This is a genomic window from Bacteroidia bacterium (assembly GCA_033391075.1).
GTDB lineage: Bacteria > Bacteroidota > Bacteroidia > J057 > J057 > JAWPMV01.
Window position 1 is genome coordinate 5,188,676 of record JAWPMV010000001.1, and the last position, 57,671, is coordinate 5,246,346.

The 57,671-nt window shown below is 42.5% G+C and carries 55 protein-coding genes (2 of these 55 running past the window's edge); 28 read left to right on the top strand and 27 right to left on the bottom strand.

Annotated elements, in window-relative coordinates:
• The 9 genes from R8P61_20675 to R8P61_20715 all read left to right on the top strand — a co-directional run.
• Nucleotides 1–338, top strand: the end of a protein-coding gene (locus R8P61_20675) for a M1 family metallopeptidase (GenBank protein ID MDW3649497.1). The gene continues 1,009 nt to the left of window position 1, outside the view; the window shows 338 of its 1,347 coding nt (coding positions 1,010–1,347); its start codon lies beyond the left edge, outside the window; the stop codon is at nt 336–338.
• 173 nt (nt 339–511) lie between these two features.
• Nucleotides 512–1,288 (top strand): hypothetical protein, encoded by a 777-nt coding sequence (locus tag R8P61_20680; protein ID MDW3649498.1) that lies wholly within the window; start codon nt 512–514, stop codon nt 1,286–1,288.
• Between the two features lie 70 nt (nt 1,289–1,358).
• Nucleotides 1,359–3,572, top strand: coding sequence for a DUF5916 domain-containing protein (locus tag R8P61_20685; GenBank protein ID MDW3649499.1), 2,214 nt, complete (start codon nt 1,359–1,361; stop codon nt 3,570–3,572).
• An 11-nt stretch (nt 3,573–3,583) separates the two neighbouring features.
• Entirely contained in the window at nt 3,584–4,084 is a 501-nt protein-coding gene (locus tag R8P61_20690; protein MDW3649500.1) for a GNAT family N-acetyltransferase, read from the top strand.
• Between the two features lie 7 nt (nt 4,085–4,091).
• Nucleotides 4,092–4,994, top strand: a complete 903-nt coding sequence (locus R8P61_20695; GenBank protein MDW3649501.1) for a tetratricopeptide repeat protein — start codon at nt 4,092–4,094, stop codon at nt 4,992–4,994.
• A 36-nt stretch (nt 4,995–5,030) separates the two neighbouring features.
• Nucleotides 5,031–5,732, top strand: a complete 702-nt coding sequence (locus R8P61_20700) for a YafY family protein (GenBank protein MDW3649502.1) — start codon at nt 5,031–5,033, stop codon at nt 5,730–5,732.
• A 69-nt stretch (nt 5,733–5,801) separates the two neighbouring features.
• On the top strand, nt 5,802–6,188 hold the full coding sequence (locus R8P61_20705) for a DUF4345 domain-containing protein (protein ID MDW3649503.1): 387 nt from the start codon (nt 5,802–5,804) through the stop codon (nt 6,186–6,188).
• Between the two features lie 82 nt (nt 6,189–6,270).
• Nucleotides 6,271–7,116 (top strand): endonuclease/exonuclease/phosphatase family protein, encoded by an 846-nt coding sequence (locus R8P61_20710; GenBank protein ID MDW3649504.1) that lies wholly within the window; start codon nt 6,271–6,273, stop codon nt 7,114–7,116.
• A 3-nt stretch (nt 7,117–7,119) separates the two neighbouring features.
• The gene (locus tag R8P61_20715; GenBank protein ID MDW3649505.1) at nt 7,120–7,803 is read left to right on the top strand and encodes an acyloxyacyl hydrolase; all 684 of its coding nucleotides are present in this window, start codon (nt 7,120–7,122) and stop codon (nt 7,801–7,803) included.
• Here R8P61_20715 and R8P61_20720 read toward each other — a convergent pair.
• Entirely contained in the window at nt 7,795–8,553 is a 759-nt protein-coding gene (locus R8P61_20720; protein MDW3649506.1) for a CPBP family glutamic-type intramembrane protease, read from the bottom strand. The two genes, R8P61_20715 and R8P61_20720, sit on opposite strands and share 9 nt — an antisense overlap.
• Nucleotides 8,554–8,706: 153 nt before the next feature.
• Here R8P61_20720 and R8P61_20725 point away from each other — a divergent pair, with 153 nt between their 5' ends.
• From R8P61_20725 to R8P61_20740, 4 genes are all read left to right on the top strand, one after another.
• Complete coding sequence (locus R8P61_20725) at nt 8,707–9,117, top strand: nuclear transport factor 2 family protein (protein MDW3649507.1); 411 nt, start codon at nt 8,707–8,709, stop codon at nt 9,115–9,117.
• A gap of 74 nt (nt 9,118–9,191) precedes the next feature.
• Nucleotides 9,192–9,638, top strand: a complete 447-nt coding sequence (locus tag R8P61_20730) for a hypothetical protein (protein MDW3649508.1) — start codon at nt 9,192–9,194, stop codon at nt 9,636–9,638.
• 147 nt (nt 9,639–9,785) lie between these two features.
• Complete coding sequence (locus R8P61_20735) at nt 9,786–10,361, top strand: Crp/Fnr family transcriptional regulator (protein MDW3649509.1); 576 nt, start codon at nt 9,786–9,788, stop codon at nt 10,359–10,361.
• A 65-nt stretch (nt 10,362–10,426) separates the two neighbouring features.
• Complete coding sequence (locus R8P61_20740) at nt 10,427–11,005, top strand: NAD(P)H-dependent oxidoreductase (protein MDW3649510.1); 579 nt, start codon at nt 10,427–10,429, stop codon at nt 11,003–11,005.
• Between the two features lie 169 nt (nt 11,006–11,174).
• On the opposite strand, the gene R8P61_20745 is transcribed toward R8P61_20740, so the two are convergent.
• Both R8P61_20745 and R8P61_20750 read right to left on the bottom strand, forming a co-directional pair.
• Nucleotides 11,175–13,055: a PQQ-binding-like beta-propeller repeat protein gene (locus tag R8P61_20745; GenBank protein ID MDW3649511.1), complete on the bottom strand. Its 1,881-nt coding sequence runs from the start codon at nt 13,053–13,055 to the stop codon at nt 11,175–11,177.
• A 4-nt stretch (nt 13,056–13,059) separates the two neighbouring features.
• Nucleotides 13,060–14,136, bottom strand: a complete 1,077-nt coding sequence (locus R8P61_20750) for a VOC family protein (GenBank protein MDW3649512.1) — start codon at nt 14,134–14,136, stop codon at nt 13,060–13,062.
• Nucleotides 14,137–14,319: 183 nt separating this feature from the next.
• Between R8P61_20750 and R8P61_20755 the strand changes: the two genes are divergently transcribed.
• The 4 genes from R8P61_20755 (at nt 14,320) to R8P61_20770 (ending at nt 17,376) form a co-directional block, all read left to right on the top strand.
• Nucleotides 14,320–15,189, top strand: a complete 870-nt coding sequence (locus R8P61_20755) for an AraC family transcriptional regulator (protein MDW3649513.1) — start codon at nt 14,320–14,322, stop codon at nt 15,187–15,189.
• A gap of 101 nt (nt 15,190–15,290) precedes the next feature.
• On the top strand, nt 15,291–16,142 hold the full coding sequence (locus R8P61_20760) for a sterol desaturase family protein (GenBank protein MDW3649514.1): 852 nt from the start codon (nt 15,291–15,293) through the stop codon (nt 16,140–16,142).
• A 6-nt stretch (nt 16,143–16,148) separates the two neighbouring features.
• Nucleotides 16,149–16,985, top strand: coding sequence for an ABC transporter six-transmembrane domain-containing protein (locus R8P61_20765; protein ID MDW3649515.1), 837 nt, complete (start codon nt 16,149–16,151; stop codon nt 16,983–16,985).
• 28 nt (nt 16,986–17,013) lie between these two features.
• Nucleotides 17,014–17,376: a hypothetical protein gene (locus R8P61_20770; GenBank protein MDW3649516.1), complete on the top strand. Its 363-nt coding sequence runs from the start codon at nt 17,014–17,016 to the stop codon at nt 17,374–17,376.
• A gap of 93 nt (nt 17,377–17,469) precedes the next feature.
• Here the strand turns inward: R8P61_20770 and R8P61_20775 are convergent, their stop codons facing one another.
• The 3 genes from R8P61_20775 to R8P61_20785 form a co-directional block, all read right to left on the bottom strand.
• Nucleotides 17,470–18,330 (bottom strand): pirin family protein, encoded by an 861-nt coding sequence (locus tag R8P61_20775; GenBank protein ID MDW3649517.1) that lies wholly within the window; start codon nt 18,328–18,330, stop codon nt 17,470–17,472.
• A 446-nt stretch (nt 18,331–18,776) separates the two neighbouring features.
• The gene (locus R8P61_20780) at nt 18,777–20,513 is read right to left on the bottom strand and encodes an SLC13 family permease (protein ID MDW3649518.1); all 1,737 of its coding nucleotides are present in this window, start codon (nt 20,511–20,513) and stop codon (nt 18,777–18,779) included.
• 89 nt (nt 20,514–20,602) lie between these two features.
• Nucleotides 20,603–21,694 (bottom strand): aromatic ring-hydroxylating dioxygenase subunit alpha, encoded by a 1,092-nt coding sequence (locus R8P61_20785; protein ID MDW3649519.1) that lies wholly within the window; start codon nt 21,692–21,694, stop codon nt 20,603–20,605.
• Between the two features lie 446 nt (nt 21,695–22,140).
• On the opposite strand from R8P61_20785, the gene R8P61_20790 reads away from it, so the two are divergent.
• Nucleotides 22,141–26,718, top strand: a complete 4,578-nt coding sequence (locus R8P61_20790; protein ID MDW3649520.1) for an AAA domain-containing protein — start codon at nt 22,141–22,143, stop codon at nt 26,716–26,718.
• A gap of 123 nt (nt 26,719–26,841) precedes the next feature.
• Entirely contained in the window at nt 26,842–28,911 is a 2,070-nt protein-coding gene (locus R8P61_20795; GenBank protein MDW3649521.1) for an ATP-binding protein, read from the top strand.
• 17 nt (nt 28,912–28,928) lie between these two features.
• Here the strand turns inward: R8P61_20795 and R8P61_20800 are convergent, their stop codons facing one another.
• From R8P61_20800 to R8P61_20810, 3 genes are all read right to left on the bottom strand, one after another.
• Nucleotides 28,929–29,660 (bottom strand): pentapeptide repeat-containing protein, encoded by a 732-nt coding sequence (locus tag R8P61_20800; GenBank protein ID MDW3649522.1) that lies wholly within the window; start codon nt 29,658–29,660, stop codon nt 28,929–28,931.
• 218 nt (nt 29,661–29,878) lie between these two features.
• On the bottom strand, nt 29,879–30,058 hold the full coding sequence (locus R8P61_20805; protein MDW3649523.1) for a hypothetical protein: 180 nt from the start codon (nt 30,056–30,058) through the stop codon (nt 29,879–29,881).
• A gap of 480 nt (nt 30,059–30,538) precedes the next feature.
• Nucleotides 30,539–32,887 (bottom strand): acyl-CoA dehydrogenase, encoded by a 2,349-nt coding sequence (locus R8P61_20810; protein MDW3649524.1) that lies wholly within the window; start codon nt 32,885–32,887, stop codon nt 30,539–30,541.
• Between the two features lie 191 nt (nt 32,888–33,078).
• On the opposite strand from R8P61_20810, the gene R8P61_20815 reads away from it, so the two are divergent.
• The 5 genes from R8P61_20815 (at nt 33,079) to R8P61_20835 (ending at nt 36,902) form a co-directional block, all read left to right on the top strand.
• Complete coding sequence (locus R8P61_20815; protein ID MDW3649525.1) at nt 33,079–34,068, top strand: patatin-like phospholipase family protein; 990 nt, start codon at nt 33,079–33,081, stop codon at nt 34,066–34,068.
• 53 nt (nt 34,069–34,121) lie between these two features.
• Nucleotides 34,122–35,105 (top strand): pyruvate dehydrogenase complex E1 component subunit beta, encoded by a 984-nt coding sequence (locus tag R8P61_20820; GenBank protein MDW3649526.1) that lies wholly within the window; start codon nt 34,122–34,124, stop codon nt 35,103–35,105.
• Nucleotides 35,106–35,255: 150 nt separating this feature from the next.
• Entirely contained in the window at nt 35,256–35,882 is a 627-nt protein-coding gene (locus R8P61_20825) for an RNA polymerase sigma factor (protein MDW3649527.1), read from the top strand.
• Complete coding sequence (locus tag R8P61_20830; protein MDW3649528.1) at nt 35,882–36,070, top strand: hypothetical protein; 189 nt, start codon at nt 35,882–35,884, stop codon at nt 36,068–36,070. The genes R8P61_20825 and R8P61_20830 overlap by 1 nt, the downstream gene beginning before the upstream one ends.
• A gap of 13 nt (nt 36,071–36,083) precedes the next feature.
• A complete protein-coding gene (locus R8P61_20835; GenBank protein ID MDW3649529.1) occupies nt 36,084–36,902 on the top strand; it encodes a mechanosensitive ion channel in 819 nt (272 codons plus the stop codon).
• Between the two features lie 129 nt (nt 36,903–37,031).
• Here R8P61_20835 and R8P61_20840 read toward each other — a convergent pair whose 3' ends face one another.
• From R8P61_20840 to R8P61_20900, 13 genes are all read right to left on the bottom strand, one after another.
• Nucleotides 37,032–37,688, bottom strand: coding sequence for an ABC transporter ATP-binding protein (locus R8P61_20840; GenBank protein MDW3649530.1), 657 nt, complete (start codon nt 37,686–37,688; stop codon nt 37,032–37,034).
• 33 nt (nt 37,689–37,721) lie between these two features.
• Nucleotides 37,722–38,213: a PaaI family thioesterase gene (locus R8P61_20845; GenBank protein MDW3649531.1), complete on the bottom strand. Its 492-nt coding sequence runs from the start codon at nt 38,211–38,213 to the stop codon at nt 37,722–37,724.
• Nucleotides 38,214–38,303: 90 nt separating this feature from the next.
• On the bottom strand, nt 38,304–38,849 hold the full coding sequence (locus tag R8P61_20850) for a hypothetical protein (protein MDW3649532.1): 546 nt from the start codon (nt 38,847–38,849) through the stop codon (nt 38,304–38,306).
• A gap of 248 nt (nt 38,850–39,097) precedes the next feature.
• The gene (locus R8P61_20855; GenBank protein MDW3649533.1) at nt 39,098–39,478 is read right to left on the bottom strand and encodes a RidA family protein; all 381 of its coding nucleotides are present in this window, start codon (nt 39,476–39,478) and stop codon (nt 39,098–39,100) included.
• Nucleotides 39,479–39,505: 27 nt separating this feature from the next.
• On the bottom strand, nt 39,506–39,829 hold the full coding sequence (locus R8P61_20860; protein MDW3649534.1) for a DUF6787 family protein: 324 nt from the start codon (nt 39,827–39,829) through the stop codon (nt 39,506–39,508).
• Nucleotides 39,830–39,992: 163 nt separating this feature from the next.
• The gene (locus R8P61_20865) at nt 39,993–40,802 is read right to left on the bottom strand and encodes a hypothetical protein (protein ID MDW3649535.1); all 810 of its coding nucleotides are present in this window, start codon (nt 40,800–40,802) and stop codon (nt 39,993–39,995) included.
• A gap of 359 nt (nt 40,803–41,161) precedes the next feature.
• A complete protein-coding gene (locus R8P61_20870) occupies nt 41,162–42,280 on the bottom strand; it encodes an ABC transporter permease (GenBank protein MDW3649536.1) in 1,119 nt (372 codons plus the stop codon).
• 7 nt (nt 42,281–42,287) lie between these two features.
• Nucleotides 42,288–43,397: an ABC transporter permease gene (locus tag R8P61_20875; GenBank protein MDW3649537.1), complete on the bottom strand. Its 1,110-nt coding sequence runs from the start codon at nt 43,395–43,397 to the stop codon at nt 42,288–42,290.
• A gap of 4 nt (nt 43,398–43,401) precedes the next feature.
• Nucleotides 43,402–44,136 (bottom strand): ABC transporter ATP-binding protein, encoded by a 735-nt coding sequence (locus R8P61_20880; GenBank protein ID MDW3649538.1) that lies wholly within the window; start codon nt 44,134–44,136, stop codon nt 43,402–43,404.
• A 4-nt stretch (nt 44,137–44,140) separates the two neighbouring features.
• Nucleotides 44,141–45,040, bottom strand: a complete 900-nt coding sequence (locus R8P61_20885; protein ID MDW3649539.1) for an ABC transporter ATP-binding protein — start codon at nt 45,038–45,040, stop codon at nt 44,141–44,143.
• A 2-nt stretch (nt 45,041–45,042) separates the two neighbouring features.
• Entirely contained in the window at nt 45,043–45,966 is a 924-nt protein-coding gene (locus R8P61_20890; protein MDW3649540.1) for an HlyD family efflux transporter periplasmic adaptor subunit, read from the bottom strand.
• A gap of 31 nt (nt 45,967–45,997) precedes the next feature.
• Nucleotides 45,998–47,317 (bottom strand): TolC family protein, encoded by a 1,320-nt coding sequence (locus tag R8P61_20895; GenBank protein MDW3649541.1) that lies wholly within the window; start codon nt 47,315–47,317, stop codon nt 45,998–46,000.
• A gap of 36 nt (nt 47,318–47,353) precedes the next feature.
• Nucleotides 47,354–47,956 carry a helix-turn-helix domain-containing protein gene (locus R8P61_20900; GenBank protein MDW3649542.1) on the bottom strand — a complete coding sequence of 201 codons (603 nt, stop codon included), beginning with the start codon at nt 47,954–47,956 and terminating at the stop codon, nt 47,354–47,356.
• A gap of 193 nt (nt 47,957–48,149) precedes the next feature.
• Between R8P61_20900 and fmt the strand changes: the two genes are divergently transcribed.
• The 3 genes from fmt (at nt 48,150) to R8P61_20915 (ending at nt 50,188) form a co-directional block, all read left to right on the top strand.
• Nucleotides 48,150–49,073: a methionyl-tRNA formyltransferase gene (fmt, locus tag R8P61_20905; protein MDW3649543.1), complete on the top strand. Its 924-nt coding sequence runs from the start codon at nt 48,150–48,152 to the stop codon at nt 49,071–49,073.
• Nucleotides 49,070–49,531 carry a hypothetical protein gene (locus R8P61_20910; GenBank protein MDW3649544.1) on the top strand — a complete coding sequence of 154 codons (462 nt, stop codon included), beginning with the start codon at nt 49,070–49,072 and terminating at the stop codon, nt 49,529–49,531. The genes fmt and R8P61_20910 overlap by 4 nt, the downstream gene beginning before the upstream one ends.
• Before the next feature lie 96 nt (nt 49,532–49,627).
• Nucleotides 49,628–50,188 carry a DNA-3-methyladenine glycosylase I gene (locus tag R8P61_20915; GenBank protein MDW3649545.1) on the top strand — a complete coding sequence of 187 codons (561 nt, stop codon included), beginning with the start codon at nt 49,628–49,630 and terminating at the stop codon, nt 50,186–50,188.
• On the opposite strand, the gene ggt is transcribed toward R8P61_20915, so the two are convergent.
• Nucleotides 50,185–51,774, bottom strand: a complete 1,590-nt coding sequence (gene ggt / locus R8P61_20920; protein ID MDW3649546.1) for a gamma-glutamyltransferase — start codon at nt 51,772–51,774, stop codon at nt 50,185–50,187. The genes R8P61_20915 and ggt overlap by 4 nt on opposite strands.
• Before the next feature lie 582 nt (nt 51,775–52,356).
• Between ggt and R8P61_20925 the strand changes: the two genes are divergently transcribed.
• A complete protein-coding gene (locus R8P61_20925) occupies nt 52,357–53,847 on the top strand; it encodes a hypothetical protein (protein MDW3649547.1) in 1,491 nt (496 codons plus the stop codon).
• Here the strand turns inward: R8P61_20925 and R8P61_20930 are convergent.
• The 4 genes from R8P61_20930 to R8P61_20945 all read right to left on the bottom strand — a co-directional run.
• Nucleotides 53,836–54,261 carry a T9SS type A sorting domain-containing protein gene (locus R8P61_20930; GenBank protein ID MDW3649548.1) on the bottom strand — a complete coding sequence of 142 codons (426 nt, stop codon included), beginning with the start codon at nt 54,259–54,261 and terminating at the stop codon, nt 53,836–53,838. The genes R8P61_20925 and R8P61_20930 overlap by 12 nt on opposite strands.
• Nucleotides 54,262–54,484: 223 nt before the next feature.
• Nucleotides 54,485–55,810, bottom strand: a complete 1,326-nt coding sequence (locus R8P61_20935) for a DUF5723 family protein (GenBank protein ID MDW3649549.1) — start codon at nt 55,808–55,810, stop codon at nt 54,485–54,487.
• 42 nt (nt 55,811–55,852) lie between these two features.
• Nucleotides 55,853–57,355, bottom strand: coding sequence for a hypothetical protein (locus tag R8P61_20940; GenBank protein MDW3649550.1), 1,503 nt, complete (start codon nt 57,353–57,355; stop codon nt 55,853–55,855).
• Nucleotides 57,356–57,434: 79 nt separating this feature from the next.
• Nucleotides 57,435–57,671, bottom strand: partial view of a DUF4249 family protein gene (locus tag R8P61_20945; protein MDW3649551.1) — the final stretch only. 684 nt of this gene lie beyond the right edge of the window; only the last 237 of its 921 coding nucleotides appear in the window; its start codon lies off the right edge, out of view — the gene reads right to left on this strand; the stop codon is at nt 57,435–57,437.

The following is a 57,671-nucleotide window of genomic DNA, read 5'->3' on the forward strand; positions in this document are numbered from 1 at the left end:
ATGAACATCGATTTGGAAAAGGAAAATACGAGGCAGATATAGCACTTTATAAAAGCATTTATGAAAATCTATTGAAAAGAAGGAAAGACAAAGCCCTGGTTTTTAAGAAATGGGAGTCTTCCCGAGATAATCGAAATGTTATTTACTATAAAGGAGCCTATGTATTGCACATGCTCCGGGAAGAAATGGGAGATGAAGCCTTTTGGAAGGGCATCAAATCATATAGCAAAAGTTATTGGGGAAAGTCTGTAAAAACAGAGGATTTCAAAAAGCTTATGGAGACTGCAGCTGGTGCTGATTTGGATGTTTTTTTTGAGGAATGGGTCTACGAGAAATAATGGATATACTTAGCTTAAGCATGTATTACACCTATTAAAACCCAGCAGACTCGATCCTAGAGAAATCAAATCCTTTCCTAAGTTTATAATGGGGGCTAACTAGCTCTCGATAAATTATATAATACCTGCAAAGGCTAATCCTTCGCTGGTATTTATTTTTTATTTATGGCACCATGAAACACATCCTTTTATTCCTGATCATAGTCTCACCCATTCAACTTAACGCCCAAATTGCAGGCACTTATGTTCTAATTGTAGATGAAAGAGCTTTTAGCATACGCTTTGAAGAAAATCAAAGCTTCCGTTATGTACCATTTAGTAAATCAGACTTCATAGGCACGGGCACATTCAAGCAGAATGCCGACACCCTAACCTTAATCTTTGGTGCTTATGCAGATCCGGAAATCGAGGACTGTCGCGGATATGAAGTGAGCCACGAGAGTACCTATACACATCCCGATTCCATCAACTTTCAACTTCAGGTATTTGACTGCAAAACAAAAGAACTGATTCCTTTTTGCAGCATTTTTATCCAGCCTGATGAGGTCTATGATTCTATTTCCTATAACAGTTTCAATGGCTTCACATATGATAGGAATATTAGTACCGGACCTGATGGCAAGGCAAACTTCCGATTATCTACTAAGATGATCGGCAAATCGATAAGAATTTCCAGCCCGGAATACAATGAAGTAGATGTTAAAATTCCAGCAAATGCTCGTAGTATGAGCTTAGACATAGACCTGCTAGAAGATTACGATCGAACGATTGTTACTGCAGGTACACAGCAATATCTCATCAAAAAAGAGAAGAGGCGATACCTCCGGACTCGGCGTCTTTCAAACAATTTCCATGGACGGAAAGATGTATTTTTTCTGCCTAGAGGAAAAAACCAGGATAAAATCAGATTCCCAAGGGTCATTAAAAAGTACTACAACATAAGCCCGTGAAATGAAAGATGCTCTCAATTATTCCTTACCTTAGGTATAAATTAACATACTACTACAGCACGCTTTTGCAATGAAGATTTACTCCCTCCTCCTTCTACTATCTCTTTGGAGCTTACATAGCTTTGCTCAAGAAGTAAATATGATCCAGCCGGATTCCATCAAAAAGGAATTGGAAGCCCTGGAGGTTGAGGAAACAATCAAGGTGGATGGAAAATTGAGCGAAGCTGCCTGGCAAAAGGTCAAGGCTTCTCCTCGCTTTACGCAGGTCGATCCTTATCAGGGGGCAGCTCCCAATTTCGAAACCAAAATCAAAGTCCTATATAATCAAAAATACCTTTACCTCGGTGTCATTTGTTTGGACAGTTTGGGGAAAGACGCCCTTCGAGCGACAGACTTCAAGCGGGATTTCAACTTTCGAACCCATGACCTCATTACGCTATGTTTTGACGGCTTTAATGACGAAAGAAATGCCATGTCTATAGCCGTCAATCCCTACGGAGTACAGCGGGATTATCTTTCCTTTGATGCCCTCTACTTTGACATCGAATGGGACGGACTTTGGCGAACTCGTACCACGCGTACAGATTCGGGCTGGGTGGCAGAGATAGCCATTCCCTGGAAAACCCTGCGCTATCCTAAAACGGATGCAAAGACCCAGGATTGGGGCTTTCAACTCTACAGAAACCGAAGACTGACAAATGAAATTACGGCCTTCTCCGAATTTCCCCGTGCATTTGGCGCAGCTCGCATGGACTACGCCGGTAAAATCACCCAATTGCAGCCTCCGCCTCCCAGCCCCAATATTCAAGTCAAGCCCTATATGCTCACAGCCTTCAACCAATACAAGGGTCCCGATCCCGACAGAGCTGCAGAGAATACCGATTTCAAAGTTGGGGGTGAACTAAAATGGGCCATTACTCCTAAAGATGTACTGGACCTGACCGTCAATACAGATTTTGCCCAGGCCGATGTAGATCGACAAGTCAACAATACTTCTCGCTTTTCCGTCTTTTTTCCGGAAAGGCGTCAATTCTTTTTGGAGAATGCCTCCCTCTTTGGGATCAATGTAGGTCCCAGTACAGGAGGTTCCGGGGAAGCACTCCGTATTCAACCCTTCTTCAGTAGGCGAATTGGCCTGAACGATGATGGAAGTCCGATTCCCATTGACTTTGGCGGACGCTTTGTCCATCGCTCCTCCAGCCAGAACTATGGCGGCATGATGATCAGACAGCGAGCAAGTGGCAATAGTCCCATGACAGATTTTCTGATCGGCCGTTTCTCGCAAAACCTCGGCAAGCAAAGCCGCATCGGAGGCTTAGGAACCGTTAAGCACAATGCGAATAATACCAATGTCTCTGGCACCCTCGACGCCTTCATTCGCCTGGATAAATCCCATTCCATCAATACCCTGCTCAGTTATGCAGGAACCAACAATGGAGGCAGACAAGGCTTTGCCGGAATTGCCCAATACCTCTACTCCACCAACAAATGGCAAGGCTGGTTGACACAATCGGTAATCAGCCAGAACTATAATCCAGAACTGGGCTTCATTTCACGTAGCAATGTCATCAGCACTACGCCGGGCATCGTTCGTTTTTTTCGAGGCGAAAAACTTCCCTTTAAAAAATGGCTACGAGCCTATGAACCCAGTGTAAACGCCCAGTTTTATCATGAAGCTTCTACAGGTTTGTTGGTAGAAAGGCAATTTCGCTTTTGGCCCCTTTACCTCAACTTTCAAGGAGGAGGTTACCTGGGGTATGGCCTCATAGCTCAATATCAGCGATTGACCAATTCATTCAATCCCCTCGGAATAAATATCAGTGAAGGGGAATACGATTTCCTGAATCAGAGTCTTTTTTTCGGCTCGGATGGATCAAAAAAATTGAGCGTAAACGGTGGCCTGAACTGGGGAGAATACTTTGACGGGAAACTTCAAACCCTCAATCTCAACCTCCGCTTTGCCCCCATTCCTCATATCAGCCTGGGAACTCGATTCAATAGAAACCGCTTCCAAAATGTAGGGCAGGCACAAATTACGCGAACCATTGATCTATATGGGCTGGAAGGTCGCTTTGCAATAAATCCGCGTTTACAACTCTCGGCCTTCTTCCAGCACAATTCCAGCAATGACCTATACAATGTCAACATCCGATTCTCCTGGGAATACCAACCTTTGTCCTTTATCTACATTGTCTATAATCGACAGGACTTTCAGCTAGACGTGATTGACAGGCAATTGGAGAATCAGGTCATTGGCAAAATCAGTTTATTGCGCCAATTTTAATAGAAAAAGCTATGGCATTCCATTTTCGACAAGCCGGTAGTTCTGATAGTGAGGCTTTGCGGAAACTTGCGATAAGTTCCTATGGACAATTTAAAGAAGTCCTGTCCGAAAAAAACTGGACCATCTTGAATAAGAATTTGAAGGAAGAGGATTCTTATTTACACATGCTAAAGATCGCAAGCTGTTTTGTATGTGAGTATGAAGACAAAATCATCGGTGTAGCTTATCTGGTGCCAAGTGGAAATCCTACCGAAATATTCGATTCCCGTTGGTGCTACATCCGGATGGTAGGGGTAGATCCGAGTTTTAGAGGAAATGGCATCGCCCGTAAACTCACGGAAATGTGCATAGCCTATGCAAAGCAGTCAAAAGAAAAAATCATTGCCCTGCACACCTCCGAATTCATGGATGCAGCCCGACACCTCTACGAAAGCCTGGGCTTTGAGAGAATTAAGGAACTCGATCCTATTTTCGGCAAAAGGTACTGGCTTTATCAGTTGAAATTAGCTTGATTGAAAAATGAAAAAAATACTCATACTTATCCTTTCATTGATAAGCTATTTTAATACTTTCGCACAAGAAGGGAATACCTTTTTCACCTGGAAACAATATTCAGAAAAATGGGAAGAAGAACTGCTTGAAGCATATGATTTCTATAAAAAAATCGAAGCAAATGAATTTCCAGAATATGCGCTTGGGCACATAATTTTCATTTTCAATAGTGATACAAAAGAGAAGCTAGAGAAACTCTCCACGAGATTATCGGAATTCAATTGTTCATCTTTGGAGATTTCGGAAGGTTATACTTCTGGCTTTAAATTAAGTGGGCAGACCGAAAGATTCCCGATAACCAAAGACAATGTCATATTTTGGCATCTAGCATTTTATAAAGAAGGCTATGCATTTGATTCAGAGCTTGCGCATTATGGAATATCTACCAAAAAAGAAAAGCTTGAATTTCTGAACTACTCCGCAGATAAAGAAAAAGCCTATTACCAGAAAGCCGTTGAAGCATATAAAGAAGGGAACTTATTTGGGGCCATTGTAAATTGGAATAATAGCCTGAAAGTAAACCAGAAAGATTACTTTTCTTATTACGATCTCGGATATGCAAAAAATGAATTGGGTATGTTCAAAGATGCTATGAAGGACTTTGATAAATCCATTGAAATAAATCCAAAATACTACAGTGCAATTGTTGCAAGAGGGACATTAAGTGATGAGAACAAAGAATATGATATAGCTATCACCTATTATAACAGAGCAGTAGCATTAGAACCGACGAACCCTCAGGCATATTTTAATAAAGGGAATACGTATTTTAATAAAAATGATCGAAAAGAAGCTTGCTTGCTTTGGAACAAGGCAAAAGAGTTAGGTGCGAAATATGCAGCAGAAAGAATAAAGGAAGTGTGCAATTAGAGATAAACCTATCCGAATCCAAGTCCCAGTAGAATTATGGGAGAAAAAGAAAAGTCAAGACTTTCGAGATTGACAGCCATTCTCACCCAGCTGCAATCCAAAAGAATTGTGACGGCCAAATACCTGGCTGACAAACACGATGTGAGTATAAGAACCATTTACCGCGACATAAGAACCCTGGAATTATCCGGCATCCCCATCGTAACAGAAGAAGGGAAAGGCTATTCTATCATGGAGGGCTACCACCTTCCTCCTGTGGTATTTAGCGAAGATGAAGCCAATGCCCTGATTACCGTTGAACAGCTGCTTTTAAAAAACAAAGATCAATCCCTGACCGAAAACGTAAGCAGCGCCATTGAAAAGATAAAGGCCATTCTCCGCTACTCGCAAAAAGGAAATGCAGATTTGCTGGCCGAACGGATTTACTTTGGGGGAAATAATAAAGAAGAAAAGTCCAGCAACAACCTCATGCAGATTCAGTCTGCCATCATTCACTTTCAGCTCCTAAAGATTGACTACCTTTCTTCAGACCAAAAACGGAGCAGTCGCCTCATCGAACCCTTTGCCGTCTACAGCATCCATGGGAATTTTCTCCTGATCGCTTTTTGTCGCCTGAGGAATGACTTCAGAGCTTTCCGTATCGATTTTATCGAAAAACTCATTCCCCAGAATGAGCATTTCGAGCCCCATAATATGACGATACGGGAGTATTTTGAAAAATATGTAAAAGACAATTAGCACCCCTGACATACCTCTGACACAAGTCCCATTTACCTTTGTTTCATCATCATTTAACAACAAAGAAAAATGGAAATTTTCAGCATCATTATTCTCGCATTATCCGGTCTCCTACTCGTTTTCGTCGGAGCTATGAGATTGAGCAATCCGATTCAAACCTACGCCAAAAATTCCGGTATAAAACTGGATCAAGACGTGGACTTACTAAACGAAATAAGAGGTGTGAGTGCTCTTCAGTTATGTGCAGGCCTCATCGCATGGACGGGGATTTTCTTCCCACCATTCAGAACTACCTCCTTTGCAGTGGCCGCGCTGGTTTTTGTCGGTTTTCTCATGGGAAGATTGATAAGCATAAGCGCTGATGGCAAGCCTAATAAACAAATCATGCAAGGCATCATCTTCGAATTGGTGCTGGGTGCGGCAAATATTTTTGGGTTGATTAGTTCCCTTTCTTAGGAAGGGGATTAATCAGCTACCAGCTCAGGCGCTTTGTGAATTTTGGAGAAAAGGATAATTTCGTCAACAAATTCACTAGCCTATGAGATTCATTTTCGGCTTTTTATTCCTGACATTTCTCCTGAGTTGTGAGCAAATCGAAGTAGACGATTTAGGGGGAAATTTTGACCTCAGTCTGATGTCTTTCAACCTCCGCTACGATGAACCCGCAGATGGAGAAAATCAGTGGAGCAATCGAAAAGAAGCCTGTCTGGATATGCTAAATGAAATTCGACCCCATGTATTTGGGGTCCAGGAAGCACTCCAGAATCAAGTTGATTTCCTACATGACAATTTGCCTGCTTACGACTTTGTTGGCGTGGGAAGAGACGATGGAGAAAGTTCGGGCGAATACAGTGCGATTTTCTACTCCCGGGATCACTTTGAATTGGCAGAGAATGGCAATTTCTGGCTGAGCGAAAGTCCGGAATCTCCTTCTTTGGGCTGGGATGCAAATAATATCAGAATTGTCAGCTGGGCAAAGCTGAACGATCTTCAAAAGAATCGGGCTATTTATGTATTCAATACTCATTTCGACCATAAAGGAAAAATCGCACAGGAAAAATCCAGCGAACTCCTCATTCAGAAAATACAAGAGATTGCTGAAGCCGATGCATCCATCTTCATCACCGGAGACTTTAATATGCTCATCGGCAACGAACGCTTAGCTGCCATTACAGAGGCATACTTCAGTGCCCAACGTTTTGCAGAAAGCAGCGACAATCACGATTCATTTAACGCATTCGGAAGGTGGTATTTGAATCGAAACATTGATTTCATCTTTTTCCAGCATGCAGAAGCCATTTCCTACCACACAATTGTGAAAGATTATGGCGTCCCCTTCATTTCCGATCACTACCCCATCTTTTCCCGCTTCAATTACCGATAAGTTATGAAACGCTTCACCTTTATATGCTTGTTGGTAATCCAGCTTTGTGATCTTTCCGCTCAGAGCAAAAAATCCTGGCCTCATATCCCGGGTTTTGATCCAGCACTACCCACCACCCTAAATAGCAAAGAAAGCTTCATAGGTGTATCAGCCCTCGCAATCATTTCATTTGCTTTGGAGGAATTTGTCTTTCAAAAACATGAGACCGTCAGTTATTATTCGGCTCGGCTAGCTATGAATAATGAATATGCCTTTGGGCTGAAAAATGTCTGGCAGCAGAATTTGGGGGTTGAGTACCGACTGGCTAGCTGGTTTTCTGTTTCTGCAGACTTCAATTTGCAAGAATGGTCAGATCAAACACCGCTCATAGAGAATCGAGAAAAGTTTGGAATCGGAATGGGGCTCATGACTTATTATCGTTGGTACCTATTGGGCAAAAAACGCATCAGCCCATTTATAGAATACGGGAGCGGCCTCTTTTGGGGCTTCAAAGAATTCCCCTACAACGGTACAAAATTCAGTATCAATCATTCCACCCAGCTCGGCCTTGAATACAGCCTGCAAAACGAAAACAAACTCCGGCTCAGCTATGGCCATTTCCACCAATCCAATTACAATTGGTTGGCTTCTAATCCCGCTTATGATGCCTACGGATTCAGCATCGCTTATGCCTGGAAGTTAAAATAAGACATCCGTAGCAGGGAGAAAGGAAATTGAAACTGCGATCAGATTGGTGGCCATATGAAAGAGCAGCGGATACTGAAAGCCAAAGGAAACCCGTGTGTAACCCGAAATAATCCCACTCATCAATTGAGGCAAAGTTATTAGCGGGAGAAAGAGGAGATTCATGGTATTCAATTCATAGCTAAAAATGTGAATCCAGGCGAAGGAAAGACAGGAGATATAATAAATCCAGGCAAAATTTTTCTCCCAAAAACGACTCAGAAATTCTTTGATCTGAGCAAACTGCAAAATCGCATAAAGCAGAACAACTAGCCCCAAAGCAACAGAAATCCGAATAATAAAACTCTCGTCCACCGCACTGATTTTTGTCTGATAAACCGCCTTTGTCAAGAGGTAATAGCAGAATACTCCCGAAGAAAGGGCAAAGTATATGGGTTTAAATTTCAGAGAAAGTCGAAAGGCAATTTCTTCAACGGTCGGCAGAATGATAACGGCTACCAGAATGAGGATCATAGGAGTAAATCTCTCCGCCATACTGGCCTTAGTCAGGTTCTCAGGATCATGAATCAATCCGATCAAGACTGAAACAGGGATCAGAAATGCCAATTTCAGGATGAATAAACCTATCGTATCATAAACTTTCTGGCGGGTAGATTTCTCGACATGTTCAAGATCCTGGGGCTTTCTAATAAAGTCGACAATGTCCTTAAATAGGGACCTATAGTAGCGCGGTTTTATCAGTGGGTAATCCATATCCTTTTCTGGGCTTATTATAGAAGAGAGGGAAATGGATGAAAAAGACGGAAAGCTTTCCTAAATATTTTTAAGAAAAAGAGAACACAACTGAACCTAAGCATAAATTCTTCGTTCTGTTAATTACCGAACGATCGGTATAAAATGATTATTATGGAAAAGAAACATCCCTTACCCCCTTTCACCGAAAAAACAGCTAGACAAAAAGTGCAAATGGCCGAAGATGCCTGGAACAGCAAAGATCCTGTGAAAGTTTCCCTCGCCTATTCTCCCGACACTGAATGGCGCAATAGGAATCAGTTTATAAATGGAAGAAAAGAAGTTCAGGACTTCCTGCAGGACAAATGGAAGACAGAACTGGATTATAAGCTGAAAAAAGAATTGTGGCTGTATGGCGGAAACCGAATTGCTGTCCGTTTTGAATACGAATACCGCAATGAGGCCGGGCAATGGTTCCGAGCCTATGGAAATGAGAACTGGGAATTTGACGAAAATGGCTTGATGCAAAAACGCTACGCCAGCATCAATGACCTCGCTATTGAAGAATCGGAAAGAAAGTTATAAGCTCAGATGAAGGACGAGTCAAAGCAGGTTTGCAGCACATAGTACCTGCTTTTCGTTTACTGAGAAAAATCAATATGAAAACACTGACTCCCTTATTCGGCCTACTTTTGACTTTTCTTTTCTTTTTATTCAGCTGCGAAACAGAAGAACCGTCCGCATTAATTCCTGATTTAAGTGATTGCCACGCTAAGAAAAATTGGAAGTCAGATGAGATTGAAGACGCACTTATTGGCGAATGGAATTGGGAGGATAGTTACTGTTATTCCAATCCGGAAGGTGAGGACGATGCAGGCCTAAGGATTAGATTCAATTCCGACAATTCGCTTGATCTGTTTGAAAATGGACAGTTAACTCAATCACTTAGTTGGCAAGTGCTAGATGAGGGAAATGAGACATTCAGATTAAATGTTAGTCCCAGCATTTTTCAGCTCGAAGGATATATTTTTCTTTGTGATGATCAAGTCAGCTTTAATAGCAGTTTTATTGATCTATGTGATACCTATTATAGGAGGAATAATTAAAAACCAGACCTTATCACCTTCCCAGCTATAAGAACTGTCATCACGGCCTCAACTCAAGAGCCGGGATCTCTCGCAGCTTCCGTTACAAATCGATAGAAAATGCCAGAATTCTCCCTAGCTTTATGGCGAAAGAATCCTGTATAAGGCATGACAATAGAAGATATATTAGAAAGTATTAAGGAAAACTATTCTCCTCTGAGTCCTGCATGCTTCAAAGAACTCATAGAAAACATTGAGATTAAGCAGCTCGAAAAGGGAACTACCCTTGTTAAAGAAGGTCAATACGCGGATAAGTCCTACTTCATCGTCCAGGGTTGTGCAAGGGCCTATTATTTACATGAAGGGAGAGATATATCTGATTGGTTTGCCTTTGAAGATGAATTCATCAGCGCCATTATCAGCTTTTTTACCGATCAACCCAGTCCGCATTACATTGAAGTCCTTCAGGACTCCATACTGATTGAAATATCAAGAGAGACGACTGATTATCTTTCTGACAAATACCACGATTTTGAGCGACTGATTAAAGTTGTTGTAACCAAAACCATGCTAAGTCAAAGAGAAAGAATCTCCTCTATCCTTTTCCATACAGCCGAAGAGAAATACGAGCAAATGCTGGCTATTCGTCCCGATATTGTCCAGCGAGTTCCCCTTATGCATATAGCTTCTTATCTGGGAATGACCCTGGAAACTTTGAGCAGAATCAGAAAACTAAAAAACTGAATTTGACCTGGATCAAATGAGAGTTCGCCTATTCTCCTGACCTTTGAAAAAAGAAGTAGAACAGGATGAAAAAAATACTGATCATCATCGGACATCCCGATAAGGAAAGTTACAACTTTGCACTTTCTCAGGCTTACCAAAAAGGAGTAGAAAGATCCGGGGCAGACCATAAAACCATCAACATCGGCGAGCTGAATTTCAATCCCAATCTCCAATTCGGATATCGGAAGCGAACAGAGCTTGAACCTGATTTATTGAAGGCACAGGAAGATCTGAAATGGGCCGATCACATCGTCTGGATTTATCCGGTTTGGTGGGGTTCGGTGCCAGCCATTATGAAAGGTTTTCTGGACAGGGTATTATTGCCAGGTTTTGCCTTTAAAAAAAGGGAAGGTTCCGTCTGGTGGGACAAATATTTCACGGGTAAAAGCTCACGCATCATTTGTACCCTGGATCAACCCACTTGGTTTTACAGCCTTATCAATCGGGCACCTAGCCATAGTGCGATGAAAAGATTGACCATGAATTTTATCGGGGTGAAATCGGTAAAGATTACTTCTATCGGTCCATTGCGCTTGTCAAAAGATAGCTTCCGCACAAAATGGCTGAAAAAAGTAGAGAAACTGGGGGAAAGGAATAAATAAAATCGGCTTTACAGAATATTGGAGTTTTTCTGAGCTCTTATCTGCGCACTTGAATTATTGATCCAATTTATTGGACGGACTTCTCCCTTGCCGAGAAAGTGTTTCTCAGAATCAGGTTTTTTTATATCCTCCTTTTTTGAGCGAAAAAAACCTTGTGAAAACCGCTTGCTTATTCCTCTATTGAAAAAGCCAGCACGACATTGCCTTCTTTCTCGGCAAATTTGGCATAACCAGAAGAGACGAATAATTGATTCCCGACTACCACAGGACCGTCTGAATCTATGGCGCCCCCAAAGGCTCTGACGCCATTGACAGATTCATAGTCTCGCTTGGTATCATAGGACCAAAGCTCTCGCCCATCCTCTTTGGCATAGGCTTTCATCCATCCGTCAAGCGTGCCACCAAATACTACTTCAGGTGTCAGGGTAATGGCTGCCGAAAGACCGGGACCACAGCCCCTTAGTTCGAAGGTACCGCAGCGATCTTCTTCTATGGTGGACCAAAGCACAGATCCATCTGCTATATCAACTGCATGCAAGCCAGGAGACTTAGGTTTATCTGGATTGAGGTCATAGGGACCACGGTCATTGATCGGTACATAGAGAATTTCACCATCTGTAGCCATTCCCCAATGAATCCCTCCCATAAATCCGCCTCGACCCACCAAAGTTGTCCAGACAATTCGGCCCTTATCATCAGGGTCCATGGCATAGACATGCCCCGATTTCTGTCCAGCCAATAGCAGGTCTTTGCCTTTATAATTCACAAGGATAGGCGGTGCTCCAAAGTCTGCATCCGGCCCAAAGTCTTCCGGACAATTCGCCCTGCTTGTCAGGGTTACACAAGCTGCATTCCAGGCATCTTTGGGAATGGTTTGTTGTGCCCATCGTTTTTCTCCAGTAGCCAAATCAAAAGCAATAATGGCATCACTGGTTTTGCTAGCAGGCCGGGTATAATTTTCTCCGCTTCCGATATACAGACATCCTCTTGCACTATCTATGGTAACGGCTGTCCACACAGGAGCACCTGATGGGCCTATTTTAGCAACCCCTTTCTCATTTTTCCCTTGCTCGACAGGGGTTTCATCTATGGTATAGGTCTTCCAAAGCTCTGTACCATCTGCTGCATCCAGAGAAACAACAGCCCCACGAGAGGTACAACAAGCATAGTTTTCATCAACTGCTGATCCCACTTCTGTAGAGGAGACAGGTACATAAAGTCGATTATTGTATAGGCTTAAGGTACCCGTTATGGTGGCATCCGGATGTTCTTCCACTTTTTTCTTCCAGATCAACTTTTGGCTATCCAGGTCAAGGGCATATACATAGGCACTAAAATCTCCAAAGTACAATCGATTTGCCCTACCACTTGAATCTCTCCCGATAACCAAAGCGGATCGAACTTCAGCCGTTGCCTGAAAGGTCCATAGGGTACAACCCGTCCTTCGATCCAGGGCATAAACGGTTCCTGTTTGGCTAGCAGTAAATAAGGTATTGCCAGCGATGGTAGGCTGGACGCGGGCACGTGAAGAATTGGGAAAGGCAAAGGCCCAGTCGAGTTTTAGCTTGGATACATTTTCCACACTTAGCTTTAGATCGGCTTTATCATAGTAGCGTTGGTTGTGGAGCCCCATTCCCCAATTGTCTATGCGGGGAAAGGCAGCTTGATCCGCAGAAAAATCACCTTCTTCACATTGACCTACTTTGGGGTCCAGCCCCTCCATAGCGTCACTGTCGATATCAGAAATATAAGCTGCCAATGCTCTATGCTGTTCATCTGTAAGGGTAATGGCCTGATTTTTCATGACCCCGGTCTTAAGGGTGGCAACAATGGTTTCCTCAGGCAATAATTTCAAGGCAGAGAAGGTTGGTGCTTCGGCTACTGCTCCTCCATGACAAATCGCACATCGGGTCGAAAAGAGTTCCTCCGTTTCTACATCTGCTGTAATTTGTTCGGTTGAACCCTGGGTGAGTTTCATCCAAAGAAAGCCGAGGAAAAGTATGGCGATAACTAATAGGATACCAAAACCGATAAGGATTTTTTTCAGCATGGCTTTACATATTCATTAGCGAGAGAGGTGAATTTGTATCTATAATCTGGCGCAGGGAAAAGATATTTCCATCAGGATCCTGGGCAAAGACCATCCAGAAGTCCTGCATCTTTTGGGGACTGCTGGCAAAGTTCACGCCCTTATTTTTAAGTCTTTCGTATTCTTTCTGAATATCCCCAACCTCAAAGGAAAAGGAATAGCCCAAATCTGTCAATTTTCGTGCTTTTTCTATGTCAGGAGTAATGGGATGGGTGTACTGCATCATCTCCATTTTTTTACCCTGGGTATCCATTCCAAACCAAACCGCATCCATCATCACGCTATCATAATCCACTACAGCATCCAAAATGGGACTGGGTCCATAGCTATTGACTCTGTAAGGCTCAATTTCCAGTACCTCTTCATAAAAAGCTGCCAATCTTTTGAGATTGGGGCTCATGAGAGCTACCTGTGTCATCCACATCGGATTTTTTTGGGCATAATCCTTCCCAATATTCAGCGGAATAAGGATATCCGGCATATGTTCCAGCTCCATCATATTGCCCTCCGGGTCATAGCCATAGGCATAAGAGACACTAACACTACTTACTACTACCGTTCCTTCTCCTCTACTCAAAATATCAGCTCCTGCATCCTTGAATTTATGATAGACCGAAGTGGCAGGCGGCCCCTGGTAGCAAGTATGGGTCATGCCCGGTCCCTGGAAAGGCATACGACTTACTATACTATCGCTTTGCTCGGCAAATTCGGTAAGCTCCAGTAACATATTGGGGCCTTTGAGGATTGCTTTTTCAAAAGAAATCGAATCTTGTCCAAATAAAGCATTAGCAGCAGGATTGTTTTCTACCGTATACCTTTGGATCACTTCAAAATCAGTCGCTGTTTCGTAAAACTCTAGCATCTTATCCAAATCAAGCACTGAAAGCCCGATATGGTTGAAGCCTATAAAGCTAGTCGGTGTATCCAACATAGACGGACGCGGCGCCAATCGAGCCATTGCATACTTGTAAATAAAAATTCCCGCTCCCAGCATCAGGACAATAAGGACGAGGAAGAAGTATTTTAACCAGCGCAATTTCATAGGTAGTAGTTTAACAATTTGGATCTCACTCAAGATACTAGAGATAATCCAAAAGAAGGAACAATGCTCATTAACCCCGGATAATAAATGGAAAAATTATCATTGCTAAGGATAGATGAGGTTTCCGGGGCCTAAATTCTAGTTCTTCTTAATCATACAAACAGATTTTTCTTATTATTAGGCATGGGCAATCGCACACAATTAGCACGCTATAAAAAACTACTCAGCTTCATTGATATTCATTTTAAAGAGGACATTAACATCCCCCAAATAGAAGAAGTTTGTCATTATTCTTACCGAAACATCAACCGCATATTTGAAGCCCTGCATAATGAAACAATTGGAAAATATGTCAAACGGCTTCGACTCGAAAAAGCCGCTCAATATCTAAGCTATTCTGAAATGGGGGTATCAGAAATCGCCTATGAAGTGGGATTTGAAGATCGGGCAGCCTTTAGTAAGGCTTTTAAAAATAAATACCAGCTCTCTCCCGCCAACTTTCGAAAAACTCAAAGCTCTATCCGCGAAGAACTTCAATCCACACTTGTGCCGCCAGAGCAGGAAGGGAGAGAAGAACTTGAGTTTGAGATCGCCTATCTGGATGATTTCACCTATTTATTTCTGGAATATCGGGGCCTGCAAGAAGATATGAGTGCAAATGATAAGGTATGGGAAGACTTGTATGAATATGGAAATAAAAAAGGGATCATTTCTGAAGCTCCTATATTTATGCTGGAAATCAGGGATGATGAAGAAATAAGCGATAGCATACATTGTAGGTATAATTTTGCCCTGCTTCTTGAGAATAAACCGGACTTCGAAGCGGAAGGGCTTTTTCGCATAAAGGAGCACAAGCAACAAAAGTATGCTCGTTTCACACATGTCGGTGCTCCTGAGAGTTCCATCGAATTTTACCGAAAAATTTATGCTTACTGGATGCAGGATGTAGGTCTGGAATTACAAGATCTCCCAAGTCTTGAATTTTACCCTAATTATGCTGAAAATCTTCCGGAAGAAGAACTGCAAACTGAGATTTATATTCCCGTAGTCTAAATTGTCCAAAACGGACACATGGACGCCATGCGCGATTTATAGCTTTGAATGAGTAAAGGGAAATCCCTTTCGCAAAAGTCAAACAACAATAAACAAATCGCATGGAAGACTTGATTCAAAAAATGGAAGACAATATAGGACTGGCCGTCTTGATAATTCTGGCCTTTTCTATGGGTCTGGCAATCGTAGAGTTTTTCTACGAACTCTATAAGAAGAAAATCAACAAATGGAGACTCGGGGAAATGTGGGCAAGTTTCTCTGTATTCCTCGTGGCTCAACTCACCGAAAAGATAAGTGTGGTCGCTTTTACAGGTGCTTTCTACTTTTTATCCCAATACATTCCCTGGCAAATTCCGATCAATATATGGACGACCATCCTCTGTATTCTACTCATCGACTTTCTCTACTATTGGGAACATCGAATTGAGCATCGAGTAAGAGCCTTATGGACCTACCATAGCATTCATCATAGCTCTCCCATCTACAATTATACCACAGCACTTAGGGTCTCTTTTATCGATTCATTTGTTACCTGGGTTTTCTACTTACCCGCCATCTTAATAGGCTTCCATCCCTATGTAGTGCTTTTGGCAATTCTCTTTATGCTGACCTATCAATTTTGGCTGCATACGGAAATCATCGGCAAGCTGGGTTGGTATGAGAAAATATTCATGACTCCATCTCAGCACAGGGTTCATCATGGTTCAGACGATATTTACCTGGATAAAAATTATGGGGCTATTCTATCGATATGGGACCGCATGTTTGGCACCTTCCAGGAGGAATTGCATACTCCTACTTATGGACTCACAAGGCCTATCAATACCATAAATCCGGTGAAAGTTCATTTCATAGAGTACGACCACATGTTTCGGGATATGTGGAATGCAAAAAGTCTCAAAGAAGCCTGGCAGTATTTGGTAAATCCTCCGGGATGGAAACCTTCTAAATAGGAAAGAATGAACTTATTGACAATTCTTAAGGCTCATAAACTGAGATTTGGTTTTACCCTCGCTCTCTTATTAGTCGAAGCGGCTTTGGCCCTTTTATTCCCTTTGTTCATTGGGAAAGCCATAGAAGCTGCTATGCATGAAAGTATTGAGGGAGTTATCCAACTAGGTGTATTGGGCATTGCCGCATTAGCTATAGGAGTAGGTCGGAGAATATTTGATTCGCGCTTCTATGCGAAACTCTACCAAAGGCTTGGTTCAAAAATCATGACAAAACTTCAAGGCCAGGTCTATTCTGTTAAATCGGCAAGATTGGCCATGATCAGAGAGTTGGTAGAATTTCTGGAAAATTCCCTGCCGGAACTGATTAGTGCAATTATCGGACTCATAGGAGTAGTCGTCATGATTGCCACCTTAAATCTGACGGTCTTCTATGCCAGCCTGATTCTCAGTGCATGTATTTTTTTGATTTATGTCTTTAGCCGAAAGAAAACCTTGCGTTTTAATCAATCCGTCAATGATACCTTTGAAAAACAAGTAGCAGTAATTTCCCAGAATGATGAGAAAGAGTTGAGTCTTCACCTGAAAGAAATGATGAAATGGAACATCAAACTATCAGACCTGGAAGCCCTGAATTTTTCTTTCTCCTGGACCTTGCTGATCGCATTTTTAGTGGGCTCCATCCTCATTGCAGCCAATAATCCCATTGCCAATTATGGAGCCTTATTTTCTTTGATCATGTACGTGTTTCAGTATATGGAAAATGTGATTAGCTTGCCTTTATTCTATCAGAATTATATACGATTGCAGGAAATTCAGCAAAGGATGCTGGATATTAGAGAGTAACAGAAAGAAAAAGGAATACTTAAGGTTTATGAAAATACGATGCGAGTGCGGACATATCATTGTGGACCAGAGTGATAATCTCCCTTACAAAGCTCATTTGATCCCTGATACTCAAATGGAAGGTATATTTGAGGGCGCCGCTAAACTTTCGGATTTTATCGAGGCTATTGGAAAAGGAAAGCGCTCAGATTGGATTGAGGAGAATTTTGGAGAAGAATATCCTAAAGAGCTTACGAATACCGCAATCATCTCAGACCTGATCATGAGTAAACTCAAGACGAGAAATATGTATCAATGTGAAAGTTGTGGGAGGGTATTGATTGAAAAATCAGTGGGAGCTTTTGAGTTTTTTTATCCTGAGGGGAAGGAAGCAAAGGGAATTTTGAATTGAATGGCTAAAGCTGTGTTGTAGTGTTTTAGTGTTGTGGTTGATTATGAATTCGAACTACAACACTAAAACACTACCGCACTTCAACACATCCTCCTACATCTCCACCATGCCCATCTGACCATTCTGGAAGGCCAGAATTTTCGCCCGAATTTCATCCGGCTGATTCATAACAAAGGGACCATAAGTCGCCATAGGTTCACGAATCAATTCTCCTCCCATGAGCATAATTTCTGAATCTTCAAGGGCCTGCAGTTCTATCCCTCCTTCACCTTCATGATACAGCAAGACATCACTCAATTTCAAGCTGGATACTTCCTTCCCACTTTTCACTTCCCCACTTCCTACGTAGGCTGCTACTTCAAAACTCGATGGAACTTCCATTTCCCATTTTGCTCCGGCTTTGAGGCTAAGGTGCATAAGGAATAACGGCGAATAGGTATGTACCGGCGATTTTACGTCTATGTATTGGCCTGCAATAATTCTAAGACTTCCACCCTCAAAATTTACGACAGGTAATTCTTCTGGCCTAAAATGCTCAAAGCCCGGATCGACTTCTTTATAAGCAGCAGGAAGATTTACCCAGATTTGGAAGCCTTCATAAGGACCACTGCCGTCCTCCTTTTCTCCCAAAACCTGCTCGGCATGTACAATTCCTTTACCTGCAGTCATCCAGTTTACTCCTCCGGCCTTCATATACTGTTCACCTGCAAAACTGTCCTTGTGATATCCCAAACCACTGAATAAATAGGTAACTGCCTGAAAGCCTGCATGAGGATGTGGTGGCACTACCATATTGTCATTGGGTCGAGCTTCTTTCGGACCAAAATGATCCCAGAGAATAAAGGGGCCGATCTTTTTGATGGCTCGTACTGGAAAAGGTCGATAGACCTCTACCTGAGGCGCAACTTCGACTACTTCGGATTTTAAAATTCTTGGATTTGATCTGATGTTCATGTGATTTCTCCTTTCCTTTATATACGATTGAAAGCTATTAATGTTTAAACATTGAATATTGTATTATAAGACACCTTCTCGTTTTTTCTTAATGTAGTTTTTCTTGGGGTTTATTCCACCTTTTTAGAAAAGGTGGAGCCAAAATCGCAGAGCCCAAAGCCAGCCTCACTCGCCGCCCCTACTCCCGATGGGCTCTGCAGGGCCAGCGCGCCTGGGAAGGGGATGGGTGTTGGTGTGTTAGGGTATTAGAGTGTTAGTGATTGATACTGCTTAGCCGCACTTAACCCTCCGCCTCATCTCCTATCCCAACCCACTCCACTACCCAAGCGCGAGGGGCCACGCTGCTGCATCGGGGTGCGGGGGCTGGACTGCGCTAGGCTTTGCAGCAGCTTGATTTTTGCTTCTTTTCATCTAAGGAAAAGAAGAAAGAAACCTAAAAACAGAAATTAAAATGGAAAAAAATACGGAACCAGCGTAATCACCATCACCGCATAAAGCAGACTCAAAACTATCCCTCCTTTAAAATAATCCCCGAACTTATACTTACCCACTGCATAGACCATTGTATTGGTTTGATAACCGATAGGCGTAAGAAAGCTGGCACTGGCCGCATAAGCGATCGCCATAATAAAAGGTATGGGACTCACTTCCAATAAAGTTGCGGTTGCAATCGCGATTGGAAACATCAAAGCTGCCGCCGCATTATTCGTAATCACCTCCGTCGTAATCAGGGTAGCCAGATAAATTCCTGCCAGGGCATAGACCGGACTTCCCATTCCTACAAAATCCAGAATACCACTACTGATCAGATCTGCTAATCCGTATTCCGAGATTACCTGAGAAATTCCCAGTGCACTTCCAATCATCAGCAGTAGACTCACATTGAGGTTATTTTTCAATTGCTTGAACTTAAGATAGCCCAGCCCCAGATAAGCCAGCAATAAAAGAACCATGGCTTGAAAAAGAGAGAGCAATCCCGTAGCAGCAGTTACGAGACCTATAAGAAATAAACCCACCGTAATCCAACTTTCTCGACTCGTCATAATCCCATCCGGATCCAGGGGGTTTAGAATACTGAAATTTCGCCTCAGGTTTTCATGGCGGTAAAATTCGGCTCCTGTCGCCAGCACCAATTCATCCCCTGTTTGCAATTTGATATTACCGATCTTACCTGAGAGCTTTTCATCCCCCCGGCTCACCGCAACGACAACAGCATCAAATTTGGTTCGGAAATTAGCGTCTTTGATTCGCCTACCCAGCAAAGGGCTTGTATGTCTGACAACTACTTCCTGCAAGTTAGAATCCAGAATCTCTTCTGTCCCTTTCTCCTGTATCTCCAGACCCGGGAACTTGCGCAGTTCCTGTATTTTGCTCACCGCTCCGGTAAATACCAGGATATCTCCTTCTCGCAGAATTTGATTGGGCTCAACAGGCGAAATCAGACGATTATCTCTGATGATCTCTGCAAGAAAGAGATGGTCCATATTCCGCAGGCCATTCTCTGTAATACTTTTACCGATGATTGATGCTCCTGCCCTGACTTCCGCTTCCAAAAAGTAGGAAACGGTATCCTCGTCCTCTTCCCAACCTTGACGAGGCAAGAGATGCGGCAATACCAACACAACATAAAGCAAACCGATCAAAGCGATAGGCGCCCCGACATAGAAAAAATCAAAAAAGCCTATAGGTTCTAAGCCTGCCTTAATGGTAAAGCTGTTTACAATCAGGTTGGTGGATGTGCCGATCAGGGTCAATACGCCTCCCATGATGGCAGAATAGGAAAGCGGGATCAACAGCCGAGAAGGGGCAAACTTATGCGGATTGTTCTTAACCGTTCCCATCAAGGTTGCCACAATAGCTGTGTTATTTAGTATACCCGAAAAGAGCATAGTAAAAAACGACAAACGAAAGAGAGATCCGTGGAAAGATTTCTTTTTAAATATCTGTTTCGAAAGAAAGAGAATGAGATTACTTTTCTCTACTGCAACCGATACATGCAAAAGGAGTAAAAGCGTAATCAGGGTTTCATTGGCATAATAGGTCAGCAATTCCTGAACCTCTATCATGCCTGCAAAGGAAAAGATGAGGGCTGCAGAAACAAATAATAAAGCAGGGTGAAGCTTGCTTTTTATCAAAAGCAATATTAGCAAGACCAGTATGGCTGCAATAAATATTTGTTCCATAAATCGCTACGAAGCTAGCAAATTAGGCGAGAACTGCCCTGACGCTTTGCCTGTATTATTACATCTTCTTTATCTCATACACCGCTAAATCAGGCCTTCATGGCTTCAGAGACCAATCTGTGAAAATGGTGAACCGCTACTTCTTGCTTAGGCGAAAACCGACCTTTATTATACAAACGAGACTTTACGCCCATCTGCACAGACTCTACCACAGCTTCATCTTCCATTTCCGTAAGGTGCAAAAGATCCTGATTCTCTGCATTGAAGAGTTCAGCTTTCCACAAATAAGTTTCAAATCTGATCTCCGTTTTATTCAGTCCTTTGGGATTTATCAGGTTTAAAGATAGCCCCCAGGGATACACATTGAACATAATATTTGGGAAAAACCAGAACCAATAAGCCGCTATCTGCCTCCCTGAATCCGGATGACCAGCGGGTAAATCAAAGGCTCGGTCTTCGCCTTTTGCTACCCCTACTTGCAGACTTCCATGATCAAAGATCTCGTATTCATAATCCGGAAAACTCACGATCTCATTCAAGCCCGGATGGACAAAAGGAATGTGGAAGCCTTCCAGAAAATTATCACAATACAAAGCCCAATGAGCATTGACCTCATAGGTTTGAGAATATTCCGGATAGTAAACAAATTCATCAAAAGGCATAAACCCTACCCGATCCAGCATGGGCTTGAGCCAACTTTCAAAGCTAATAGCCGGATCAATGGCTGTAAAAACCAGCTCTCCCAGAAACTTCAGATCCAATTGAGGAAGGTCATCACTCTTTGCCGGAAAGTTCTTGGCTTCTTTAAATTGAGGCATGGTTTTGAACTTACCATCCAGCCCAAAACGTCTGGCATGATACCGACATCTAATCTCTGAACAAGGCTTTTCCTCATCTACCAAAACAAAACCTCTATGGGTACATACATTGGATAGACATCTCAATTCTCCTTCCTGATCTCGGGAAAGCATCAATGGTTCATCCAGACAATTCTCCAGGAAGTTTAAGGGCCGCACTGTACCAGCAGCCGGCATTTCGCTCTTGCGACCAATACATTGCCAGTTTCGGGTAAAGATTTTCTCCTTACTTTTTTCATATATCTTAGCCTGTGTATAAAAATCGCTACTAAGGGTAAAAGCTTGTGAAATATCTGCCTCAACAGAGAGATCAAATTGATTCATTTGCTATCGGAACATTATGAGTTGATACTATTGCAATCCTTATTCCGAAATGTAAGGGATTTATCACTTCTGTGAAAAAAAAATTGAGGAAGAAATAAAGTGTTTGGGTGTTAGCGTGTTTGGGTAAATCCGTTCTAACACACTAATACTCTAACACCCCAACACATATTTTTCCTCCTGACCCTAAAGCACTTATCCCCATGTGGATAATTTTTTCTAAACCCTGTGGGCATATCCGCGTAAAGCCTCATGTACATAAAATCCTATCTATCGTAAAGACTCTACTTTACACGTACGAAAACCCATTGCTATCGGTAAACCTTTAACATAGGTCCGATTCCCCCCTTCTAACTTCCCCTATCACAGCATAAGCTGATGTCGAACCCGGCGCCAATTTTCGGCGACCTAATCACGCACGCATATTCTTTCACCAGATATAAAGACAAATGCTCTCTTTCCAAAGAAAACAAAATCATAAAGCAGCCTCTGATACTGCAACTCCTCTTGTAAATCTATTCGCTTATATCAGAGATCTGTTTACCACTGTCAAGGGTGGTCTCCGATTTGATGAAGACAAAAATCAATGGTGGGCCCTTGAAGACTTGCTCAATATTACCACAGATAAGGCCGTCATTGATCGGGAACAATTTCACTTTCAGTGGAAAAATGCAGAAAAGCCGCTGCTCATCCTCAAAAGAGGGGAAGCCGATGAAATGGCGGATGCCCCAAAAGAACTCAGAGACTGGATTGAAGTTGTAGAAGAAGGAGGCAAAGCAGTACAGCTCATCAAGAAAGAATCCAAACACAGCAAATTTGAGGAGGTCGCCAGCCGAATGAAGGCATTCAGAGAATTCAAAAAGCAGGTGGATGGTAAAAGTTTGGAAGAAGTCAGTACCCTCACGCTTCCACCAGCCTTAAATCCCTGGATCAGCCTTAGTCAGGAAGACGGTAAAATTTATGTAAATAAAGTGGAAGAAGCGGAGGAAAAATTTGGGGATGATGAACTGAGAAAAGAAATGTTTGCTTCTTATGAAAGGAATTTCAACAAACACCATCAGGGGCAGGCAAATTTCCTCCAGATCAACAACATATATGATGCCCTTCACGACCTATACTTCCAAATGCAAACCAGCCAGGATCGTCAGCTAACGCTGTCATTTGGGCTGGTTTCTGGCAAGATAGGGGGCAAAGAGTATCACAACTTTCTGTTTCACTTACCCCTCACCCTCTCTCTCGAGAAACAGGAACTAATACTGGAAGCGGACACCTTCGCCCATGTAATTACCTGTGAGCAGAACTTCACAGAATTGCTGGAAGCCCATTTTCAGGGAGAAGATTCCGAAAAGACCCACAAGCGCAAGCTCAAGGTTCTGCAGGAAGTCGACAACTTCAATAGAGATAGCCGCGAACTAAATTTCGAAGCTGATTACCTCCGGGGAAGTTTTTATGCATCAGCCATTCGTATTCTCGAAGTCTTCCCAAAAATTGAGGACCTATTCTTTCAGGGGAAAGAACTCAATTACTGCATGCCTGCAGGGAAAATAAGTGAGGAAATTCGCTTTAGTTTTTCCCCCGTTATTCAAACCCGCATGCTCAATACGGGAGCTCATGTCGCAAGAGATGCGGAACGTATCATTTCCAGTATCAATGAATTGGGCGGGAAAGATCAAAACGATCAAATTCCGGATTTCTTCAAAAAACTCTTTAGCCTGAGAAAACCGGGCAATCCTTTACGGATCGCTTATAAGAGTATGGCTAAAGATATGGAAGCTCCACGCATAGTAGAAGATCTTCCGGAAAGATTTCTCTTTCCTTTGGCCTATAATGCCGAACAGCTCAACATCGCTAAACAATTGCTGCGTCAGGATGCCGTAACGGTACAGGGCCCTCCCGGAACCGGAAAGAGCCACACCATCGCCAACCTGACTTCGCATTTTGTTGCCGAGGGTAAATCTATCCTCATTGTTTCCAAAAATGCCAAGGCACTGGAAGTAATTCGTGAAAAACTTCCTCAGGAAATTCGCAACCTTATGGTGGCTTTCCTCAAAGGAAATGAACACCAGGAAATGCTCCGCAGCTCTATCGATGCGGTCAAAGATAACCTTAGCAGGAAATACGAGGAAGGAGAGATCCTCAAGATGGAAAATGACTTAAAGGGACTGGAGGAACAATTTGAAAGCACTCTTTCAGAAGTCAAAAGCCGTATTAGCTCTCAACATGAAGACCTAAGCCTCTGGGATCCATTTATGAAGCAGGAAAGAAAAGCTTCCGCCATAGAGTGGATCGAGGAGTTGGCACGCTTGGGAGAGGTTCAGTATATCAAAGATGAAATTTATCCTTCACAGGAAAGTGGCGATTGGGCGGCCAAGCTAATTCAGGTGCTTGATTTTATCCAGGAAAGCGGGCGTCCGGAAGGAGAACAAATTTTCCCCGAAGAAGAAGTGCTCCCCAGAAGAGAACGTTTGGAAAAAATCTTTGCGGAATTGGCTGAATGGGAAAATCTGTATGATATCAGGATGTATTCCCGCATCAAAGCTGATGCATTGAATGATGACTTGCTAGAAAGACTCAAGGAAGCAAAAACTATCCATACAGCTTTGTGTAGTTATGAAAGTTTGTTATTGCATCCCGCTTTTCAACTCCGCAAATTAAAGCAGGTTCTGGATCAATGTCGTCCGATCTTCCATTATATGTTGGAAGAAGAAAAAGCCTTGCTTCGCTACCAGATCGAATGGGAAGACTTAACAGATCTTGATCCTGATTTGGGCTTGAAAGAGATTCGCAATCTCTTCGAAAAGTATGGAGACTCTGGAAAACTCAATATCCTCAAAAAGAAATTCCTCAACGAAACCCAAAAAGCCTTTTACCTCTGCAAGGTAAATGGCCTGGAAGTAAAAGGGCTGGAACAATTGCTGGTACTGGAAAGGAGCCTTACCCAGGCAGCGCGCATCAAGCAATTGCAAATCCTGATGAATAATTTTGGTCGGGGTGTGGGAATAGAAGTAGAAAAAGACCAGGTTGAAAGTAGCTTTGAGCATTGGGATTCTTTGGAGGTATCCCTCAAGAAATTTGAAGATTTCAATTTGATGCTCCGATCTATAGGAGCGGAGATTCTTTCCAAAGAATCAACAGAAAGACCTGCCCAGATAGAATTCCTGACCAGCCTTTCCGCCTACAAAGGCTACGAGGAGACCAGAAGGGAATGGGAAGAAATCAGTTTAGGCTTGCAAGAGCATAAAGAATTGCATAAAGCCATCAAAGAAAGAGAGCTCGTCCTTTTCGATCAGGAAATCCAAGAACTCAAAGAAGCGAAAGCCTGGGAAGCAGAAAACCTCAGACATGCGGCTCTTCTTGAAGAATTGCGAGAGCTTTTACCCCAAACTTTTGAGTATCTGAGTCAGACCGAAGAGTTGGAACTTTCCGAAGTCCAATTGAATCGGGAAATCCTGGCTCTCAAAATCCAGAAAGTCCTGCAAGGAAGTTTGGAAGCATTGGGTAATCCACGCGAACTTATTGAAGCCTTGAAAAATATTCAAAAGGATATCCAGAAGAAGGTCGTAGAACTGATTGCCTACAAAACCTGGTATCACAAGCAAATTCAGATCAGTGATGAGCAAAAATCGGCCTTAACTGCCTGGAGAAATGATCTGGTAAACATCGGGAAAGGGCATGGAAAAAATGCCGAAAAGAATATGAAGTCAGCAGTCAGCAATATGCGCCTGGCAAGAGAAGTTGTCCCCGTATGGGTCATGCAGCAGGATACTGCGATCAATTTCTTCCAGGATCCCAATCCCGGACAATTTGATGTACTCATCGTAGACGAGGCCAGTCAATGTGATATCAGTATGCTCAACCTCATCTACCGAAGTAAAAAATGCATCATAGTCGGAGATGAAAACCAGACAGCTGTAGCAACTCAGGCTAGGCTTTTCCCCTTGAGCAGAACCAATCAGCTTTTGGATCGCTACCTGATCAATCATCCCTTCAAACAACAATTCAACATCAACAATCGCTCGAGTAGTGTATACAGCCTGAGTGGGGTAATTTATCCCAACATCATCAGCCTGAGAGAGCATTTTCGTTGTCGTCCGGAATTGATCGGCTTTTCCAATAAATATGTATATGACAAGCAAATCATCCCACTAAAAACTTCGACCGATAATCTCTATGGAGCAGCAGCAGAAGTTCATTATATAGAAGATGATCCTAAAAACCCCAAGAAGCCGGCCATTGTCAAGGCTTGTGTTCAATTGATTGGGGGCTTGATCGAAGATGTAGAAGCCGGAAGGCTCCCAAACTTGCCTACACTTGGTATTCTCTGTCTGGACTCTTCTAATGAAGAGCATCGCGACCTCCTCAACAAAGAATTTAACCGCCATCCTCTAATCAAGGCGCATAGAGAAGAATTGAAATTGCTGGTAGGTACTTCCCGCGAGTTTCAGGGAGATGAAAGAGACATCATGATCCTGACTACAACTGCTAGTCATTCCTTTACAGCAGAAGGGAAAATACGCGCTCCTCGTTCGGTTATGGGAGAAGATATGTCACGTATCTACAATGTCGCCAGTTCGAGAGCCAGGGAAAAAGCCATTCTTTTGCACAGCATTCATCCGGAAGCTCTGGCGAAAATGAAGCCCGAATGTTTCCGAAAAAGAATCATTGACTATTTCTCTATTCAGATGATGGAAAACGAGAAAGAAGAAAAAGTGTACCAGGCTTCTGATATGCATGCTTCTTTAGGGGAAATGGGCAGGATGGTATTTGAGAAATTGGCAGAAGAGGGCTTCGGAGAGCATCTGGTTCCCCAATACAAATTAGGACCTTATGAAGTTGATTTGGCTTTGATCAAAGATGGAAAGAAGAAAGCCATCTTCCTCGACCTCATGAAGGGATCAGCAGATAATCTTGATAAGCAGCTGGTATTGGAAAGAGCAGGCTGGGACTGCTATAGACTACAGCCCTTGGAATGGGTGCTTTCCGAAGAGGGAGCTATGGAAAAATTGTCGCAATGGGTAAAGAGCTGATCCTCAACCGAAATAGAATTTTTTTCGTAAGATATAATGAAACGGAAATCTAAACCGTGCAACCCCCACCATCTAGTGGGGGTCTATTCTTTTGTGTAAATTAGCCACCAAAGGATACCAAGGGTGAAAAAGAGATTATTACATATCTGTTTTAGCCTGGTACTCATCTTGTGTACCAGTTTTTCTGTTTTCGCACAAATCGACCCAGCTGAGGCAAAGGACAAAGCCAAAAATGCTGAGGGATTAGAGCGATTGCAGGCCATGATAGATATGTCTGAGCATTACAAGCAATCAAATCCTCGTCAAAGCCTCAGCTATGCCCAGGAAGCCCTTAGATTTGCCCAAACCCTCAAAACCAAAAACATCCTGGAGGCAGAAGGGTTTTTGTATGACCCTCAAACGATCAACGAAAGGAGGGTAGACGCCTTCATTCTGAGTGGATTGGCCTACAAGAGTCAAAAACGCCGTTCTCGGGCTTTGAAAAACCTGAGAGATGGACAAAAGTTGGCTGAATCTATAAATTACCCAGCCGGAGAGAACAGGGTCAAAAGCATCCTTAGCGAGATGAATGCTGCCTCAGGGATCAACAATGTCCTGGACAATGCCATTTCCAAGGTAGAAAAATGGGTAGACGGGAATACCGGAGAAGTAAGTTCTAAAATCAAAAAAGATGCTGCTGCCCGTGGAGCTCAGATCAATGAAAACACGGCGAAAAGAGCAGAAGATAATGGTGATTATGAGCGTGCGATCGAGTATTACGAGAAAAGCATTCGCTCCTATATAAGTATAGGGGATAGTGCGAAAAGTGAAGCACTCAGCCAGCATGTAGCCATGCTGTACAATAAAATTGGAGAAGCAAAAGAGCCCGAAGAGATCATCGCCTTTACAGAATCAGCCAAAAAAGTAGAGGAAGAAAATAATCCCAATGCGGAAATAGATGATTTTGTAGAAGACCTGAAAACAATCTCAGAAGCCAGCAAGCCTGATCCAATTCTTTCCATCGTTGAGGAAGAGACAGAACAGAAAACCAAAACGGTTTTAAGAGAGGCACAAAGTCTCATGGCTGCGGGTAGAAATCGGGAAGCAGAAAAGAAATATGGAGAAGCCCTAAGGCTCCAGGCTGTGCTCCTGCAATATAAAAGTGAACGTCAAATGGATTCCCTCACCAGTGAGTTCTTTATCGAGCTTATGTTGGATGAGCGGGATATCTTTGAACAAGAGGCAGAGGATAGTAGAAAAGACAGAAATTTCCTTATCCTGATCACCTTCTTGTTCCTTTCTATTGCGGCCCTTTCTGCCTGGTTATTTTTTATCAAAAGAAAATCTCATCGCGAAATGAGTCGTGCATATGATGAGTTGGAAGAAACCCATCAGGAATTGAAGTCTACGCAGACTCAATTGGTAGCAGCAGAAAAAATGGCCTCTTTAGGTCAACTCACAGCGGGTATTGCCCATGAGATCAACAATCCGGTCAACTTTATTTCCGGAAATATTCATCCGCTCAAATCAGATATATCAGAGTTACTCAAACTGCTCAATGCTTACGAGAACATCGTTCAGGCTCAGGGACTCAATGAGAAATTTTCAGATGTCTCCAAAATGAAACACCAGATGGATTTTGAATATCTGAAAGAAGAGATATCAGAATTACTGGAAGGCATGGCTGAAGGTGCACATCGTACCACAGAGATAGTCAAAGGGTTGCGGATGTTTGCCCGTGTTGATGAGGAGCAGCCTAAACCTCTGAATATTCATTTGGGGCTTGACAATACCCTTGCCTTGTTGAAAAGTCAGTTGAAAGATGTCGAGTTGATTAAAGATTATGGAGATATCCCTGTGATTGAAGGTTTCCCCGGAAAAATCAATCAGGTCTTCATGAATGTACTGACCAATGCCATTCAAGCCATGCCGAGCGGAGGATGGATTCGCATAAAAACCCGCAGAGTAGGAGGACAGGTAGAAGTTCGCATTCAAGATACGGGAGATGGTATTCCTAAGGAAACCGTAGATAAAATCTTTGAGCCTTTCTTTACGACCAAATCATTGGGAGAAGGTACCGGTTTAGGTCTTTCAATTAGTCTGGGGATAATGAAACAGCATGGAGGCTTTATTGACATTGAAAGTGATCCGGGTCATGGCACAGAAGTGATCCTCTCCTTACCTCTTCAGCAGGAGACCAGCTATTCTTCCTAAAATTCTCTAAACAGCTGCTACAATATGCCTCCCTGCTTCTTCAGGCGAGCCAGCAGCTTTTCATCTTCCTTGAGCTTTACCCCTTCCATAATCGCTTTGGAGAAATCTGCTCCTTTGATACTGACCCCACTTAAGTCACATTTATTCATCCGTGCGTGATAGAACTCACTGCCATCCAGATTGGCCTTGGAGAGATTTGCTTCCTGAAGATCCGCTTGATGGAACTTGACTCCTCGCAGGTCTGCATTTGACAGATTTGCGTTCTTTAGCTTGGCATGGCTAAAATTGGCATAGAAGAAAGTACCTCCCAAACGAGATCCGGCCAGATTTGCTCCCTGAAAATCAGCATACTTATAGCTGGATTTGAGAAAGTGAGTCCCTCTCAGGTCAGTATTCGATAAATTTGCGCGGTTGAGATTTAGGTGAGAAATTTCTCCTTTGGGGAAACGGACATCTTGCAAATTTGTGGCATTGAAATCCACACTATCCAGCTTTGCTCCCCGCAAATCAGCTTTGTGCAAATGGGCCCTGCGAATGCTGGCAGCTCGCAAATCAGCTCCATTGAGCCGGGCTTTACTTAGATTGGCACCATCCAGGTTTAATCCACGAAGGTCCATATTTCTCAAATCCATCCCTTCCAGGGATTCTCCCATCCGAAGCTTTTTCTCTACTTCGGATACGGTTATCTGTCCAAAAATTTGGGTAGAAATACAGGTGATGCAAATAAGGATCAACAGTTGCGCTTTCATAATTTCCTTGAAATTACTTAGGTAAAAAGATGAGCCTAAGGAAACCCTCAGGTATCACACTATATAAATAGGAAGAGAAGATCCGGGCTCGATGACTTATAAAGATCGAATGCAGGTCATCTTTTTAAATACGCCGAAATAATAGCGAATATTATCTTAATAATAGTTAATATATTTCGATTTTACCAAATAAAAAGAACAAGTCGATTATCGGAACATCAATCCAATTCCAGAACTTCCAGAATTTCAATCTCCTCTTTGTTTTCCCTCTTGTTTATAAACAAATGAGGGTATTCTTCCTCCAATAGCCGGTCGATACTACGGATCTTTCCTTCATTCAACTTGTTTTCTTTCTGGATTACTTCTTCGTACAGCTCAGCTAATGTATTTTTTCTCATTAGGAGCCATTTACCTTCTATTCCCCTTATACGAAACACCTGATTTATTGCAGGTTTTTCTGTAAAAGACACATCCAGAAAGCCTTCGGTAAAGAACGCATTGGGTGAGATTAGCCTATAAGTAGCCCTTGGAGAATGCTTAGCCTCAAAAGGAATACATCGGGAAATTCTCAATATTTTGCGCAGGAGCGAGAAAAAAAGGCTTACCGGAATAAACCCATTACTATTAATGACTTCTGCAACAAGAACTTTTTTTGACTTCAATTTTGAACTATTAATACGTACCAAATGAAACTGCTGTTGCAATTCCCCTTTAAAAGTTCAACCATTCTGATACTTAGACGCCGGGAAAAACAAAATCCTTCCTGCTTGCGCAAAAGACCAAATAGTATCCCATAAAACTTCTCTGGTTTGTATTACATTCCTTGAATCAAGTACAAATATAGGAATTATTGAACACTCATTCAATTTCTGTTTTTACTATTTATAGGTTCCCCCATAATTAATTGCGATAGGAGCAGCCAGCATCTCATCAGGTATTCCGAAAGCATCCACCAAGGCAACCGCATGTTTCCGTAAACGGAGACAAAGCCGCTCTACCTGATAGCGAATGGCATTTGCTTTTGCATCGGACAGGTAATCATGGGTCATGTAAAACAGGATGTTCTTTTCCAGGATATTCAGTGCATACAAAGCACAAAGTTTTTTCAATACCTTTTTACCTGCTGCTTCCGGATAATTTTTCACTTCTTCGATAAAGTACTCAAGCACCACCCTGTCTATATAAGCTTCCGCCATTGTAACCAAATGGGTTTGTACTTCAATAAAGGCATCATAGGAATTCATGCCCTGATCCAATCGATGCTTGAGCCTGCGCGCAGCAGACATCACCAGACTACTCTCACGGTCTTTAAACATATCCAGGTGCCATTCTGAATCTCTCAGATGTTTTTTGCCTGTTTTTCGAACAGCGATCGGATTTTTGTCAGCCAAAGCGTCGAAGGCTTTACCCGCAAAGAAGTTGACCATATTGAAGAGATTCATCGAGTTGAACTCATTCTTGAAATCCGAAAGACGTGATTTGGCCACCAATTGCATGAGTACGGTATTGTCTCCTTCAAAGGTGGTGAAGATATCCGTATCTGCTTTCATATCGGCAAATCTATTGGCCCAGAGGTATCCTGCACCTCCACAAGCCTCTCTGCACTCTTGCAGGGTAGCTGTGGTATTCCAGGTACTGAGTGCTTTTAGTCCTGCCGCCAGTGCCTCTATTTCTCTTCCTTCCTCTTCTGAGGCATTCACATATCGATGCGCCATTCCCTGATGCGCAAAGTGATAGGCAAAAGCATTTGCAAGGAGAGGCATCAGTCGCCTTTGATGCGTTCTATAGTTTAGAATTGGAATCTCTGCCTGACCAGCGGGACCAAACTGCTTACGAACAGCCGCAAACTTGATCGCGATTGCCAGTCCAGACTTTGCAGCACTCAAACCCGCCATGGGTACACTGATCCTACCCCCTACAAGGGTTCCCAGCATCGTGAAGAAGCGCTTGGCTTCATTGGTAATAGGACTCTGATAAGTTCCATCTGCATCAACTTCTCCAAATCGATTGAGCAAATTTTCCCGGGGGACTCTCACCTGATCAAACCAAAGGCGGCCATTATCTACTCCATTCAATCCCAGCTTTCGTCCACTATCCATAATCCTAACCCCAGACATAGGATTTCCCTGATCATCACGGATAGGCACAAGGATCGCATGCACTCCATAATTTTCTCCTTCCGTGATCAATTGGGCAAAAACGGTAGCCATTTTTCCATGTACCGCAGCATTTCCTATATATTCTTTGTGGGCATAGTGATGAGGAGTATGTATGATAAATTCTTCGGTTGAAGGATCATAAGTTGCGGTTGTCTCAATATCCCGAACATTGGAACCATGTCCTCCTTCCGTCATAGCAAAACAGCCTGCCAGTTCCAGAGAACCTGTATCTTTTAGGTATTCTCTATGATGCTTCTCGGTACCGAGCCCCATAATACTTCCCCCAAATAAGCCAAACTGCACCCCAAATTTGATGGCCAGACTAATGTCATGGTGTCCCATCATCTCAAATACGGTTACGTAAGAACGCATATCGTTTTTACCTCCTGCAAAATCCGGATAGGCCAAAGCACCATAGCCCCTTTCCGCCAATAATTTCATCCACTCAAATACCGTCTCTCTATATTCAGATTTATCTTCACTTATCCTGTCGTAGGAAAATATAGGATCAGAAAATAGCGTTCTCAGCTTCTCTTTCAGTTCGCCCTGATCACCATCCAGGTAAGCTTTCATTTCCGCCAGATCGAATGCAGTAATATTTTCTTCTTCTTCTGAAACCTTCTCTGGACGGGGAGCAGCTAATATTTCATTGACCGATTCAGCGCTGATAAGTCCGAGCATTTCTGCTGCATTGTGTAAAGCACGTTCTGCAGATTCTGGCTTGAAGTTCTCGGCACCTTCCTGCCCTCCCAATTTTGAAAGCTCTTTTCCCAGACTAGCCAAATCCTTCAAAGAAGCGGCGGGCAATTGTGCCGCATTGTTTCGGATCAGACTGGCCCATCTTTTCACCTGCTTGGGAGTCGGAGGTTTGGCTGGATCTAAACGAGAGCAAAGAAAAACCTTGTCATCTTTCTCTAACCAATCCTGATCCTGGATGAATTCTTCAATCAAATTGATCTCCGTAGGAGTCAAAATATCATCGGACCAGGCGATGTATAACAAAGGAAGGAGAGATAATGCTCCGGGACTTAGCTGAGATGCGTCTTGGGTTAAATCGGTACTTATCATAATCGAGTATTGTGGCCTTTAATTAAACATACAAAATACTGAGGAACAGTGTTTCAGGAAAATCCAATATTCCGCAATTTGTCATAGCAAAGACTCTCTTTTTGTTATTAAGACTACATTTTTTGAATTTGGTCAGGCTCTTTCAGGGTCTAGCTGAATTTTCCTAACTTGCTGCTGATAAAGAGACACCTATGAAACGGGCTTTGGTACTGAGTGGCGGAGGGGCAAATGGAGCCTTCCAATTTGGAGCACTCAAATACATTCACGAGGAACTACAAATTAAGAACCCCGATTTCAATTTTGATATCATCGCGGGGGTCTCAGTAGGTGCGCTCAATGGCACCATGATCGCCATGGACAAATACTGGCAACTCTCCAAAATCTGGAATTCCCCCAATCTTCAAAAACTCATTTTCCAGGGCAGTCTGGAGATGTTTTCCATATTGAGGAGTCTGGTTTCCCGGGATAAAGCCATTCTAAATAATGAGCCCCTCTTTAGACTACTCCAACGATATGTACGTCTCGAGGACCTAAGTACAAGTCCCTGTGATTTGCGGATTGGATCGGTTTCCCTCAGAGATGGAACCTTTCGGACTTTGCGACCCAAAGATTTCGAGACAGATATCGAATTTCAAAAAGCCATCCTCGCTTCTACTTCCATTCCGCTTTTGTGGGCTCCTCAGGAACAAATAGAAACCAAAGCCGGCATCTTATATGATATGGTAGATGGCAGCATACGTGATACCAGCCCCCTGGGTCAGGTGGTCCATGATCAACCGGATGAGGTGGTGATTATCAATTGCACCTCTCGAAAGTTGCCTCTGGAAAAAGACCTGGAATCAGGAAGAAATATTTTCACCATTGCCAGAAGGGCATTGGTAGACATCGCGATCGATGAAATATTTGTGAATGATCTCCGCGAATACCTGACCATCAATGACCTCGTAAAGCAAGCCAAAGAACAGGCCCCGGATATCAAACTTTATCGCACAAGTGTGGTAAGTGGTAAAAAAGTCGAATTGCATGCGTTCAATACGATTCTAATCGAACCTCAAGTCTATATGGGAAGCATTTTGGATTTCCATCCGGAAAAGGTTCAATGGAGAATAGAACAAGGTTATCAAACCGCGAAAGCTGCTATAGAAACTTATATGCAGGAAGCAGATAAAAATCCCTCCTGATTTAAAAAAAAATTATCTATCTTCGAAGCCTAATTTACAAGCCTTAAAGCATTATGAGAGAAATTCAATTCAGAGAAGCTGTGAGGGAGGCAATGCAGGAAGAAATGCGTTTGGATGATAGCGTATTCCTGATGGGAGAAGAGGTTGCTCAATACAACGGAGCTTACAAAGTAAGCCAGGGGATGTTGGATGAGTTTGGAGAAAAAAGGGTAATAGATACCCCGATATCAGAAAATGGATTTGCAGGAATTGGAGTAGGAGCCGCAATGATGGGTCTCCGTCCGATCATCGAGTTCATGACATTTAACTTTTCATTGGTTGCCATCGATCAGGTAATCAATAATGCCGCAAAAATGTACCAGATGAGTGGTGGGCAATATTCTGTACCGATTGTGTTCAGAGGTCCCAGCCAGTCTGCAGGACAATTGGCAGCAACTCACTCTCAAAGCTTTGAGAACTGGTTTGCAAATACTCCCGGATTGAAAGTTGTTTCTCCCAGCACACCTGCTGACGGAAAAGGACTGCTCAAATCCGCGATACGCGACCCAAATCCTGTATTGGTGATGGAGTCTGAGGTTATGTATGGAAATAAAGGACCTGTACCAGAAGGTCCGGAGTTCCTCATTCCTCTTGACAAAGCGGATATAAAAAGAGCCGGTACGGATGTTACCATCGTTTCTTTTGGAAAAATGGTGCATGTATGTCTGGATGCTTGTAATGAATTGGCCAAAGATGGGATCAATGCAGAAATGATAGATCTTAGGGCTTTGCGTCCAATCGATTATACGACAGTTATAGAATCTGTAAAGAAAACCAACCGTTGTGTCTTCGTTGAAGAGTCCTGGCCGCTGACTGGAATGGCAACTGAAATTGCTTATGTCCTTCAGAAAAGAGCCTTCGATTACCTCGATGCTCCAGTCGTCAGAGTTACTGCAAGAGACACTCCTTTGCCTTACTCTTCAGTACTTGTAGATACCTGGTTACCCAATCCAAAACGAGTGATTGACGCAGTAAAGCAGGTACTTTACCAAAACTAATTCCAAAAAAAATATACTAAAAAGGCCTATTCTTAACAGTATAGGCCTTTTTTGCATTTAATTATGCAAATTAGCCTTCCTAATTATTACGATTTTTAAACTATAAGAAACCCGAAACTTTTTGCTAATTGCCCGTGTACTACAAATACAATGTTAACAATTAGCACTCATCAAGTCCTCAGCATAGGAACTATTGTGAACGCACCTTCTAGAAAAGATTACCGAAAGCTATCAGACGAAGAGCTGATAAGCCTCATCATGGATGAAGGCAAGACGGAGCTCTTCAACCATCTTTATGACAGGTACGCTGACAAAGTCTATCGCAAATGTATCTCTTTCGTAAAAGACAAGGATATAGCGAAAGACATGGTTCAGGACGTCTTGCTCAAAGTTTTTACTCAACTGAATAAATTCAAAGGCAAGAGTCGATTCTCTACCTGGCTTTACGCAATTACCTACAACTACTGCGTAGAGTATTACAGAAAGAACAACCGCTACACGAATGTAGATATAGACGATGGTCCGGATCTACCCAGTCAAAACGACGACAATGAATCCGAGCTACTCAGCGAAAGAGTCGATCGCTTAAAGAGAGCGATGGAAAGAATTGCACCCGAGGATAAGGTCATCCTCCTGATGAAATACCAGGATGAGGGTTCTATCAAAGAATTAATGGAACATCTCGACATTTCAGAAAGCGCAGTGAAGATGAGATTAGCCAGAGCAAGGAAGCGTGTTCGTCAGATCATCGTGGATGGTGAAAAACATAAGAATTAATGGAAGAAAATAATGCTTTTAAAAAGATCGAGTCTAACGATAAATTGCCCGATCATATAAAAAGAGAAACCCTGGGTTCTTTATTCTCCATGAAAATGCTCGCCGATTTTGTAGATCTTTTTATCGTCAAGGCAGGAAATGTCTTGGGAAGTTCTATAGACGGTGGTGAGCGGGTCGAAAAAAAATAACGGTAGAAAGCCCATGAATTTACTTGAATCACTAACGAACTCCTTTAACACTGTCTTTGAACAACTTAGCGCTGGTTTATTTAGATTAATCCCTGCTACCCTTATCCTTCTACTTGGCTGGCTGATCTCCAAAATCGCTGCTTCGGTAACTTCCAGAGTACTCACTCGACTGGGACTGGAAAAATTAGGGGACAAACTAAATGCTACTGCAGCATTTAAGGACTCTGGCATAAAATTAAAGCCGGTAGTGATCATCAAGAAATTTGTCTACTGGACCCTCATGCTGATCTTTGTGCTCAGTGCAACTGAATTTTTGGGTCTGGAGATTCTTACCCAGCAAATCGCCAAACTGATCGCCTTCATTCCCGATCTCCTTACTGCATTTATCATATTAGCCGTTGGTTTCTATCTGGCTGGCGCAGTCCGCGAGTTGGTAGCCAATGCCTGCAAATCCTTCGGAATATCTGCCTGGAAATTTATCAGTGGCATTGTCTTCTTCCTCCTGATGATGGTGGTCGTAGTAACGGCCTTTGGACAAATCGGCATTGATGTCGCGGTCCTAACAACAAACGAATACATCATTTTGGGTGGCTTGCTACTCGGCTTTGCCATCGCCTACGGACATGCTGCTCGTCCTGTTCTCGCCAATATCCTCAGCAGTTTTTATGCGCCTAACAATTTCAAAATAGGGCAGAATATCGAACTGGATAATATAAAAGGAAGCATCTCCCGCATGGATAATATCTCCATCACCATCGATACCGGAGATAAAGAAGTCATATTTCCTTTGAGCAGATTGATGGAAGGGAAGGTTACGATCTATAAGCAATAAAAGAAGTCCTTGCGCAGAAATAGAAGCAATCCCCTTGATTCAAATGAGAGTCAAGGGGATTGCTTATTCGGAGATACCGACCCGCAAGGACAAGCTTCGCTTGTATGAGAAATTTATCCTTTTAATACCTTAATTCTGAATGATCAGACCGTCCTCTATACGCAGGGTGCGATCGGTCTTACTTGCCAAATCCATATCGTGTGTGGCGAGAAGAATGGTGGTTCCAGTCGTTTTGGCTAACTCATACATCATGTTGTAGAGATCACGACTATTTTGAGAATCCAGGTTCCCACTTGGCTCATCCGCAAGAATCAGTTTAGGCTTATTGATTAATGCTCTGGCGACTGCTACTCTTTGTTGCTCTCCCCCGGATAAGGCACTGGGCTTATGATCCAGTCTTTCGCCCAAACCCAAACGAGTCAGCAACATATTGCCTCTTTCTTCCAATTCCTCCTGAGCCGTACCATGAATAAAGCCTGGAATGCAGACATTTTCCATTGCGGTGAATTCCGGCAAAAGGTGATGAAACTGAAAAACAAAGCCCAATTCTTCATTTCTGAAAGCGGCTTTCTGCTTTTTGCTCATTTTCGCTACATCCACTCCTTCAAACAAGAGTTCTCCCGAATCCATATTGTCGAGGGTACCGAGGATCTGAAGCAAGGTACTTTTACCTGCTCCGGAGCTACCTACCAGAGATACAACTTCTCCACTCATGAGAGAAATGCTTACCCCTTTTAGGACAGAAAGTTTGCCGTAGGATTTATGTATGTCTTTAGCGTCAAGCATTTGGAGGGACGAAGATAGGGAGAAAAAATGAGTCTAACCTGCAAAAGCATTGTTTTTATGCCCGTGAGCCTGACTACTGTCAAAAACCCGTATCGCGACAACTTCACATTCGGCCGTTTGTATACTCTCGCAAAAGACCTGACAGGCAACGATCGTCTTGCGACCTTTCATTTCCAATATCTGCGCACGTAACTCTATGGGTTTGTCATTCGGGGTAGGCTTAAGGTAGCGCACATTGATGGTACCCGTGGCATATCGATATTCAGGCATAGTATCGAGAGCTCTATCTTCAGATTTATAGGCATAGGCCATTGCGGCTCCCATGCTATGGCAATCTACCAGAGTAGCCAGTATCCCACCATTTAGCAGGTTTTTCCAACCATTGTATTTTTCCTGACTATCCCAAATGCATACAGCTTCCTCTCCTTCCCAGTAACTTTTGATCTGAAGGCCTTCAGGATTATCGGCCCCACAGCCAAAACAAACATTACCAGGCATATAGTCTTGAAAATAGATTTTTTCCATGGCGCAAAAATATAAAAAAATAAACGCCCGGGGAATCCCCGGGCGTCAGAACTAGAAACGGTAATCAAAATTATTGGAAAGGCTATATCATTATTCTTTGTCAAGGCTACTGACTTTGACCTCAGCAGAGATCGTCAGCGTAATGTCATCGGCCAAACTTTCTTCCAGGTCAGCTACGATTTTGATAGAAGCACTTTCGTAGGATAGAAAATCATTGATAGAAATTCCGCTGGCCGGTAAACCAACTTTCATGATTTTGCTATTCTCTGAGGGAAAGCTCACTTCATCCAAGAGCGTACTGCTTTCGCCATTGACGCTGAAGTCGATGTTTACATTTCCCAAAACAGACCAGTCAAGTTCTACCTCTTCGGGGATCGTGATCTCCAAATGAGTGATGTCTGCTTCGAAATTGGCTTCTATGCCATTGTTATCCATTTCTTCCTGCACTTTTGCAAGGAAGCTTGAATAACTGCCTTCGTCCGATTCGAGGATCAATTGACCCTCTACCTGATCAGAGGCTTTGACCGTATAGGTCGTATTGTAAGGAATGTCTATAGATACTTTGAAGAGAGGATTATCGGTACAAGCAAAGGCCAGGATAGAAAGTAAAACAGTAAAAAATACTAACTTTTTCATGCAACAGGTTTGATTTGATGATTCAAATTTGACGAGATTTCGAAATATCTCAAAACCCATTATTTGCCAGAGCTTACCCCCGCATTTCCAGACAAAAACTCAATTTCATCCATAAAAAAACAGGAAGCTTACACTTCCTGTATCCTTTATTTTATTCGAAAATCTGGAACAAAAAGCCATTAGCGGCATTTAGTCCGATTTACAGTACTATCTATAACATAAGAAAATAAGAATCCCTGAGAGCAATTCTAACCTTTAACCGCAATTACAGAGATCTCAACATTCACTCCTTTTGGCAAGCCCGCTACTTCTACAGTCTCTCTGGCCGGGAAGTCTGAGCTAAAATAAGAACCATAGATTCCATTCACTTCTCCAAAATCTCCCATGCTCTGCAAGAAGATACTCGTCTTTACAATATGGCTATAATCCAATCCCTGATCAGTCAGTATGGCACCAATATTTTTCATTACCTGATGAGTCTCGGCTTCCAGATTGTCAGTGATCATATTTCCTGTTGCAGGGTCGATGGCTATCTGACCGGAGAGGAAATACATATTCCCTACTTTCACAGCCTGGCTATAGGGGCCGATGGGAGCAGGTGCATTTGAGGTTTCTATAATTTCTTTCACGTGAGGAATATATTAGGATGAATATTTTTACTCAGATTTCCTGAACCATTTCGTAAAGCCTCCGAAAATCCTCTTTTCAACTACACGGAAATAGGCTGCTTTCCCAAAAAGAAAAGAATAGATACGGAGCAAAACGATGTAGATGGGGGTAATGACGATGAAATAGATCAGGTAATACAAAAATCCCTTTTCCAGGCCCGTATATGGCATCAGATAGCGTGGAACTACAGCGGCTGTCGTACCAGTCAAGGCAAAAACAGTAAGGATGATAACATAATCCCAGCCTTTGGGTTTTTCCACTTTTCCTCCTTCTTCCGGCAGTTTATTGGGTTCTGTTTCTTTCATCGACATTTGTCAGGTTTCAAATATCGAAAAAAGGACGATGGGGACAAAGGGGAAATGTGATGTGTTCTGGTGTTCGGGTGTTCTGGCAATTGAAATTTTTCCAGGGAACATAAATGGCCACCTCCCATAAGGAAGGCAGCCATTTATCAATTGTTTACTTTCTTATTCTTTAGTTGCTAACATAATCTACTCGCATCTGGACATCTACTTTCTGACGAATCCAGATTTTATCCATTTCATCACTCATTTTCCCCAAATCTTTACCAGGATGAACTTTGGCAAAATACTTCTCGAACCAGGGCAGCATGTATTGATCCAGGCTCTCATAGAAATCTACCGTAATTGCATGATATTCTTTATCAGCTCCCTGCGGCATCATCAGATTCAAATTGGCCCATCCGCCCATATTGCCATCGTCTATACGCGCTTTATGAACCGGAAACCAGACATTCTTTTCATAATTTGAATGATCCGCAAGGCTAGCTCCCTCTTGCAATTGCATATAATTGTCCACGGTAATTCTGTTGTCCGCGCCTGCTCTGAAAATTTCCTGATCGACAATATAAATTTCCTCTCTTACTAGATCTCGGACTGCATTTGTCTTGTTCAGAATCTTCATCTCTTCTTCCGTGAGGATATCAGATAAATCAGACATAGAGCCCGTAAAGTGATCGGCAAGCATTTTATCTCCCTTGTAAATGTTGGCAGTTTTATAGTTGTATTCATGGGCTGTACCATAAGGAGAAATTAAGCGGCTCAATTCCCAATATTCCAGCTTGCCAGCCTTAATTCTGGCGGCATGAATCTTTTTCCACACTTTCTCAACTTTGAGATACTCTGATTCCATTTCGGGATCAACCTTCATATAGTCAATAACCACATAGGTAGGCTCGTCATCCTGAGCATAAGTCAGCGTAACAGAAAGTAATAAAGCGAAGACCAGACTTAGTCCGATTTTTGTTCCAAAAGAAACATTCATAATAAACAGTATTTTAAAGGTTAATTAGACTTACAATTTTTAGCCCGACGTTAGGCAGAGAATGAAGCAAAGTTCTTCTCACCCTCTCTTTTTCAAATAGACAGCGCAGGCATAGATAAATATGGGTCCCACCTTAAATGGCTGAGAAAACTTTTGGAAGGAGTGTCAAATAGTAAATCAATCGCAATTTTCAGCGATAAATCTACCGAACATGGGAAATATAGGGGTTTTTGAAGGACTAAGAGGAGATATGAGTCATATCTAAGGGTATTCTGTAAAGATTAGGAGGAAAACCGTAGGGAAGTGTTCTGGTGTTCTGAAATAAACCGCTTAAACACAAGAACACCTGAACACCTTATTCAATCCACCTTCCTATATGACATCACTGCCAGGGTATTGAAGACTATGCTCAAGACCACTGTTGCGCGGAAATTGAACATTACGTCTGCGAAATCGCTGCCTTTCAGCAAAACTTTCCGCATCACCTCCACAAAATGAGCAATAGGATTGGGGAGGGTCAGGTATTGGGCCCATTCAGGCATACTTTCGATAGGCGTGAAGAGTCCGCTCATCAGGATAAAGATTATTACGAAAAAGAAGGCTACGAACATGGCCTGTTGCTGGGTATCTACCAAATTAGAGATAAAGAGCCCCAGTCCCAGGACAGCTGTAAGATTGAGCGCACAGAAGGCAAATACCAAAGCCAGATTGCCTCGCATGGGTACGTCAAAAATAAGTTTACCCGCGATCAAACCTACTGTCAGGAGGACCATTCCGATAATCAGAAAGGGGACCATTTTCCCCAAAATAAATTGCCAGTTCCGGATGGGTGTAACATTGATCTGTTCGATAGTCCCGATCTCCCGTTCTCTGACTACATTCATAGCCGTCAACAACATGACCAGTATGGTTACCAATTCACCCAAAATCCCCGGAACCATAAAGTGTTGGAAGTTAAGCTCCGAATTGTACCAATAGGAATGCTCGATTTCTATTCCTCCCTGCTTAATCTTCCTGGGCATACCTTTCACCTCTCCCTGTATTTCCTGATTAAAGGATTGGATGATATTATTTAGGTAGGAGAAGCCAATCGTAGCTCCCTGCCCATTAATGGCATTGACCTGGATGCGGAGAGAAATATCTTCTCCTTTGAGAAATTCTGTTTCAAAATTTGGAGGAAATTGCAGAATGATGTCTACTTCCCCACTCTCCATCAAAGCCAATACATGAGATTCTGTATAACTGGCATCGATAATACTGAAGCGATCTGAAATCCGAATCTTGTTGACCAATCTCCTCGAATAAGAAGAAAGGTCCTGATCCACGATGGCAAGATTGACATTTTTTACCTCATTGCTGGCAGCATAGGACAGCAGAATCAATTGCATAATAGGAGCAACTGTAATCAGCGGTAAAATGGCCTTGTTTCTGAATATCTGGATAAACTCCTTTTGTATGATAAATAAGAGTCGTTTCATAATTACCTTATTTGCTTACTACTTCAAAGTTTTTCCATGCTACACCTAGCAGGAAGAAAGTCATCAGAAAGAGAATGATAGTTGGAAACCAGATGACCTCCATACCTACTCCTTTGAGCATGATGGCCTTCAAAATTTCTATGAAATAAGTTGCTGGGATGATCGTAGAAATGGCTTGCAATAATGCCGGCATACTGGATATAGGAAAAAGAAATCCCGACAAAAGCATAGTCGGTAGCATAAGGCTAAACAAGGATCCCATCATAGCGGCTTGTTGGGTTGGGGCCTTGGTAGAAATAAGGACTCCCAGTGCAAGGGCTGTTGTCAGATACAGGATGCACAAGCCCATGAGCAAAAAGACATTGCCATAGATAGGCACATCAAAGACAAAGTATCCCATTGCCAGGATCATCAGAGCATTAAGAAAAGACAAGATGATATAGGGGGTAACTTTCCCCAAAATGATGATCAGCGGTGGCAAAGGACTCACCAGCAATAAATCCATAGTTCCTAATTCCTTTTCTCTGGCTATGGTCAAAGAAGTCATCATAGCCGAAATCAACATCAGAATCAGCGCCACTACACCCGGAATAAAGTTATATGCACTTTCCAGGCGCGGATTGTAGATCATCCGACTTTCTATGTTGATTTGGAAAGGTCTTTTCTGATTTCCCCTTTTTTCCATTTGGAACTTTCGGGTCATCTGGCTGGCGTAGTTGATCAGTGTAGAAGCATAATTGGGTTCAGAAGCATCTGCAAGGAATTGAACCTTTGTCTTTTCTCCCCGGTAAAAATCCTGCCCGAAATCAGGGGGAATCACTATGGTCATTTTCACCTCTCCGGATTTGAAACTTTCTTCAATCTCTTCATAACTATAAGCATTGCCTACAATCTCAAAATGACCGGAAGCTTGAAGATGCAGCATATATTCACGACTCAACTCATCATGTGCCTGATCTAAAATGGCGATAGAAGCTCCTTTAAATTCATTGGTAACTGTATAGCCAAAGATGAGCACCAGCGCTATAGGAATTCCGAAAAGAATGATAAGGGTTCTTCTGTCTCGGAGGATGTGGTAGAATTCCTTTTTAACAAAGGCAACAAATATCTTGTACATAGGATTAGTTTTGGGTTCGGACCAGTTTTAGAAAAACCTCATCCATATTATCCGTATCAAATCTTTGTTTGAGTTCATAAGGGGACCCCAGTGCTTCTATCTTCCCAGCTACCATGATGCAGATCCGATCACAGTATTCGGCTTCATCCATATAGTGAGTGGTAACAAATATGGTAACTCCCCTGGCCGCTGAGGCATAAATCATTTCCCAAAATTGCCTGCGGGTAACCGGGTCAACTCCCCCTGTGGGTTCGTCCAGAAATACAATGGCAGGATCATGAACATTGGAAACAGCAAAGGCCAGTCTTTGCTTCCATCCCAGAGGCAACTCATCCACTACTTTATCTGCATATTCCTCCAATTGAAGTTCTTCCAGAATTTGCGTCGTCTTCTCTTGAATTTGCTTTCGATTCAGTCCATAGATGCCCCCATAAAATCGGATATTCTGTCGGATACTTAAATCTCCATAGAGGCTAAATTTCTGAGACATATAGCCGATATTTTCTTTGATCGAATCCCGTTCTTTGTACACATCAAATCCTGCAATATTGGCTTCTCCCGAACTAGGCGTACTCAGGCCCGTCAACATCCGGATAGCCGTTGTCTTTCCCGCTCCATTTGCTCCCAGAAAACCAAAGATCTCGCCTTTGGATACTTTCAGATTGATCGCATCTACGGCGATAAAATCTCCGAATTTCTTCGTCAGCTCCCTGATTTCTATTGCTGTTGTTTGTTCCATTGTTTTACATCAAGTCTAAAAACACATCTTCAATATTAGCCTGAGCTTCGCGCAGCTGTACTTCGCGATGCCCTTTATCCTCTAAAAATTCGCGTACACGCGACTGGTCAATGGGATTTACACTGCTCATATGCAGGTATTCCCCAAAAGCCTCAATCCGTTCTCCGAATCCTGAAGCGCGGAGATCCTGGAGCAATTGATAAAACTGATCGCTCTTGACTTCGTACAGATGCTTGCTATATCCACCGATGATATTCTCAGGACTTTCGATGGCGAGAATGTTTCCATTTTGGATGAGAGCTATACGATCGCAAAGGGAGGCTTCATCCATATAGGGAGTACTTACGAGAATACTAATTCCCTGCGCCTTGAGTCTTTTGAGCATGGCCCAAAATTCATCCCGACTAACCGCATCTACTCCTGTAGTAGGTTCATCGAGAAACAGTACTTTCGGTTTATGGATAAGTGCACAACAAAGGGCCAGTTTCTGCTTCATTCCGCCAGAGAGTTTACCGGCTTTTCGCTTTTTAAAGGGCTCGATTTGCACATAGATATCCTCGATCAGGGAATAGTTCTCCTGAATCGTAGTACCAAAAATGGTGGCAAAGAAAGTCAGATTCTCTTCAACCGATAAATCCTGGTAAAGAGAAAAACGCCCCGGCATATAGCCAATGATTTTTCGAATCTGTTTATAGTCCCTTACCGTATGATATCCACAGACTTCTGCATCTCCTTCATCTGGAATAAGAAGGGAAGTCAGTATGCGAAACAGGCTGGTTTTTCCCGCTCCATCCGGTCCAATGAGTCCAAAGAGTTCCCCCTCTTCCACCTCAAAAGATATGTCTTTGAGGGCCTCTACTTCCTCATATGACTTCCCGATATTTTTGATTATGATATCGCTCATGTCTATTTATCAGAAGATTCACTTAGGCCAAGTCCAGCAAAATTCACCTCTGCAGGCATACCTATTTTCAATTTTCCGTCTGGATTAGGCACCCGTACTTTCAACGCATAAACCAGGCTGACCCTCTCTTCTTTGGTCTGTATGGTTTTCGGAGTAAATTCCGCTTGAGCAGATATCCAACTCAGGCTTCCTTTCAAAGGCCGAAAGCCTTCCGCACCTTCATCGATCAAGACTTCAACTTCCTGGCCCAAACTCGCATTTTGCAAATCTGTACTGGATGCATAGGCATGAAGAATAAGTGGATCCAGGCTCGCAATGCGATACAATGGACTCCCCATGCCCACGACTTCTGAACCTTCTGCCAATTTATTGAGAACCGTTCCATCGATAGGGTTTTTGATCTGGGAGCGGGAAATCTGCTCTTCAATCAGGGCAATCTGAGCCCGGATAGGATCAGCTCCTGACAGGATGCCTGCATTGGTATTTTTTGCATTTTGCCGACTTGCAGCAATTTGTTGGTCAATGACTTTCAGTTCTCCGTTCAAATCATCCAACTGCTTGGGCGTGGCTGCTTTGTTTTTGAGAAGTTCTTCTACTCGATTTTTTTCTCTTTCGAGATTACTCCTTCGATCTAATAATACCTTGATTTCCGGTTCAACTTTCAACGTCTTGCTGGAAAGGCTTCGGATGTTAGCCAATAACTGCAGCTTCTGGAGGTAAAGGGCTGTGGTATCAATCAGGGCCACTTTTTCCCCTGCTGTTAAACGAGCCCCTTCTTCTACAGATAAAGTCAGAAGTTTTCCGGCTGTTTCCGCACTTACGGTGACAATATCAGCTTCGAAATTGCCGTAAGCGTCGGATCGCCTTTCTTCTCCCTCACAGGCGATGAAAAGGAAAATGAGTATGAGATATGGAAAAGATTTCATGATATATATAGCTTCGATTTTCTTAAATAAATTAGCGATTGGCTCCTCTTTCTGTAAGGAAATCCAGTTGAACTTGTATGAGTTGAATCTTATGTAATTCCAGGTTTTGCCGGGCCCTCAATTCTGCATTGGATTGAATGAGGTAATCCGCGGAAGTGATGATGCCATTCTCCAGCTGAGTGGCGAGTTGGGTAAGAATCTCAGCCTGAAGTTTGGCGATTTCTCCATCCTGCTGGATCTGGGCATCCAGATTTTCTACCCGCGAGAGGTAATGGGCATTGCTGGATTCTACATTAAAGTCAAAAGTTTCCTTCTGCTTTTGAATTTGCTGAGACCTTAGAAATAAAATTTCCCGATCATGCCTGAGTTGTTTTTTATCACTGAGTTTCCACTGAAAACTGATGCCTGCAATCCCATAAGGGGAAAAATTATTATCGAAGAAATTGAGAGGATTGGGAACTCCACCTCCCCCCTGGGCAAATAGTTGAACTCGTGGGCGATGTTGTGCCTCCAAAAGTCCTTCCTTACTCATCAGGGAATTTTGTTGCAATAAGAATAGTTCTTGCTCTGGTCGATTTGTCTGCGGGAGAGCATTCAGGTTATGATATTGGGGCAAGGCAAGCTCAACTTCAAGATCCAACTCAAGACCGGTGAGATCAGCGAGGGAATTGAGGCTTCCTTGTATACTAAATTGCAAGGACTTTGCCTGGGCTTCAAGTTCCAATTCTCTCACCCGCAGTTTGGATACCTCGCTTTCCAAGACTACTCCACTTTGCTGGCCGGCTTCCAGGACTCGCCTTCTTTCCAACAAATCTGTCTGACTTATCTTCAATAAATCTGCTTGTGCCTTATAAAGGGCAATCCCCACAAACAATTGATTGATCCTTTTTCGGAGACCGTAGCTTTCTACTTCCAAAGATTTTTTCTCTACTTCCCAGGCCGCTTTCTTTTCTTCAATCTTAGCGCTATTCAAGCCACCATCATAAAGCGCATAATTCAGCTCCAGAAAGGGCTTAAAAGAATAAAGAGGAAGGTCAATGGATAAAGGCAATCCCGCATCTTCCGGAAAAGAAACTGTTTCGGTCTGGATTCTGGCCTCTGCTTGCAAATAGAGATCCGGGCGCCTGTCCAGACTCAATTTTTCCAATTCCTTTTTGTAAATGCGATCCAATAAAGAATCGCTTCCCAAAATGGGATAATGAGCTTCAAAAGCCTTATATGCATCTTCCAGACTCAAACTTTTCCGCGCCTGGGGAAATAGCTCAAGATGGAAAATCAATATGCATAAGGCTAAAAATGCATGTTTCATATAGCTATGGAATTTATGTTGTCTCAATAGTTTAATTTTCATGTTTAACCATTTGGTTAAATTTGAGGCAAAAAAAATTTAAGGTCGCAGAGAATTGCGAATGAAGCTTTTTACCTCCTCTTTTCTCTCAGTTAATACGTGGTCAAACTGCTCATCAGGCACTTCTACTACCACAGTAAATATCGGTCGAATCAAAAATGGAAAGATGCACATCGCCAGGGTATTGATGAGTAGATGAATGGGATTCACCTTTCGAATCTTCCCCTCATTCCCTTCCATCATCACCTTCATAAAGAAATCCTGAAAATTTGGAAGCGTTGAGGTATTTTTTTTAATCTCTTCTATGAATCCTACACGTTTCTGTGCCAGCTCCATCATCATAAAAGTTGGCATATGAGGATTTTCAGTTATGGTATCGATATAGGTCTCGACAATCATATTAATCTTTTCCTCTACCGATCCATCAAAATTAATCGCTTCCGCCAAACGAGGGAGTACCATCCCAATGGTTTCGGAAACGATCACCCGATATAGTTTATCCTTGGACCTGAAATAATAATGTAAAAGAGCTTTGTTGATTCCAGCCTCATCCGCAATCTCTTGCATTCTCGCAGCTGCAAATCCTTTTTGAACAAAGATCTTTTTTGCTGCCTCAATTATACTTAACTCAGTCTCTCCCATACTTTAGTCAAACGGTTTAACCAACTGGTTAAATCAATTACGGAAAAGAATCAGGGAAGTTCAAGTTTTTCTTAAAAAAGTAGTAATGTGTTGTAGTGTTTTAGTATTGTAGTTCGTTTTTATCTGGGCTAAACTATAACACAACAACACCATAACACTTCCTCACGTCCAAAATTTCTTTACCTTTGCATCCATGCGAATCATTTTCATGGGCACCCCTGAGTTTTCTGTTCCCTCATTGGACATTTTGCATAAAAATGGGCATGAGGTAGTGGCTGTAGTCACAGCAGAAGATAAGCCTGCGGGTAGAGGTAGAAAGATCCGAAAGTCGGCCGTAAAGCAGTATGCAGAACAAGAAGAAATAAAGGTTTTGCAGCCTGGCAAACTTCGTGATCCGGAGTTCATACATGCATTGAGCGAACTAAAACCAGATCTTATGGTTGTAGTGGCTTTTCGAATGTTACCGGAAATGGTGTGGAGCATTCCCAGCATTGGCACCTTTAATTTACATGCTTCCCTCCTCCCTGATTATCGGGGAGCAGCTCCTATCAATTGGGCCATCATGAATGGGGAAGAAAAGACGGGAGCTACCACTTTTTTCATCGACAAGAAAATTGATACGGGTAATCTTTTGCTACAAAGAGAAATAGATATACCTGAGGATTGGACGGCTGGAGATTTGCATGATGAATTAATGGTCAAGGGTGCCGAACTGGTTTTAGAAACGGTAGAGGCATTGGAAGCCGGTACTATCGAGGCCAAAGCCCAGGATGATAGCCTGTTTCAAAATCATGCACCTAAAATCTTCAAAGAGGATTGTCGCATAGACTGGAATCGAGAGGCTTATAAAGTAAATAATTTCATCCGAGGTCTATCTCCCTATCCAACATCCTGGACAAAACTGGGAGAAAAAGTGTTGAAGATTTACAAGGCAGAAATCGCCCATCTTCATGGAGGAAATCTTCCGGGAAGTATTCACGTACAAGAAAACAAACTCTTCATTTCCTGTGCGGATGGATTACTGGAAATTAAAGAACTTCAATTGGAAGGGAAGAAACGGATGAAAACCGAAGATTTCCTGCGAGGATATAAACAAGAATTCGAGGCTGTATCATGACAAATTTTAGAAGTAAACACTATCCCAGAACCAGCAATGGCGTAATGGTCATGCAGGAATATGCTATGCAATACTATGCAGGCATCAACCTGATCATTATTCTGGGAGTCTTGCTCAAGCTCTATGGACCTTATGAAGGCAATATGCTTTACTTCGTGGTAATCGGGGAGGTGATAGCCCTGGCATTGGGAAATTTGCTGGCTTATGGCAGCATGAAAAGAAGCTACGCCGAGCTCTTTTTCCTCAAGGATCATTTCTCTGCCATTTCTGTTTATGATATGCTTTTCTCCAAGGACAAAGAGCCCACAGCTTTTCCCCTGATTTATGCCAATGCGCATTTGGATCCGGAGCAAAACAAAATGTCCTTCACCTTGCACGATCAGATCATCACCCTCCGTCGGGATAATTGGGAGGAGTTCGATTTAATCTATAACTATTTTATTGCGAAGACGATCTAAGCTGCAAGCGTATTTGGGTTTTAGGGTGTTAGTGTATTATTATTTACACCGGAACACTCTCTCGCTAAAACTCTAACACACAAACACTCTCCTCATATGGAAAAACAACGCTGTTCCTGGTGCACAAAGGACCAACTCTACATGGATTATCATGACAATGAATGGGGCATCCCCGAACATGATGATCAGAAACTATTTGAGATGATCAATCTGGAAGGTGCTCAGGCGGGATTGAGTTGGTATACAGTTTTGGTAAAAAGGGAAAACTACCGCAAGGCTTTTGACAATTTTGATCCCCAAAAGATTATCCAATATGATGAGGCAAAGATTCAGGAATTGCTTCAAAATCCCGGAATCATTCGCAATAAATTAAAGGTGCGAGGTGTAGTCAAGAATGCAAAAGCCTATTTAGGCATTCTGGAAGAATTTGGTAGTTTCAATGACTATATCTGGCAGTTTACCGAAGGAAAGACCATCGTCAATTCCTTCAAAGGAATGGAAGAGGCCATAGCTACGAGTCCAGAATCAGATGCCATGAGCAAAGCCCTCAAGAAACGGGGCTTTACCTTTGTCGGATCAACCATCTGTTATGCTTTTATGCAGGCATGTGGAATGGTCGATGATCACTTTGATTATTGCTGGAGGAGAAATTCCTAGAATCCCTGCGCACTATCATCCCCACGAGGATCTGCCCCACCTTCCAGACGACCATCTGGAAGAACCAGGATTGCATCCAAACGCCCTATCCCTCCTCTTTTCTGCATACTATGGCCCATTTCTCCGAGTTCCTGTAAAGCTTCCGGACTAAAGGCACCTTCTTCATAAAAAACGAGATTGGGTTTCCATTGATGATGAAAACGTGGGGCGGCAACAGATGCGTGCATACCCATACCGTAATCAATCACATTGATGATACTTTGAAATACAGAGGTAATGATGGTCGATCCTCCAGGAGTACCAGTTACCATAAAAAGCTTCCCATCTTTTGCAACAATGGTAGGTGTCATAGAACTCAACATTCGCTTACCAGGTTCGATGGCATTGGCTTCTGCTCCAATCAGGCCATATTTATTGGGTTCTCCCGGTTTAGAACTAAAGTCGTCCATCTCATTGTTCAGTATAAATCCTGCATCTCCCACAATCACACAAGCACCATATCCTCCATTTATGGTAGTGGTAACGGATACGGCATTCCCTTCCGCATCCACTACAGAAAAATGAGTCGTCTGCTCACTCTCTCTAATCATAGGAGCACCCGCATGTATGCTATCACTGGAACTCGCTACTTCTGGATCAAAATTCTCCATGCGAGAACTGATATAACGATCCTGTAAGAGGCCTTCGACAGGAACAGGATAAAAATCTTTATCACCCAGATGAGTTGCCCGATCTGCATAGACCCTTCTTTCTGCTTCTGTGATCAGGTGAGTGGCTTTTGTCCCATGATAAGTATAACTCCCAAGGGAAAAATTTTCTACACTCTCCAATAACTGTAGCAAAGCAATTCCTCCACTGGACGGAGGAGCCATACTGATGATATCATAGCCTCTGTAATCTCCCTGGATTGGTTCTCTCCATAGGGCTTCATACTCCTTCAAATCCTGCAGAGTCATGATCCCGTTTCCTCTTTGCATTTCCTCAACAATCAGTTTGGCCGTTTCTCCTTCATAAAAACCGGCATTCCCCTTATCGCGAATGCGAGTCAGAGTTGCAGCCAGATCAGACATAACTATTTTTTCCCCTGCTTTCCATTCCTCTTTTTCTTCAAATATGCTCGTTTGGGTATTGTATTTCGCAAAGCGTTCCTTCACCCTATTCAAGCCTTTAGCCTCTTTCTCTGTGAGATCAAAGCCATTTGCGGCAAGATCAATAGCGGGCTGAATCAAATCTTTCATGGGAAGGGATCCATACTTCTCATGGGCCTTGAACATACCATTTACAGATCCAGGAACTCCAGCTGCCAAATGTCCCAACCAACTGAGGTCAGCAATTACATCTCCCTTTCCATCCAGGTACATATCTCTATGTGCTGCTGCAGGTGCTTTTTCCCGAAAGTCCAGGGTATTCACCTCTCCATCCGCTTTACGGATTACCATGAATCCTCCCCCACCAATATTTCCAGCGGTAGGATAAACTACTGCCAGCGCATATTGAACAGCTATAGCTGCATCTATCGCATTGCCTCCTTGCTTCATAATATCTACTCCAACTTTAGAGGCTAGTGGATGAGCAGAAACTACCATCGCTTTATCAGCAATGAGCCCAATTTCGGCCTGGGTTTTTGTAGCCTGTGAATCTGAGAGTTTTTTACAGGATACAAATAGAAATAAGGTAGATAGGATAAGGTAGCGGTAGATAGAAGCCATAGCGTTTTAATAGAATTTTTGTTGAGCTCTAGATGTAGAATGAAAGGCAAGATAAGAAGGAATCCGCTTATTTTATCAGAGTCTAAAAACAGTGAACAGAATAAATCCGTACAAAAAGAAAGACGCGAACCGGGGAGATCCGCGCCATTAACCTAAGAATACTGTGAATGGTTACATCCCTGTTTGGAGGGAACTCTTCAAAGGGGTAAACCTTATAGTCCAAGTAAAAACGCCTCCTGATCAGGGGATACTTTTTGTTTTCCTCTGTCAATTCCATGATTGTGTAGGTTAAAAATCCTTAATGATTAATAGAAAATAATGACATTTTTTTCGCTTTTGTCTAAATAGATTAAAGCTAAAATTTACGAAAAAATTTCCTATAGACACATTTTTTGAGAATTAGCGCTAATTTGTCTAAATTTAGATTTATACAATTTTAGACAAAATCTTACAAGGGGCATGTCAAATTTTGCTAAAAGACGCATCTGGAAATATTTCCTGGTCTTAAATCCTGCTGAAAAACTCAAATTTGATGCCTGGTTGGGCCTTGAGTTACAGGATCGCCAGATTTCCGTTCAACGGCTATGGCAAAATTTACTATGCCTAGATAAAGCTGAAATTTCTTTGTCTTCTGAGGGCAAATACAGCATTGAGAAGAAACTTTGGTACAAGATCTATCCCGGTGAAGATTTTGATGATAGTCGTTTCCGCAAACTTTCAGAGCAGCTCATTCGACAGATCGAAGAGTTTTTAGCCATTGAAGGTTTTAGGAAAGACCGTACATCCAAAGATTTACACTTATTGCGGGAATTAGGCCTCAGAAATTCATTTCAGCTATTTCAGACTATCTATCGTAAGGTCAAGTCCAGGTTGAATCGACGAATCATACGGGATGAAAAATTCTTTAGAGATCATACCTTGTTTGACCGAGAGTTTCAAAAGAATAAGGCTAAGATTGGTTCACAAGTTAAGTTTGAGTTATCCGATTTTTTCCAATCATTTGATAAGTGGAGACTTACTGAACAGGCTAATATGATGATTTTTCAACTTTTCCAGCCAGCATCAGCTCCAACCCCTGTCGTACCTGCAGATTATTTTTTTAATCAATTAAAAAAACATCCTAAGTATGCACAGGAACCTTTGTTACACATTTATACCTTGCTATTTGAACTCCTTACAGGAAAGTCTGATAATTTTCCTATTTATTTTAATTCTCTTAAATCATACGCACAAAAAATTAATAGTGAAACTTTAAGATTCTTATATGTTGCAGCCTCAAATCATACGGCTAGAAAAGCCAGCAGGACGCGAGAACGTATTTATTATGAACAGTATGCTCAATTGATTGAATGGGGACTCCAAAAAGAACTCATACTAATCAATGGCGTACTTCCCAGTGGTGCTTATAAAAATATCATATCTACCAACCTGATCCTGGCTAAAAAAATGGATGGCACAGAACGTAATGAGCAGATTATCAAGGCAAAGCACTATCTGGAAGATTTGAAATTTTATTTACCTCGTAAAGATCAGGAAGATGCTTATCGTTTCAACAAAGCCTTCTATTTCTTCACCATTGGCCAATTCGAAAAAGTTGAAGGCAGTTTGGGTGGACAAGCCTATTTCAATCCAGGTTTCAATGCCCAGGGCCGACTTCTCGCCCTAATGGCACGATATGAGATGAAAGAGTTTACCTATCTCCCTACAGCCATCCGATCATTAAAAAGGTATATCCAGGTTCATATGAAAAAAGATCTCCCTTCAGGTGTATATAATTCCTTTATGCTCCACTTGAGATTTTTCAACCGCCTCGTCAATGCCTATACTTTTGAAGATTACCTCAAGTTGAAGAAAGCTGTAGAGAAAACTCCCAGAATATTCGAAAAGAACTGGTTGATCGAAAAAATCGATGAACGATTGCCAAGTAGTAAGCTATTATCAACTAACTGATACCAATTCCGCACTTACACCTTTATTAGTGTATATCCTGAAGCTATACAGGCCTGCATCAAGTTGAGGAATGAAAAGAAAACTTCCGTTAAAATTCCCGCTGAAATGTATAGTGCCTTGCATATCTACAATATCTATTTTAATCAAATCAGTCCCTGCCTCCTTTTGAATCCTTGCATAGTTCTGAACGGGATTAGGGCTAATAGAAATATTGGGTCCTTTATTTTGAGAAAGGAAAGAGTGAGTTGAATTTGTAGTTGAAGGGGCGAAATTGATGTCTTCCCATTCCAGGGTCATTTGTGCCGAAGCCTGACTTGCAGTAAAAGTTATCATTCCCAGGATTAAGCTCGCCAGGATCGTAAGTTTAAATATTGCTTTAGCTGCAGGGTTGAAAGTATTAGTTCTTGATTGCATGAGATATATTATTTTGTTGTCGATCTATTGTTTTGATGTCGTATGCAAGCTATTTCCGTATCCTCTTACATCAAGTCCGAATAATCGTAATTGTTGACAAATCCAATCGAAAATCGACTTGACAAGAATAATTGACAAATACGAAACAACACAAAAATGTCACAACAAAATAAACCCGTGAGAGAAATACTCCCACGGGCAATCATCATCAGCTTTGTCTCAATTAGAAAGCGACATTCATCCCCATTCGGAAATTGATAAACTTACTTTCCTCAGGTTTGATAAATGTCAGGATATTATCAGAGAGCATGTACAAATGGACAGGGCCCATTTTCAATAAAAGGTTTGCTCCCACATTTTGATAGCTTTTATTTATGGTGAAATAATTTACCCCCAGGCTCAGGATTTTACCCAAATCTTTGCTGGCACTCAGACCTACCGCTGTAGTGCTTCTTCCTCTATACCTTGTGCTATGTACCAAGGCTCCCAGACGCAATGAATTCAGGGGACTAAAGGTTCCACTCAAATAGTATTCGGTCGGTAGCTGCGTACGATAGCTCTCGTTAGAAGTCTGAACCATCAGGCCGGACACAAGAGAATCTACAAATTCCTCCATGGCTTCTTCATTTCCTTCACTGATCTCCATAGCATCTATCCCCTCAAAATTAATCTCTCCGGAAACTGCATAATTACTGACCTGATCTGTCCAATTGATAAACCCCAGATCCCTCACACTGGCAGAAAAGCTCAACTTATCATTGAGGTTGAATACAACTCCCAGATCTGCAGCAAATCCCTTATTGCCTGTCGTAGCATTGAGGGTAAATTCCGGCTGTAATTGATCCAGATCATCCAGGGAATTGATGCTTCCCATATTGAAGGTACTGGTATTGAATTGGACATCTGTGAGCAAACTCAGCTGATAGTATTCGGTGCCCGTTTGAAATTGAGCATTATTTCTGGATAAGGAAAAATCAGCTAGTCCAATCAGGTATTTCACTCTGGCACCAAACTGCAATTTCTTTTTGATGCGGATCGCACCGCTTATTCCAATTTCATGATAGGCAAATGCCTGAAAGTCGGGTCCAACCGATAAAGTTTGACCGATATAATCCCCATTTCCCTGCCAGGCCAGGCGAACTAGGTCCTTGGGGTAAGCAGCAAAGAAGCTCGCCCGCGTTCCTGTATTTACTCCCAATTGAAAGCCCCCTAAACGAAGTCCTACAGAAAGTATATCTGCATGCACTTTCCCTTTGAAGGTATTGTCCTCTCCTAATTGCGTCAGGACATTATCAATATCAACCCGGAATGAATCAGAACCATCTACAGGCTGAAGCAAATCACCAATCGTAAATCCGGAATGGGTAGCTCCCATACTTACTCCAGGCAAAGCGATGTTGATCTTCTTTTCGCTCATGAAAGCAGGATTGGTGTACTGGGATTGAATAGCCCCAGGCATAAAGTGTATGCCAAAATCCGTTTGAGCGAAAGTGAATACAGGTGCAAAAACCAGGAGTACAGCTAGAATATATAGAAATGCTTTACGCATGTATCTTTTGATTGAGTATAGCGTGAAAAGAATGAGTAAGAATTAGGGATTCAATTCTGCAAGTGCACCTAATTTGACCTTGAGATTGTAATCGTCGTAAAATTTTACTGGTACGCTGCCGGAATTGGTAGTTGCGATCTGGGCTTTTATTCGAATCTCTGCACTGTTTTGTAAACGATACCAACGCTCTGCAGTCAAAGCGATATCCAGCGTAGAACTGCTACTCTCGACAACCCGTCCAGTTTGATCCACAGAAGCTGCAGATAACAATTGGGCCGGACCATCAAAAAGAGAATCCTGAACAACTCCTTGCTCATCAAGGAAATATGCTTGCAAGACCAAATCAAGGGGAAATCCATTTTCAGTGATCAAAATGAGTTCGGCAGATTCGACCTGATCCATACTCGTCAGTTCTAATCCCAAATCCTGCTCAAGTGCAATTTCGCTCAATTGAATATCCAGGGGCACCTCTACCCTTAATCCCAAATCAAAGCCGCTATTGTCGAGCACGAAACCTATTTCCGAGCTATCTCCTTCCGGATGCAAAGTGGCAGAAAGATCATAAGATATCCCGCTGGGTTTGGAAGAAAGCAGATCTGCAATATTGGAGTTTTCATTATTGATCTCAATGATGGTTCGTGCGGAATTACCTATGGCTGCAAGATCAGGAAAGTTAATAGGCAAGCCATTTTCTAATCCAGTATGATCCAATGCAATCCTCCCTTGCGAAGTCTGTACTTCAAAGGTATTGGCTTGTACCTCTATAGGAACCCCATAGGTATTGTCGAGGGTAATACTGATGCGAGGGTCGTTGATCCTAAATTCCCCATCAATCAAATCCTCAAAAACATCCAATGAAATGGAATCTCCTCCGAGTTCTAAATCCTGAGTCCCGAGATAACCATTGATTTGATCATAATCCAGATCTGTGATCTCAAAAAAGAAATTTACCAGAGACTTTCTTTCGGCAGAACCGGTTGGCCTTGCGAAATATTTGAAAGTCATTCGCTCTGAACTCAAATCCAAATCATAGCCACTGAGATCCAGGGTACCGGCAAAGGTACCGGGCGCAGAAAAAGAAACGATCTGTTCGTAGGTTTGTCCATTTTGACTAGCCTCCGGGATTTGAACCACGAGTTCGTGATTTCCAATATCCACAGACTCGAAACTGTAATTGAGCAATCCTTGTTTGATCCCCAGAAGCTTGATTCCCTCTACAGGAAAGCCTATCTGTTGGGTAGTATCAAACATAGGAACCGGCAGATTGGGGAGAGAAAGCAAAGAGGTTCCACTTACACTTGCTAATTGATCTTCATAGACGAGGGACAAGAGGCCATCACTTTGGGTTTGGATATAGCTGTTGCTATCCAGGCGAGACAAAAGGTCCGCCATGGAAAACTCTGTATTCAAGATAGGTACAGCAAATTCCGGCTCCCATTGTGGTCCAATGATTTTATCTGATTTCTCAATCAGACTACAGGAAGCAAATAAAGTACCCAGGAATATGATGGCAAGGAATCGAGCACGGGTAAAAAAGTACTTCATGTACGGATAATTTTATTTTATCCAATACTACGTACTTTTTTTAATATGAAATAATCGATTTACCGAACAATATTACGCCTTAGTCCCCAACCACCAGCACTTTAATCGCACGTGTAAGCCCCGCAAAGATGCCGGTACCTCCCTGGATATTTGATTCAACCAGGGTAGGCTGTCCGAAGGGGCTTAGATTGGCCACAAAGGCTGCATCCGTGGTTTCTATAAAGCGATAATATTCAGGGGTAATATGAATAGTTGTTGCCGTAACGGTATCTCCTACTTCAAATTCAAAATCGGTTCCTACCGTAATCAATTGCCC

Coding starts and splice junctions, on each gene's coding strand:
- R8P61_20680 (MDW3649498.1), top strand. CDS start 512: ATGAAACACATCCTTTTATTCCTGATCATAGTCTCACCCATTCAACTT.
- R8P61_20685 (MDW3649499.1), top strand. CDS start 1,359: ATGAAGATTTACTCCCTCCTCCTTCTACTATCTCTTTGGAGCTTACAT.
- R8P61_20690 (MDW3649500.1), top strand. CDS start 3,584: ATGGCATTCCATTTTCGACAAGCCGGTAGTTCTGATAGTGAGGCTTTG.
- R8P61_20695 (MDW3649501.1), top strand. CDS start 4,092: ATGAAAAAAATACTCATACTTATCCTTTCATTGATAAGCTATTTTAAT.
- R8P61_20700 (MDW3649502.1), top strand. CDS start 5,031: ATGGGAGAAAAAGAAAAGTCAAGACTTTCGAGATTGACAGCCATTCTC.
- R8P61_20705 (MDW3649503.1), top strand. CDS start 5,802: ATGGAAATTTTCAGCATCATTATTCTCGCATTATCCGGTCTCCTACTC.
- R8P61_20710 (MDW3649504.1), top strand. CDS start 6,271: ATGAGATTCATTTTCGGCTTTTTATTCCTGACATTTCTCCTGAGTTGT.
- R8P61_20715 (MDW3649505.1), top strand. CDS start 7,120: ATGAAACGCTTCACCTTTATATGCTTGTTGGTAATCCAGCTTTGTGAT.
- R8P61_20720 (MDW3649506.1), bottom strand. CDS start 8,553: ATGGATTACCCACTGATAAAACCGCGCTACTATAGGTCCCTATTTAAG.
- R8P61_20725 (MDW3649507.1), top strand. CDS start 8,707: ATGGAAAAGAAACATCCCTTACCCCCTTTCACCGAAAAAACAGCTAGA.
- R8P61_20730 (MDW3649508.1), top strand. CDS start 9,192: ATGAAAACACTGACTCCCTTATTCGGCCTACTTTTGACTTTTCTTTTC.
- R8P61_20735 (MDW3649509.1), top strand. CDS start 9,786: ATGACAATAGAAGATATATTAGAAAGTATTAAGGAAAACTATTCTCCT.
- R8P61_20740 (MDW3649510.1), top strand. CDS start 10,427: ATGAAAAAAATACTGATCATCATCGGACATCCCGATAAGGAAAGTTAC.
- R8P61_20745 (MDW3649511.1), bottom strand. CDS start 13,055: ATGCTGAAAAAAATCCTTATCGGTTTTGGTATCCTATTAGTTATCGCC.
- R8P61_20750 (MDW3649512.1), bottom strand. CDS start 14,136: ATGAAATTGCGCTGGTTAAAATACTTCTTCCTCGTCCTTATTGTCCTG.
- R8P61_20755 (MDW3649513.1), top strand. CDS start 14,320: ATGGGCAATCGCACACAATTAGCACGCTATAAAAAACTACTCAGCTTC.
- R8P61_20760 (MDW3649514.1), top strand. CDS start 15,291: ATGGAAGACTTGATTCAAAAAATGGAAGACAATATAGGACTGGCCGTC.
- R8P61_20765 (MDW3649515.1), top strand. CDS start 16,149: ATGAACTTATTGACAATTCTTAAGGCTCATAAACTGAGATTTGGTTTT.
- R8P61_20770 (MDW3649516.1), top strand. CDS start 17,014: ATGAAAATACGATGCGAGTGCGGACATATCATTGTGGACCAGAGTGAT.
- R8P61_20775 (MDW3649517.1), bottom strand. CDS start 18,330: ATGAACATCAGATCAAATCCAAGAATTTTAAAATCCGAAGTAGTCGAA.
- R8P61_20780 (MDW3649518.1), bottom strand. CDS start 20,513: ATGGAACAAATATTTATTGCAGCCATACTGGTCTTGCTAATATTGCTT.
- R8P61_20785 (MDW3649519.1), bottom strand. CDS start 21,694: ATGAATCAATTTGATCTCTCTGTTGAGGCAGATATTTCACAAGCTTTT.
- R8P61_20790 (MDW3649520.1), top strand. CDS start 22,141: ATGCTCTCTTTCCAAAGAAAACAAAATCATAAAGCAGCCTCTGATACT.
- R8P61_20800 (MDW3649522.1), bottom strand. CDS start 29,660: ATGAAAGCGCAACTGTTGATCCTTATTTGCATCACCTGTATTTCTACC.
- R8P61_20805 (MDW3649523.1), bottom strand. CDS start 30,058: ATGAGAAAAAATACATTAGCTGAGCTGTACGAAGAAGTAATCCAGAAA.
- R8P61_20810 (MDW3649524.1), bottom strand. CDS start 32,887: ATGATAAGTACCGATTTAACCCAAGACGCATCTCAGCTAAGTCCCGGA.
- R8P61_20815 (MDW3649525.1), top strand. CDS start 33,079: ATGAAACGGGCTTTGGTACTGAGTGGCGGAGGGGCAAATGGAGCCTTC.
- R8P61_20820 (MDW3649526.1), top strand. CDS start 34,122: ATGAGAGAAATTCAATTCAGAGAAGCTGTGAGGGAGGCAATGCAGGAA.
- R8P61_20825 (MDW3649527.1), top strand. CDS start 35,256: ATGTTAACAATTAGCACTCATCAAGTCCTCAGCATAGGAACTATTGTG.
- R8P61_20830 (MDW3649528.1), top strand. CDS start 35,882: ATGGAAGAAAATAATGCTTTTAAAAAGATCGAGTCTAACGATAAATTG.
- R8P61_20835 (MDW3649529.1), top strand. CDS start 36,084: ATGAATTTACTTGAATCACTAACGAACTCCTTTAACACTGTCTTTGAA.
- R8P61_20840 (MDW3649530.1), bottom strand. CDS start 37,688: ATGCTTGACGCTAAAGACATACATAAATCCTACGGCAAACTTTCTGTC.
- R8P61_20845 (MDW3649531.1), bottom strand. CDS start 38,213: ATGGAAAAAATCTATTTTCAAGACTATATGCCTGGTAATGTTTGTTTT.
- R8P61_20850 (MDW3649532.1), bottom strand. CDS start 38,849: ATGAAAAAGTTAGTATTTTTTACTGTTTTACTTTCTATCCTGGCCTTT.
- R8P61_20860 (MDW3649534.1), bottom strand. CDS start 39,829: ATGTCGATGAAAGAAACAGAACCCAATAAACTGCCGGAAGAAGGAGGA.
- R8P61_20865 (MDW3649535.1), bottom strand. CDS start 40,802: ATGAATGTTTCTTTTGGAACAAAAATCGGACTAAGTCTGGTCTTCGCT.
- R8P61_20870 (MDW3649536.1), bottom strand. CDS start 42,280: ATGAAACGACTCTTATTTATCATACAAAAGGAGTTTATCCAGATATTC.
- R8P61_20875 (MDW3649537.1), bottom strand. CDS start 43,397: ATGTACAAGATATTTGTTGCCTTTGTTAAAAAGGAATTCTACCACATC.
- R8P61_20880 (MDW3649538.1), bottom strand. CDS start 44,136: ATGGAACAAACAACAGCAATAGAAATCAGGGAGCTGACGAAGAAATTC.
- R8P61_20885 (MDW3649539.1), bottom strand. CDS start 45,040: ATGAGCGATATCATAATCAAAAATATCGGGAAGTCATATGAGGAAGTA.
- R8P61_20890 (MDW3649540.1), bottom strand. CDS start 45,966: ATGAAATCTTTTCCATATCTCATACTCATTTTCCTTTTCATCGCCTGT.
- R8P61_20895 (MDW3649541.1), bottom strand. CDS start 47,317: ATGAAAATTAAACTATTGAGACAACATAAATTCCATAGCTATATGAAA.
- R8P61_20900 (MDW3649542.1), bottom strand. CDS start 47,956: ATGGGAGAGACTGAGTTAAGTATAATTGAGGCAGCAAAAAAGATCTTT.
- fmt (MDW3649543.1), top strand. CDS start 48,150: ATGCGAATCATTTTCATGGGCACCCCTGAGTTTTCTGTTCCCTCATTG.
- R8P61_20910 (MDW3649544.1), top strand. CDS start 49,070: ATGACAAATTTTAGAAGTAAACACTATCCCAGAACCAGCAATGGCGTA.
- R8P61_20915 (MDW3649545.1), top strand. CDS start 49,628: ATGGAAAAACAACGCTGTTCCTGGTGCACAAAGGACCAACTCTACATG.
- ggt (MDW3649546.1), bottom strand. CDS start 51,774: ATGGTAGTTTCTGCTCATCCACTAGCCTCTAAAGTTGGAGTAGATATT.
- R8P61_20925 (MDW3649547.1), top strand. CDS start 52,357: ATGTCAAATTTTGCTAAAAGACGCATCTGGAAATATTTCCTGGTCTTA.
- R8P61_20930 (MDW3649548.1), bottom strand. CDS start 54,261: ATGCAATCAAGAACTAATACTTTCAACCCTGCAGCTAAAGCAATATTT.
- R8P61_20935 (MDW3649549.1), bottom strand. CDS start 55,810: ATGCGTAAAGCATTTCTATATATTCTAGCTGTACTCCTGGTTTTTGCA.
- R8P61_20940 (MDW3649550.1), bottom strand. CDS start 57,355: ATGAAGTACTTTTTTACCCGTGCTCGATTCCTTGCCATCATATTCCTG.